Annotated in this window: 48 protein-coding genes and 9 pseudogenes (1 of these 57 running past the window's edge); 23 read left to right on the forward strand and 34 right to left on the reverse strand. The window is 68.6% G+C overall.

Going from position 1 to position 56,606, the window contains the following annotated elements; genetic code table 11:
• On the reverse strand, window positions 1-14 hold the 5' end (the start) of the coding sequence (locus AVL59_RS24945) for an AraC-like ligand-binding domain-containing protein (protein WP_099053126.1). It extends 961 nt beyond the left edge of the window; only the first 14 of its 975 coding nucleotides appear in the window; it begins with the start codon at window positions 12-14; its stop codon lies off the left edge, out of view.
• 114 nt (window positions 15-128) lie between these two features.
• Window positions 129-601 (reverse strand): annotated as a pseudogene (locus AVL59_RS54930) (transposase); the annotation flags it as partial.
• A gap of 39 nt (window positions 602-640) precedes the next feature.
• Here AVL59_RS54930 and AVL59_RS24960 point away from each other — a divergent pair.
• Window positions 641-1,021, forward strand: a pseudogene (locus AVL59_RS24960) (transposase); the annotation flags it as partial.
• A 95-nt stretch (window positions 1,022-1,116) separates the two neighbouring features.
• Here the strand turns inward: AVL59_RS24960 and AVL59_RS49320 are convergent.
• The 3 genes from AVL59_RS49320 to AVL59_RS24975 form a co-directional block, all read right to left on the reverse strand.
• The gene (locus tag AVL59_RS49320) at window positions 1,117-1,608 is read right to left on the reverse strand and encodes a hypothetical protein (protein ID WP_159400069.1); all 492 of its coding nucleotides are present in this window, start codon (window positions 1,606-1,608) and stop codon (window positions 1,117-1,119) included.
• 297 nt (window positions 1,609-1,905) lie between these two features.
• A complete protein-coding gene (locus AVL59_RS24970) occupies window positions 1,906-2,790 on the reverse strand; it encodes an amidohydrolase family protein (RefSeq protein WP_079146966.1) in 885 nt (294 codons plus the stop codon).
• 243 nt (window positions 2,791-3,033) lie between these two features.
• Window positions 3,034-5,421: a DEAD/DEAH box helicase gene (locus AVL59_RS24975; protein ID WP_067308325.1), complete on the reverse strand. Its 2,388-nt coding sequence runs from the start codon at window positions 5,419-5,421 to the stop codon at window positions 3,034-3,036.
• A gap of 923 nt (window positions 5,422-6,344) precedes the next feature.
• Between AVL59_RS24975 and AVL59_RS24980 the strand changes: the two genes are divergently transcribed.
• Window positions 6,345-6,821 carry a hypothetical protein gene (locus AVL59_RS24980; RefSeq protein ID WP_079146967.1) on the forward strand — a complete coding sequence of 159 codons (477 nt, stop codon included), beginning with the start codon at window positions 6,345-6,347 and terminating at the stop codon, window positions 6,819-6,821.
• 24 nt (window positions 6,822-6,845) lie between these two features.
• Here the strand turns inward: AVL59_RS24980 and AVL59_RS53295 are convergent.
• Together AVL59_RS53295 and AVL59_RS24985 are read right to left on the reverse strand one after the other, a co-directional pair.
• Window positions 6,846-7,223 (reverse strand): annotated as a pseudogene (locus tag AVL59_RS53295) (transposase); the annotation flags it as partial.
• 207 nt (window positions 7,224-7,430) lie between these two features.
• Window positions 7,431-8,024, reverse strand: coding sequence for a hypothetical protein (locus AVL59_RS24985; protein ID WP_067308328.1), 594 nt, complete (start codon window positions 8,022-8,024; stop codon window positions 7,431-7,433).
• 851 nt (window positions 8,025-8,875) lie between these two features.
• Between AVL59_RS24985 and AVL59_RS24990 the strand changes: the two genes are divergently transcribed.
• Window positions 8,876-9,442 (forward strand): NUDIX hydrolase, encoded by a 567-nt coding sequence (locus tag AVL59_RS24990; RefSeq protein WP_237281657.1) that lies wholly within the window; start codon window positions 8,876-8,878, stop codon window positions 9,440-9,442.
• Between the two features lie 685 nt (window positions 9,443-10,127).
• The gene (locus tag AVL59_RS24995; protein WP_067308331.1) at window positions 10,128-11,168 is read left to right on the forward strand and encodes a vWA domain-containing protein; all 1,041 of its coding nucleotides are present in this window, start codon (window positions 10,128-10,130) and stop codon (window positions 11,166-11,168) included.
• 486 nt (window positions 11,169-11,654) lie between these two features.
• On the opposite strand, the gene AVL59_RS25000 is transcribed toward AVL59_RS24995, so the two are convergent.
• The 3 genes from AVL59_RS25000 to AVL59_RS25010 form a co-directional block, all read right to left on the reverse strand.
• Complete coding sequence (locus tag AVL59_RS25000) at window positions 11,655-12,143, reverse strand: carboxymuconolactone decarboxylase family protein (protein WP_067308335.1); 489 nt, start codon at window positions 12,141-12,143, stop codon at window positions 11,655-11,657.
• 428 nt (window positions 12,144-12,571) lie between these two features.
• On the reverse strand, window positions 12,572-13,213 hold the full coding sequence (locus AVL59_RS25005; RefSeq protein WP_067308338.1) for a response regulator: 642 nt from the start codon (window positions 13,211-13,213) through the stop codon (window positions 12,572-12,574).
• Between the two features lie 68 nt (window positions 13,214-13,281).
• Complete coding sequence (locus tag AVL59_RS25010; RefSeq protein WP_067308341.1) at window positions 13,282-14,454, reverse strand: sensor histidine kinase; 1,173 nt, start codon at window positions 14,452-14,454, stop codon at window positions 13,282-13,284.
• A gap of 475 nt (window positions 14,455-14,929) precedes the next feature.
• On the opposite strand from AVL59_RS25010, the gene AVL59_RS52530 reads away from it, so the two are divergent.
• The 3 genes from AVL59_RS52530 to AVL59_RS25025 are packed head-to-tail and all read left to right on the forward strand — an operon-like array spanning window position 14,930 to window position 18,576.
• A complete protein-coding gene (locus AVL59_RS52530) occupies window positions 14,930-15,298 on the forward strand; it encodes an MmpS family transport accessory protein (RefSeq protein WP_067308343.1) in 369 nt (122 codons plus the stop codon).
• 18 nt (window positions 15,299-15,316) lie between these two features.
• Complete coding sequence (locus tag AVL59_RS25020; RefSeq protein WP_067317731.1) at window positions 15,317-16,072, forward strand: ABC transporter ATP-binding protein; 756 nt, start codon at window positions 15,317-15,319, stop codon at window positions 16,070-16,072.
• A gap of 14 nt (window positions 16,073-16,086) precedes the next feature.
• Window positions 16,087-18,576 (forward strand): FtsX-like permease family protein, encoded by a 2,490-nt coding sequence (locus AVL59_RS25025; protein WP_159400070.1) that lies wholly within the window; start codon window positions 16,087-16,089, stop codon window positions 18,574-18,576.
• Window positions 18,577-19,007: 431 nt separating this feature from the next.
• Here the strand turns inward: AVL59_RS25025 and AVL59_RS25030 are convergent, their stop codons facing one another.
• Window positions 19,008-19,910 carry a hypothetical protein gene (locus AVL59_RS25030; protein ID WP_067308349.1) on the reverse strand — a complete coding sequence of 301 codons (903 nt, stop codon included), beginning with the start codon at window positions 19,908-19,910 and terminating at the stop codon, window positions 19,008-19,010.
• Window positions 19,911-20,381: 471 nt separating this feature from the next.
• The gene (locus AVL59_RS49340) at window positions 20,382-20,894 is read right to left on the reverse strand and encodes an RICIN domain-containing protein (RefSeq protein WP_159400071.1); all 513 of its coding nucleotides are present in this window, start codon (window positions 20,892-20,894) and stop codon (window positions 20,382-20,384) included.
• Window positions 20,895-21,090: 196 nt separating this feature from the next.
• Between AVL59_RS49340 and AVL59_RS54935 the strand changes: the two genes are divergently transcribed.
• Together AVL59_RS54935 and AVL59_RS25045 are read left to right on the forward strand one after the other, a co-directional pair.
• Window positions 21,091-22,131 (forward strand): helix-turn-helix transcriptional regulator, encoded by a 1,041-nt coding sequence (locus AVL59_RS54935; protein ID WP_067308355.1) that lies wholly within the window; start codon window positions 21,091-21,093, stop codon window positions 22,129-22,131.
• A 246-nt stretch (window positions 22,132-22,377) separates the two neighbouring features.
• Window positions 22,378-22,758 (forward strand): transposase, encoded by a 381-nt coding sequence (locus tag AVL59_RS25045; RefSeq protein WP_079146970.1) that lies wholly within the window; start codon window positions 22,378-22,380, stop codon window positions 22,756-22,758.
• Between the two features lie 117 nt (window positions 22,759-22,875).
• On the opposite strand, the gene AVL59_RS25050 is transcribed toward AVL59_RS25045, so the two are convergent.
• The 4 genes and pseudogenes from AVL59_RS25050 to AVL59_RS56635 form a co-directional block, all read right to left on the reverse strand.
• Complete coding sequence (locus tag AVL59_RS25050; RefSeq protein ID WP_208870444.1) at window positions 22,876-23,646, reverse strand: class I SAM-dependent methyltransferase; 771 nt, start codon at window positions 23,644-23,646, stop codon at window positions 22,876-22,878.
• Window positions 23,647-23,921: 275 nt separating this feature from the next.
• A complete protein-coding gene (locus AVL59_RS25055) occupies window positions 23,922-24,368 on the reverse strand; it encodes a cupin domain-containing protein (protein WP_067308361.1) in 447 nt (148 codons plus the stop codon).
• Window positions 24,369-24,398: 30 nt separating this feature from the next.
• Window positions 24,399-24,849: pseudogene (locus AVL59_RS25060) on the reverse strand (SDR family oxidoreductase).
• A 56-nt stretch (window positions 24,850-24,905) separates the two neighbouring features.
• Window positions 24,906-25,078: pseudogene (locus AVL59_RS56635) on the reverse strand (IS1380 family transposase); the annotation flags it as partial.
• A gap of 170 nt (window positions 25,079-25,248) precedes the next feature.
• On the opposite strand from AVL59_RS56635, the gene AVL59_RS25065 reads away from it, so the two are divergent.
• Complete coding sequence (locus AVL59_RS25065) at window positions 25,249-25,869, forward strand: hypothetical protein (RefSeq protein ID WP_067308364.1); 621 nt, start codon at window positions 25,249-25,251, stop codon at window positions 25,867-25,869.
• Window positions 25,870-26,266: pseudogene (locus AVL59_RS54940) on the forward strand (nucleotidyltransferase); the annotation flags it as partial.
• Window positions 26,267-26,275: 9 nt separating this feature from the next.
• On the opposite strand, the gene AVL59_RS25075 reads toward AVL59_RS54940, so the two are convergent.
• The gene (locus AVL59_RS25075) at window positions 26,276-26,749 is read right to left on the reverse strand and encodes a hypothetical protein (protein WP_067308370.1); all 474 of its coding nucleotides are present in this window, start codon (window positions 26,747-26,749) and stop codon (window positions 26,276-26,278) included.
• Window positions 26,750-27,133: 384 nt separating this feature from the next.
• Here AVL59_RS25075 and AVL59_RS25080 point away from each other — a divergent pair, with 384 nt between their 5' ends.
• Window positions 27,134-28,360 carry an MFS transporter gene (locus AVL59_RS25080; protein ID WP_099053127.1) on the forward strand — a complete coding sequence of 409 codons (1,227 nt, stop codon included), beginning with the start codon at window positions 27,134-27,136 and terminating at the stop codon, window positions 28,358-28,360.
• 129 nt (window positions 28,361-28,489) lie between these two features.
• Here AVL59_RS25080 and AVL59_RS25085 read toward each other — a convergent pair whose 3' ends face one another.
• Window positions 28,490-29,002, reverse strand: a complete 513-nt coding sequence (locus AVL59_RS25085) for a transposase family protein (RefSeq protein ID WP_308281913.1) — start codon at window positions 29,000-29,002, stop codon at window positions 28,490-28,492.
• Between the two features lie 272 nt (window positions 29,003-29,274).
• Here AVL59_RS25085 and AVL59_RS25090 point away from each other — a divergent pair, with 272 nt between their 5' ends.
• The 3 genes from AVL59_RS25090 (at window position 29,275) to AVL59_RS25100 (ending at window position 32,172) form a co-directional block, all read left to right on the forward strand.
• Complete coding sequence (locus AVL59_RS25090) at window positions 29,275-29,670, forward strand: nuclear transport factor 2 family protein (RefSeq protein WP_067308375.1); 396 nt, start codon at window positions 29,275-29,277, stop codon at window positions 29,668-29,670.
• A 306-nt stretch (window positions 29,671-29,976) separates the two neighbouring features.
• A complete protein-coding gene (gene fabV, locus AVL59_RS25095) occupies window positions 29,977-31,188 on the forward strand; it encodes an enoyl-[acyl-carrier-protein] reductase FabV (protein WP_067308378.1) in 1,212 nt (403 codons plus the stop codon).
• A 246-nt stretch (window positions 31,189-31,434) separates the two neighbouring features.
• Window positions 31,435-32,172 (forward strand): phosphotransferase family protein, encoded by a 738-nt coding sequence (locus AVL59_RS25100; protein ID WP_067308381.1) that lies wholly within the window; start codon window positions 31,435-31,437, stop codon window positions 32,170-32,172.
• A gap of 262 nt (window positions 32,173-32,434) precedes the next feature.
• On the opposite strand, the gene AVL59_RS25105 is transcribed toward AVL59_RS25100, so the two are convergent.
• The 3 genes and pseudogenes from AVL59_RS25105 to AVL59_RS25115 all read right to left on the reverse strand — a co-directional run bounded on the left by AVL59_RS25105 (window position 32,435) and on the right by AVL59_RS25115 (window position 34,027).
• Window positions 32,435-32,932, reverse strand: a complete 498-nt coding sequence (locus AVL59_RS25105) for a DUF1877 family protein (protein ID WP_067308384.1) — start codon at window positions 32,930-32,932, stop codon at window positions 32,435-32,437.
• Between the two features lie 181 nt (window positions 32,933-33,113).
• Window positions 33,114-33,460 (reverse strand): annotated as a pseudogene (locus tag AVL59_RS49350) (transposase); the annotation flags it as partial.
• Window positions 33,461-33,508: 48 nt separating this feature from the next.
• Window positions 33,509-34,027, reverse strand: coding sequence for a winged helix-turn-helix transcriptional regulator (locus AVL59_RS25115; protein WP_208870446.1), 519 nt, complete (start codon window positions 34,025-34,027; stop codon window positions 33,509-33,511).
• A 112-nt stretch (window positions 34,028-34,139) separates the two neighbouring features.
• Between AVL59_RS25115 and AVL59_RS25120 the strand changes: the two genes are divergently transcribed.
• Window positions 34,140-34,934, forward strand: coding sequence for an SDR family oxidoreductase (locus AVL59_RS25120; protein ID WP_067308393.1), 795 nt, complete (start codon window positions 34,140-34,142; stop codon window positions 34,932-34,934).
• A 24-nt stretch (window positions 34,935-34,958) separates the two neighbouring features.
• On the forward strand, window positions 34,959-35,318 hold the full coding sequence (locus AVL59_RS25125; protein WP_067308396.1) for a nuclear transport factor 2-like protein: 360 nt from the start codon (window positions 34,959-34,961) through the stop codon (window positions 35,316-35,318).
• A gap of 395 nt (window positions 35,319-35,713) precedes the next feature.
• Here the strand turns inward: AVL59_RS25125 and AVL59_RS25130 are convergent, their stop codons facing one another.
• Window positions 35,714-36,610: an AraC family transcriptional regulator gene (locus tag AVL59_RS25130; protein WP_067308399.1), complete on the reverse strand. Its 897-nt coding sequence runs from the start codon at window positions 36,608-36,610 to the stop codon at window positions 35,714-35,716.
• A gap of 87 nt (window positions 36,611-36,697) precedes the next feature.
• Here AVL59_RS25130 and AVL59_RS56150 point away from each other — a divergent pair, with 87 nt between their 5' ends.
• The 3 genes and pseudogenes from AVL59_RS56150 (at window position 36,698) to AVL59_RS25145 (ending at window position 39,385) form a co-directional block, all read left to right on the forward strand.
• Window positions 36,698-37,351, forward strand: coding sequence for an aldo/keto reductase (locus AVL59_RS56150; protein WP_079147437.1), 654 nt, complete (start codon window positions 36,698-36,700; stop codon window positions 37,349-37,351).
• Window positions 37,352-37,385: 34 nt separating this feature from the next.
• Window positions 37,386-38,232, forward strand: a pseudogene (locus AVL59_RS49360) (aldehyde dehydrogenase family protein); the annotation flags it as partial.
• A gap of 391 nt (window positions 38,233-38,623) precedes the next feature.
• The gene (locus AVL59_RS25145) at window positions 38,624-39,385 is read left to right on the forward strand and encodes an SDR family NAD(P)-dependent oxidoreductase (RefSeq protein WP_067308408.1); all 762 of its coding nucleotides are present in this window, start codon (window positions 38,624-38,626) and stop codon (window positions 39,383-39,385) included.
• A 478-nt stretch (window positions 39,386-39,863) separates the two neighbouring features.
• Here the strand turns inward: AVL59_RS25145 and AVL59_RS25150 are convergent, their stop codons facing one another.
• Window positions 39,864-40,088 (reverse strand): hypothetical protein, encoded by a 225-nt coding sequence (locus tag AVL59_RS25150; protein WP_067317736.1) that lies wholly within the window; start codon window positions 40,086-40,088, stop codon window positions 39,864-39,866.
• A 198-nt stretch (window positions 40,089-40,286) separates the two neighbouring features.
• Here AVL59_RS25150 and AVL59_RS25155 point away from each other — a divergent pair, with 198 nt between their 5' ends.
• Window positions 40,287-40,631 carry a hypothetical protein gene (locus tag AVL59_RS25155; RefSeq protein ID WP_208870447.1) on the forward strand — a complete coding sequence of 115 codons (345 nt, stop codon included), beginning with the start codon at window positions 40,287-40,289 and terminating at the stop codon, window positions 40,629-40,631.
• Between the two features lie 230 nt (window positions 40,632-40,861).
• Here the strand turns inward: AVL59_RS25155 and AVL59_RS25160 are convergent, their stop codons facing one another.
• The 7 genes from AVL59_RS25160 to AVL59_RS25185 all read right to left on the reverse strand — a co-directional run bounded on the left by AVL59_RS25160 (window position 40,862) and on the right by AVL59_RS25185 (window position 50,067).
• Window positions 40,862-41,800 carry a L,D-transpeptidase gene (locus AVL59_RS25160; RefSeq protein WP_067317737.1) on the reverse strand — a complete coding sequence of 313 codons (939 nt, stop codon included), beginning with the start codon at window positions 41,798-41,800 and terminating at the stop codon, window positions 40,862-40,864.
• An 808-nt stretch (window positions 41,801-42,608) separates the two neighbouring features.
• Window positions 42,609-42,758, reverse strand: coding sequence for a DUF3761 domain-containing protein (locus AVL59_RS56640; RefSeq protein WP_079147439.1), 150 nt, complete (start codon window positions 42,756-42,758; stop codon window positions 42,609-42,611).
• 434 nt (window positions 42,759-43,192) lie between these two features.
• Entirely contained in the window at window positions 43,193-44,686 is a 1,494-nt protein-coding gene (locus tag AVL59_RS25165) for a lanthionine synthetase C family protein (protein WP_099053129.1), read from the reverse strand.
• Complete coding sequence (locus AVL59_RS25170; protein ID WP_237281659.1) at window positions 44,683-48,027, reverse strand: lantibiotic dehydratase; 3,345 nt, start codon at window positions 48,025-48,027, stop codon at window positions 44,683-44,685. The genes AVL59_RS25165 and AVL59_RS25170 overlap by 4 nt, the downstream gene beginning before the upstream one ends.
• Before the next feature lie 99 nt (window positions 48,028-48,126).
• Window positions 48,127-48,321 (reverse strand): hypothetical protein, encoded by a 195-nt coding sequence (locus AVL59_RS25175; RefSeq protein ID WP_067308420.1) that lies wholly within the window; start codon window positions 48,319-48,321, stop codon window positions 48,127-48,129.
• A gap of 570 nt (window positions 48,322-48,891) precedes the next feature.
• Window positions 48,892-49,317, reverse strand: coding sequence for a tautomerase family protein (locus AVL59_RS25180; protein ID WP_067308423.1), 426 nt, complete (start codon window positions 49,315-49,317; stop codon window positions 48,892-48,894).
• Window positions 49,318-49,353: 36 nt separating this feature from the next.
• A complete protein-coding gene (locus tag AVL59_RS25185) occupies window positions 49,354-50,067 on the reverse strand; it encodes an SDR family oxidoreductase (protein WP_067308426.1) in 714 nt (237 codons plus the stop codon).
• A 37-nt stretch (window positions 50,068-50,104) separates the two neighbouring features.
• Between AVL59_RS25185 and AVL59_RS25190 the strand changes: the two genes are divergently transcribed.
• Window positions 50,105-50,713, forward strand: coding sequence for a winged helix-turn-helix transcriptional regulator (locus AVL59_RS25190; RefSeq protein WP_237281660.1), 609 nt, complete (start codon window positions 50,105-50,107; stop codon window positions 50,711-50,713).
• A gap of 753 nt (window positions 50,714-51,466) precedes the next feature.
• On the opposite strand, the gene AVL59_RS25195 is transcribed toward AVL59_RS25190, so the two are convergent.
• The 4 genes and pseudogenes from AVL59_RS25195 to AVL59_RS54950 form a co-directional block, all read right to left on the reverse strand.
• Window positions 51,467-52,033, reverse strand: a complete 567-nt coding sequence (locus AVL59_RS25195) for a hypothetical protein (RefSeq protein WP_079146972.1) — start codon at window positions 52,031-52,033, stop codon at window positions 51,467-51,469.
• A 663-nt stretch (window positions 52,034-52,696) separates the two neighbouring features.
• Window positions 52,697-53,497, reverse strand: coding sequence for an FkbM family methyltransferase (locus AVL59_RS25200; RefSeq protein ID WP_067308428.1), 801 nt, complete (start codon window positions 53,495-53,497; stop codon window positions 52,697-52,699).
• Window positions 53,498-54,274: 777 nt separating this feature from the next.
• Window positions 54,275-55,027 carry a snapalysin gene (gene snpA, locus AVL59_RS25205; protein ID WP_079146973.1) on the reverse strand — a complete coding sequence of 251 codons (753 nt, stop codon included), beginning with the start codon at window positions 55,025-55,027 and terminating at the stop codon, window positions 54,275-54,277.
• A gap of 511 nt (window positions 55,028-55,538) precedes the next feature.
• Window positions 55,539-55,685, reverse strand: a pseudogene (locus AVL59_RS54950) (polyphosphate kinase 2); the annotation flags it as partial.
• Window positions 55,686-55,872: 187 nt separating this feature from the next.
• Here AVL59_RS54950 and AVL59_RS25210 point away from each other — a divergent pair.
• Window positions 55,873-56,283, forward strand: a complete 411-nt coding sequence (locus AVL59_RS25210) for an SCO4402 family protein (RefSeq protein WP_067308431.1) — start codon at window positions 55,873-55,875, stop codon at window positions 56,281-56,283.
• The last annotated feature ends 323 nt before the right edge of the window (window positions 56,284-56,606 follow it).

Genomic DNA, 56,606 nt, shown 5'->3' on the forward strand with positions numbered 1-56,606 from the left:
ATCTCGTCCGACAACAGTCGATTCACCGCTTCCGTAAACGCTGGTCAAAGGCTCTCCCCCGGGGATGACGGGGCTCCGGAACGCTCCGGTTCCACTTCGCGCCGGCCGGGTGCCGAAGGAGCGCTCACTTACGCCACATATCGGACACGGTCTAAGAACCCCTGGCAAAGGCGCTTCACGTGGCGGTGGGTGATCAGGCAGACGGTGAGGCCGAGGAAGGCCTCGTGGATGTCGTCGCGCCGTTCCCAGCGGATGCACAGGCGTCGCAAGCTGTGGAGCCTGGAGATGGTGCGTTCGACGACTCAGCGGAAGATGCCCAGGCCGGAGCCGTGCGGCTGGCCTCGCTCGGCGATCACCGGACGGATGCCCCGTTGCCATAGCAGGCGCCGGTACTTGTCGTGGTCGTAGCCGCGACGGCCGGCAGGGCATCAGGCCTGAGTCTGGGGCGGCCGACGCGGCCGGCCACCGGCGGGATCTTGTCGAGCAGGGGCAGGGGCATGAGCTGGGTGATGTCGTCGCGGTTGCCACCGGTCAGCGACACCGCGAGCGGGATGCCCTGGCCGTCGGTGATGACGTGGTGTTTGCTGCCCGGCCGTGCGCGGTAGGTTACCCAGCTCTGCGGGCAGCCGCCGCGAACGCCCTCGCAGCGCTGAGGTCGATCCACGCGGCCCGCCCGGACGGCGCCCCCATCTACGTCATCCTGGACAACCTCTCGGCCCACAGGGGCGAGACGATCCGACGCTGGGCGAGGAAGAACCGGGTCGAGCTGTGCTTCACCTCGACCTACGCGTCCTGGGCCAACCCGATCGAGGCCCATTTCGGACCACTGCGGCAGTTCACCGTCGCCAATTCCAACCACCACAACCACACCGCCCAGACCCGGGCCCTGCAGGCCTACCTGCGCTGGTGCGACACGAACGCCCGCCACCCCGACGTCCTCGCCGCCCAATGGAAGGAGCGCACTCGGATCCGCTGCGAGAAAGGCATCCGTTGGGGCGGACGGCCGGCGAAAGCCGCGTGACGGCCCGATCGCAGGCCAGCAACACCGGTGGCGTCCCTTGGGACCCAAAGGGTTCCGGGGCAGCTACAGCCGGTCCCTGGACACCTTCCTACGCATCAACGCACGTTCCACTCGGTGGTTGGGACGCAGTCGTGCACCATGCAGGCCCAGCCGTCGCACTTCACGAAGATTGGACGGGACAGCCGAGCGTCTCCCGCCCACTGCGCGCGAACCATCAAGCCAAGCTCCTCCGATGACACCTCGCCCTCGACGGACAGCATGCAGGGCATGCCGCGCTCGGTCACGTAGTCCCAGACTCGCTCGGTGAGCTTGGACGGCTCTTGGCCCACCAGGCGGATGGCGTCAAGCCAAACTTGCGGTCCGCGCAACGCATCGACCGCAACAACGGCCAAGCTCTTGTGGTCCAGAAAATAGGTGGTGACAGGGGCCGCCCCTTCTGGTGCATCCGGCACTCGGAACTCGGCCCGTCGGTTGAGGCGGCCGTATTGTGTCTCGATCCGAAGCGCGTCGCAGAGGAAGCCTTCGGCTTCCATTGCCTCGATCGCCTGCTGGTGGCTCATCCCGAAGCGCAGCGGCCCCACGCTCACGAGCGGGGCGTACTCCCACCTTGCCGGCCCGGCCTCACCGACAACCTGCCGCACCCGTCCCCCGCCCCTTCGCCCCAAGCCCCGCGATGCCCCGAGGGTTCAGCACCATACAGCGCGCAACGTGATGCTCCGGAGCGATCGACGAACTCGGCGAACCTTCCCGGTCAGAGCACGAGCCCTCCTCGAAGGCGTGCACCTCCCCCAGACAGGCGCATTTCTTGATCACCAACTCTTGGGCGTTGTCGCAGTGGCTGGGTGCCGTTCCAGCCGTCAACGGGTGCTGGTCGGCTTTCGGTGTCACAGGCCGAACAGGCTCGCCGCGTTGTCGTGACATACGGCCCGCAGCCAGTCCCGTCCGAGTCCCAGCCGTTCCAGGGCGTGGAGCTGGTGCAGGTAGGGGTAGGGGATGTTGGGGAAGTCGGAGCCGAGCAGGATGCGGTCGCCAAGTGCGGCGAGACGTGGCACGGCCCGGTGAGGGAACGGCATGAATCCCTCGGTGAAATCGGTGAACGTCATCGTCGTGTCCAGCCGTACCTGGTCGTACCGCTCCGCGAGCTCAAGGAACTCCTCGTACTCGGGCATGCCCATGTGCGCGACGATCAGCCGCAGTTTCGGGTGGCATGCCAGCACTCGCGCGATGGGTTCGGGGCCGGTGTGTTTGCCGGGCGCGGGCCCGGAGCCGCAGTGCATCACCACGGGAATCCCAGCCTCGGCCAGCAGCCCCCATGTCTGCTGGAGACGTTCGTCGGCCGGGTCGTACGCTCCCACCTGTACATGGGCCTTGAAGACGCGTGCCCCTGCTTCGACAGCCTCGCGGACGTATGTCTCGACGTCCGGCTCGGGGTAGAGGGTTGCGGTGTGCAGGCAGTCGGAGGTGCGGCGGGCGAAGTCGGCCGCCCATCCGTTCAACCACCGGGCCATGCCGGGCTTATGGGGGTAGAGCATCGCGGTGAAGGCCCGAACCCCGAACTCCCGCAACAGAGCCGTCCGTTCCGCCTCCTGTCTCCGGTAGGTGATCGGCCATTTCAGTCCGCCGAGCAGCGGCCCGTTGGTGTCGAAGTAGTCCCAGACCTTGTGCAGGACGCGCTCGGGCATGAAATGGGTGTGGACGTCGATCAGCCCGGGAAGACCGAGCCCGCCCCAGAAACGACGGACCTCGTCGGCCTCCTCGCCCAAAACCATGCGGCTGGAACTCACCTGGTACCGCCTCTCTTGAACGACCTGCAGCTGCCACAACGCCGGGAAGTGCCGGACGAGCCTGGCCGTGCCTTGGTGCCAGCATGCCTGAAGGAGGCGTTCTGCTTTCGATGGACCGGGTTTCCGCGCGAGCGGAGGCGTTCCGTACGGCAAGGCGCACGCCTCGGTCCTCTGCACCCGGTCCCCGCGCGAGCGGGAGTGATCCGCCAGTCAGCTGCGAACGGGACGCTACGCCGCCCAGTCGAGTCCGAGGGCCGCCAGCTGCTGGAGTCTGTCGGCGGTGAGCTTGGCGCGCCTGCTCTTGGTGTTCGACAGGAACACCCCCAGCTTCACCTCGGTGCCGTCCTCCAGTCGCTCGACATGGGCCCTGGGCACTGTCACGGAGCCCGTGCGTGCCTTGTACTGTCTCAGGGCCGCAACGCCCCGCTCGAAGGATCCAGAGGCGCTCTTGGGGGCCTTCGCCGGTGCTTGCCGCTTCGGGGGCAGGGGCGCGACGCCGAGCTGTTCCAAGCGCTCACGCTGTCCGTCCATCAGGCCTTCCCAGGTCGTGTGCTGGCGCTGCTTCGTCAGCCACCTGCCGACGTCCATGCCGTGGACCGTGACCCCGGGCAGGACCTCTGCCTGGATTTCGTCGCGCAGCAGTTCACGTACGGCCGCGTAGTGCCGCTGCCAGTCGGCCGGCCACGCCGGATTCCAGTCCGGATCGACCGCGCGCAGCGCCTGCTCCCAGTCAGGATGCCCGTCCAGTGCGCCGGGTCGGCGGAGGTTGGACAGCCACTGCCCGATCGGTCGGTCGAGGGCGGTGGCAGTGCGGGGTGCGCACAGGGTCCAGTGTTGGTCGTAGTGGACGCGGGCGGCCGCCAGGTTCTCCTGGAACCGTTCGTCCGCGAGGCTCCAGATCATGCCGAGTTTCTCCAGTCGCTGGGCCCTCCGGCCGGTAATCTGGCCGGCTCCGTACGCGCGCCGCTGCTCAGCGACCCACTGGCCCAGCGGATAGACGTCCTCCTTGTGGTCGTAGGGCACCCGTGCGTGGCCCTCGCGGTCGGCGAAGCGGCGCAGCGCTGTCCAACCGCGGGCCCAGTCCTGCCGCTCGGTGTCGATCACGTTGAAGGACACCCACTCGGCGACCATCACGGGGTCGCGGGGGGCCGCGAACCTGAGCAGCAGACGGGATTCCTCCTCGCCTTCTCCGGGCTCCGGGCCGATGTGCATGGAGGGCTGTGCGACGTCTTTCTGCGGCTCCTGCGGGATGGCAAGGAGTTCTACTGCCTCTTCGTCGTGGGCGCGCAGGCCGGCCAGGACCTTCACCAGGGGCCGGTAGGAGGCGGAGGTGGCCATGTCCTCTGGCTTCTCCTGTGGCTGCAAGAAGACCGGCACGATCAAAGAGGCCAGTTTCCCCTGTCCCGGCTTCTGGCGCAGGGCGCGTCCGATGGCCTGGACGATGTCGTGCGGCGCCCCCTTCGGGTCCAGGAGCGCGACGGAGTCCACGGCGCGGATGTCGACGCCCTCCCCCAGGACGCGGCAGTTGGACAGGACGGCGCGCCGTGCGGTGGTGCCGAAGCCGCCCAGGACCTCCCGCCGCCGCTCGGGGGCGTGTTCGCCGCACAGCCAGTGGGCCCAGATGGCCTTGGGGTACTTCCCCGGCTGATCCGCGTGCAGCTTGGCGGCGACACGCTCGAGGCCCTCCGCGTAGGCCGCTGCTTCCATCGTGCGGTGGTGGAACGTGATGCAGGTACTCAGGTTGTGGTCGGCCATGGTCCGCAGCAACGCGGCCTGCAGGGCGCCGAGGCGCTGCCCGCGCACCTCCTCGCCGCGCCGCTCTTCGCCCATCAGCCTTTGCGGGGTGACGACGGGGTCGGTCAGTTCCATCACGATGATCTGGTAGCGGGCGAGCAGGCCACGGGAGACCGCCGATGCCAGCGAGAGTCTGTACAGGACCGGCCCGAAGATCTCCTCGTCGTCCATGGAAGCGGCCATCTCCTCGGGCAAGGCGTCGCGGACGCCTTCGGCGACCTCCCAGTGCGGGGGCCGCTCCTGCCAGATCCGCGGGGTGGCGGTCAGGTACAGCCGGCGGGCGGCCGGGATGATCCGCTGGTCGTGGACGTCCGCCCACGCCTTTCCCATCGAGCCCGACGTGCGGTGCGCCTCATCCACCACGGCGATGTCGACCGGCGCCAACTGCTGGCCGTAGGCGCCTTCGAATGCTTCTGCCAGCACCGGCAGCGAAGCATAGGTGGCATAGATGGTGACCGGCCCCTGCCCGTGCCACAGCGCCAGCTGGATGGGGTTGGTGGTGCAACGAACCTTGAGGTTCCACAGCTCCGGGTCGTCCTGGAGCGAACACACCGCGACCGCCGGCCCCTTGTGCCCGGCCGCATGCCAAGCCTGCACCGTCTGGGTCAGCAGGTCCAGCGTCGGGACCAGAACCAGCGTCCTGCCCCTGGGCGCGATCCGCCGTACCGCTGCCGCCGCCATGACGGTCTTCCCAGTGCCGCAAGCGGCATGGACCTGGCCACGCAGCCCATCCGCGGGAATACCACCCGGCGGAACGTCCAGGCCACGCACGATCGCGTCGACGGCCTCGACCTGGTGGTCACGGAGGCGAATGTCAGGCATCCTCGCGGTCCTCTCCCGTTCCCCATCGCGCACGTGGGCAGACAATCCCGGCCGGAACGCTCAAGAGCCGGGGCGCCACAACTCAGCCTCACACACTGCCGCGTTGTAGCACATGTGTGGCGGAACCGATAAACGCCGCGCGCACCGCATGGTGGTAGACCGGCTCGGTGACATCCGCCCTGTCCGCCGAGACGTACTCGTGGCATTGGGCGAGTCGGCAGCGCCGGGATCAGAACGATACGTCGATGCCCGTGACCTTTGCGAAGCCCTCGATCTCGGCCTGCTGCCGGAGAACATCGAAGGACTCGCTTTCAAACTCATGCGCCTCGTCGTTCGCGGCATCCTCACCGAGCCCGGAACCCGGATTGTTCAGCCAGACCCGGCCGTAGGATCCAACGATCGCGGTGCGGACATTGCAGCCTCCTTGACGTCGAAGAAACCGATGGCGCCCCTGGGACCGTTACCAATGTAAGCACTACGACAAAGGCGCTACGGCCAGAGTCCAGGATCCTGCAGGACTACGGGGCAAAGGCTCTGCGCAAAGCACTGGATCTCGATCAGCGCTCAGACTTCGCTGGTTCTGAGGCAGGCAACCTCGGCTCCGCTGCCGGGCAGGCCGACCCGCCTGCATGGCTCCGCAGGACCACCCGCTGGAAGAGTCGGTGGGACGGGCGCGTCAACAGGAGCAACCGTGTGAACCCTGCGCAGATTCCCGGTTTCACTGTGACATTCCTCCGCCATCAGGTGCCTTCTCGCCACGGCTCTCACCTGGACATACTCCACGCCTGCCCCGCCTCAAATCATCGAAGAGCGTGGGCTGTTACGAAGGAGCTGATGGAAGAGATGACGTCGGCGACAGTTTCTGCGGGGACGGCAGGCGCATGGCTGCTCCCTGAATCCCCATAGATCGACAGCATGGGACGATGACCGTCATGGCAGGTCAGATCTGGGTGTCACTCATATCCTTGGGCGGCGTCGTCCTCGGCGGCATGTTGTCCTACCTCGTCCAGTACAGGACTCAGCTGTCGGCGGAACGTGCCGAACAGCAACGGCAGCGGATCGCGTTGTCGGAGACGCGACGGGCGGAACGGCTGGCGCTGTTGGAGCGGTTCATCGAGGTATCGGCAGAGGCGGAACGATGCGCCTATACCCGGCCGTCCGAGTGGGAAGACACCGATGACTGGTACCTCACGACCCGGGAGGTCATGTACAGGTTGTGGGTCGCGGATCGGCTCCTGCGCATCCAATTCCCCCTGCCCGTGCACGACGCCGCACACGCGCATTCCCTTGACCTCAACAGGAGCGTGTGGCGCGGCTTGCCCGCCGGTGAGAGCGTGCGGGACTACCCGGAGGGCAACCGGTCGGCGTTTCTCGACGCGGCCCGCGAGGTCATGGGGTAGCGCACCGCTGGCTCCCAAAGATCTCCTCTTCGCGACCCAGCGGTAGGTGCCCAGTCCGGTGCCGTGCCGGGTTCCGCGGCATGCGATGGCCGGCGCGATGCCGCGGGCGCGGACCTGGTCGCGGTAGATGTCGTGATCGCAGCCACGGTCCGCGAAGAGTGAGTAGGGTCTGCGGTGCTGGTGGCCGACCCGGCCGCGGACCGGTGGGATCGCCTCGAGCAGGGGCAACAGCTGGGACACGTCTTTGCGGTTGCCGCCTGCCAGCAGGACTGTTAGGCAGGGTGCCGTACCCATCGGTGATCAGGTGGTGTTTCTAGCCGGGGCGGCCTCGGTCGACCGGCGAAGGGCCCGTGTGCTGCCCCCTTTTAGGGCCATGACATGGGAGGAGCCGACCACGCAGCGAGACCAGTGGTGACATCCCCACACCGGACCGAACGCTCAACTACCGTCCTGGACACGGCAACCAGGGCCGATCAACCTGGCTGTGTTAGCCGTTGTCAAGTGACCACCCTTCTGATCAGCAAAGGGAGCCCTTAACCCGCGAAAAACCTGCCGTCTGGGCCCATCTCCGCTGTCCCATCGTTCCGATTGATCCGCCGGATCAGCGGCTCAACGCTTGGCCGGCTCGCGCGGCGGCATCCAGTGGTGAACCCTGTAGTCGCCCTTCTCAAGCGTCTCGAACGGGGCGCTGCTCTCGCATTTGCCGACGCTCTTCTTCGGTAGGCCGTCTATGGCCCAACTGTAGCCCAGCCGGTCCTTCTTGCCGTCGTCCAGCACGGTGAAGCCGAACCGCTTGCCCTTGAGGTCACCGACGTGCGGCATGCCCGGTGCATCCTTGAAGTGCGACTCCGACACGACGCCGGTGACGACGGCGACCGGGCCGCCGGTCAGCAGGCAATCGATATGGCCCTTGAAGTAGCCGCCCCACTCCGGGCCAATGTGGTGGCTGACGTAGAAGGTGCCATGCGCCTTGTCGGCGAACCCATGGGCGTCGACGGAGAAGTAGGCATTGTCGCCCGAACCACGCTTGAGCTTGGCGGATCCCTTGAGCATTGGCTCGTCGACGATGTGCGGGACGCCATGAGCACCGGTTTCGGCCGCGGTGGCCGCGCCCGTATCCCCCAGGGTCAGCACGGTCGCCGTACCCACGGCGAGGACCGTGGCAGCGGCGACCAAAGGGCGGCGCAGGCGAATGCGAGGCATGATTTCCTCCACTGGATGCGGTGTTGCGGGCAGGGGATTCCCGGCCGATCACCACGATGCCGACCGCGGCCGTACCGGCACATCACACCTCAGGCCGATGGTGCTCCGCCGCGCGGCGGAGCGGGTTGGTGCGCACATCCGGTTCTCGAAGACGCCGTGGTCGACCGGAATCAGCAGACGTCAGGGGGAAGACGTGCGGCCCCGCCGCTTCTTCTGTTGCTCTGTGCGGACAATTGGGAACGACGAGCCGACATCCACGGCGCCTTCCTTCGACTGGCCTGCTGCCTCATCGCCCCAGACAGATCAACTCATTGCGTTAGACGCTGTATCAGAAGTTCGTTGCAGAAGGATTGCAGAGGTTAGCAATCATGACTCTATATGAGGTCGCGCCCGGTTCTGGCGAGCCGGGCACGACGCAGGGCTGCTTCTGCACCGGATTCGCTAGGTGTAGATGACCGCACGCCCATTGTATTCCCCACCGAAACAGAGGGATCCGGTCGGGCTTACCGAAGAGTGCACCACCTGCCCACCCCCGGCCACACACTGCCTAGCACTGACGTACGGTGCCGCGTATTCAGTTCCAGCGATCCCGAGCAACACTACTGCCATTAGCGCCACGAACCCCAGAAAGCCCACCACATATCGCACTTCAATCCCCTTTCATAGGCGACGGGTTGTTCCCGGACTGAGATGGTCGACTGTTTAGGAGAGACGTAAACGCCCATCATCCTTCTTCGTGACACAAATCCACCGAGTGAGTTACTGCCCGACGGTAGAAGGGGGCTGGTTGTGCACTTACTTGACGAACTGAATACAAAGTCGCCGTCGTGGCCGGCGGGGCGCCTGCGACGGTGAACACACTGTCGGACGTCCCGTCGCGGGTCACGCTAACCGCCCCGAGCGGCGAGGAGTTCCTGCTGACGGCAGACCTGTCCCTGCAGGGCGCATACCAGATCACCAAGACCGCCGACCCGACGGCCACCGACTCCGCACAGCACCTGTCGGTCCGGCGGACCGAGCCGCTGCTGCCGTGCAAGGAGGGCAGGTTCAGGCATCCGGGCCGCCGGGTGCTGCTGGTTCAGCATCGGTGGCGGGGGGGTCCGCCGGGCGGGCGGGTTGAGCCAGGTGAAACACCCCGGGAGGGCGCACGCCGCGAGCTCTTCGAAGAGAACGGCGTAGAGGCGGATCTGCTGCCGGAACCTGCTGCGGCGACCGTTCGCTCCTACCACCCGCAACGGCCAGCGACTCTTGGGCTGTCCTATGCCTCGATCGTGGATACTGGAACGCCTTTGGCCGCAGAGAGCGGACAGCCAGCCGCCTGGATGTCGCTGGACGAGGACTGGGACGGCTACTTCCCCGAGGATCCGTCACGCATCCGCCAGCATGCACAATGGCTGCGCGAAGCCTTCCCCCGGTGACGTGGAGCGTCCTTCACTCGGTGAGCCCGTGGGTGTGAGCGGGGGCGAGATACACGGGCCGTCGAATCGAACCCGATGCACTCTGAACTGCATGGATGCGCCGCGTAGGTGCCTGGGCCGTGCGGGATTGCCGTATCGGGTTGCCCATGAGGGCGATTCAGGGGACCGAACTCACTGTCGAGAGGCCGGCAACCCATCAGCAGTAGCCTCGCCGAGAGCACCCGGGTCGCGAACACACCCAGGGCGCGGGCCAGATCTGCGGGATGCATCCGGGGCGGCTCATCGACCCCGGGCACCATCAGACTCGGTTCGGCGGACCCGACGCGCCCCTCACCCCCCAGGAGAGCATCCCGGCCGTCGTCGACGTCCCCGAAGCACAGACCGGCGCCCCCGACAGCAGTTCGTGGATCGCCACGGCGAGACCGCCCCGTGGTGGAACTCCCTGCCGAAGCGCCAGGGGGGTGCGCCGCAACCTCCCCCCTGCTGGGCATAGGCCTCGACCGGCTGGCCGATGAGCCTGCCAGGCACACCAGTACACAGAGAGGTCCCGGGCGCGGGGCCTGATGCTGCGTCCCAACTTCCCCCTGGGGCAGGGGGGGCTCATCACCCACTCTGGGAGCCAAGATCGATTGTCAGTGGTGGGTGAGACAGTAGGAGCATCGAGTCGGAAAGAGGGGGAGCTGCCATGTCCGGGAACCAGAACTACATCAACCACGTTGCTCTCGTGCTGGATGCCAGTTCGTCCATGTCGCACCTGAGCCGCAAGGTCGTCGAGGTAGCCGACCAGCAGATCGCGTACCTTGCCCGCCGATCGAGGGAACTGGACCAGGAAACCCGCGTCACGGTGTACGTATTCGCAGACAAGGTGGAGTGCGTCATCTACGACAAGGACGTGCTGCGGATGCCGTCGCTGAAGCAGCTATATCGGGTCGGTGGAATGACGGCTCTGCTGGCGGCCGCTCTGAAGTCACAGCGGGAGCTGGCGCAGACGGCTCAACTGTACGGAGACCACAGCTTCCTGACGTTCGTACTCACCGACGGGCAGGAGAACGCAAGTCATCGCTGCCCGGACGCCTCTACCAGGGATCCGCGTGAACTGGTCGAGGCCGTGTCCAAGATGATCGAGACACAGGAGGACAACTGGACACTGGCCGTCCTCGTGCCGGACCAGATGGGCAAGCGCGAGGCCATGCAGTGCGGTTTCCCGAAGGACAACATCGCTATCTGGGATGCTACGAGCACACAGGGTCTGGAAGAGGCCGGGCAGGTCATCCAGCAAGCCACCGAGAAATTCATGGTGGGCCGCACCCAGGGTATCCGGGGATCGCGGGCGGTGTTCTCCATGGGTGCGGATGCGGTCAACAAAGAAACGATCAAGGCGGCCGGCCTCACCCCGGTGAATGCGTCAAAGTACCAGCTGATCCCGGTATCTCGTGACGCGGCGATCCGGGAGTGGGTCATAGAATGCGGGCACACCTACCGCACCGGCGGTGCGTTCTACCAGTTGAGTAAGTCGGAGAAGATCCAGGCAAAGAAGCAGATCGCGGTGCTGGAGAAGAAGACGGACCGGGTGTATACGGGTCCCGAGGCGCGAGCCCTGCTCGGCCTGCCGGACGTGGAGGTTCGCGTCAAGCCGGACCACAACGCCGACTTCACGATCTTCGTGCAGAGCACCAGCGTGAACCGGAAACTCGTACCGAACACCCGGCTGCTGCTCATGCTCTGACGCCTTGGAACCCCCGTCGGGTCCCGGAAGTCTCGTCGTCCCGGCCCTCCACACCAGGAAGGGGGCCGGCGATGGCGGGCACGGCAAGGCTCCAGAAGAGTCACGGATGAACCGCCAGAAGACTGACTTGGCTTCAAGGCCTGGCTGAGCGTCTCCATGCCAAGTTCGACGAAGAACGGAACAGCTCCCCGGGTCAGGCGCCGGAGCCCGCGACGGCAAGCACCCGGTACGGCCCGACGGATAGCACGAACGCGCCGTCGGTGGTGGACGGATGCATCATCCGGTTCCGTCTCCGCCCGCCTCCTGGGACTACGGCGGTCGGGCCGCCGACCGAGGTTCCCGTATCGGCGCCCCCACCCCGCGGCCCAGGCTCAGGCGGCCCCGTGCGCCTTGGCGCACGGATGGCTGTCCCGCAGGTACTGGTGCCCTACCTGTCGCCCGCGGCCGCGATGGGGGCAGTCCCACCTGCCTGATGGGCGGGTCAGCTCAGTCCCACTGCGCGTCCGCGAGAGAGCTGACCGGCTGCGGCTTGCCGATGACGGCCAGGGCGATGAAGAAGCTGATCTGGCCGATCGCAATGGTGAGGGTGGCCAAGGCCTTTTCGTCGTAGTGCTTCGCCACCTCGGCATACAGTTCGTCGGAAACGCGCTCCTTGCCGTGCGGCGCGGGCTGAAGGGTGGCTTCCACCAAGGCGAGGGCAGCACGTTCGGCGTCGCTGAAGTACGGGGCGTCCTGCCAGGAGGAGACGGCGGTGATGCGTTCCTCGGACTGCCCGGCCTTGCGCAGGAAGCCGGTGTTCAGGATCGTCAGGTACGTGTTGCCGACGATCTGCCCGGCACGCAGGTGGACAAGGCTCATCGTGGCGCGCGGCACCGAGCGGTTGCCCGTAGCCCGGAAGAGAGCTGCGCTGATGTCGTTCAGTTCGGGCACGAACTCGGCCGGGTTCGGCATCCGGGAGATCGAGGTCTTCGTCATGGCTGTGCCCCTTCGCATCCGTCTGGTCGATGGCTTCACTGCACTGACGGACCAGCGCATCAGGATGTGACAGGGATCCTGAAATCTCTTTTCCCCGGCATGCTTTGAACCTGGTGGCGGCGCGAGAAGCCGACCATCATGTCCCCCGCCGGATTCCCCTCTCTGCGCTGCGGCCCAGCCGCACAACCACGTCCCCTGCCTGGACCACGCCCCGATGGCTGACGAAACGGACGATGCCGAACAGCGACGGCCGGTCCTCCGCCAGCGGCTCCACACGGACCGCCTGCCTTCGGTGGCGTCCGGTCATGACGCCGAGAGGACCGGTTCCGCGACGGTCGGCGGCGGGCCCGGCCACCGGCTGGGTGGTGATCAACCGGCTGGGCACAGGAGCTTGGCGTGGCACGGGCGGTTTGCGCGCAGAGCTCTGCTCAGTCCACGATGCCGTTTTCCCAGGCCCACGCCGCGATCTCCACTCGGTTGCGGGCTGTGAGCTTGTCCTGGATGCGGCTGAGGTGGCTCTTGATCGTGCTGAGGGACAGCGTCAGGTCTTCGGCGACCTCGTGGTTGGTGCGGCCGCGGGCGACCAGCGTCACCACTTTGAGCTCCTGCGGGGTGAGCCGTCGCACGGCCGCGTCCCTGGTGCGGGCGCGGGAGGGCCGGCCGAGGTGTTCCAGCAGCCGTACGGTCACGGAAGGGGAGATGAGGGAATCGCCCTTGACTGCGGCGTACACGGCCTCGATCAGCAGCCGGGGTCCTGAGTTCTTGACCACGAAGCCACTGGCACCGGCCCTCAGCGCGCCGTATACGTACTCGTCGAGGTCGAAGGTGGTCACCACGACGATCTTCGTGTCGTCCTCGCGCAGCAGCTTCGTCGCCTCCAGGCCATCGAGCTTGGGCATGCGGATGTCCATCAGGCAGACGTCCGGCCGCAGCCGGCGGACCGCCTCGACAGCCTCCACGCCGTCGGAGGCCTCTGCGATCACGCGGATGTCGTCCTGGCTCTCCAGGATGAGGCGGAAGCCGGTTCGCACCATCTCCTGGTCATCGGCAATCACCACTGACACGCTCAAGGCGTCTCCTCACTCCGTATTTTCACGGCGTACGGGATGTCGCACGCGAGGGGGTCGGGTCGGGTACGTCACTTCATGGGGAGCGAGGCCGCCAGTTCCCAGCCGCCCTCGGGCATCGGACCACTCGTGAGTTCGCCGCCCAGTTCGGCAACCCGTTCGGTCAGGCCGACCAGCCCGAAGCCGCTCGGTCTGAACCGTATCCGGCCGCGCTGCTGCCGGGCCGCGTCATCGCGCACGCGGATCACCAGCCGGTCGCCATCGGCGGCCAGCAGTACGTGCACAGTGGTGGCCGAGCGGGCGTGTTTGCGGATGTTGGTCAGGCCTTCCTGGACGACGCGTTCCACGGACCGGGCGAGCTGCGGGGACCAGGCGGTGCTGTCCAGGCCGTCCTCGATGTTCAGCCAGGCGTGCTGTCCGGGCGTGGAGAAGCGTCGGACGAGGTTCTCAACGGTGGTCATGGCAGGGGTGACCGGGGCCTGCTGCTCGGCGCCGGGTTCGCGCAGCAGCCGGACCATGCGGCTCATGGCCGCCAGTCCCTCCTGCCCTGTCTTTTCGATGTTGGCGAACAGTTGGCGTGCGGTGTCCGCGTCCCGTGCCACGATGTGTTCCCCGGCCTGGGCCTGGACGACGATGGCGGTGACGTAGTGGGCGACGTGGTCGTGCAGATCGCGGGCCAGGTCGAGCCGCTCGGAGTGGCGCACTCGCTCAGCGGCGGCGCGGCGTCGGCCGTCCTCGGTGCGCAGATAGCCGCCGAGCAGTGCGAAGGCGGCCGGCAGGAGCGGGAACAGTCCGTCGAACCGGTCCAGCACAGGCACGTCAGACAGGGAGGGTGCCCGGCCGGCCAGCCGCACGATGGCTGCGAACGACGCGAGGGCCGACAGCGTGAGCGGCAGTGGCCGCCCGTACCGGCACGACAGGCACAACACGCCGAGCAAGCCGACGAGTTCGGCGCAGCCCGGGGTGCGCTGCAGCACGGATCCTTCCACCAGTGATGTGGTCAGCAGAGAGACTCCCGCCGCAGTCAGGGACATCGCGCAGGCCGTCCACTGACGGCCGGCCCTGTAAGCGAGCAGGACGGCGATGACCGTGCCCAGGGCAAGTGCGCCGCTCGCGACCACTGCGAGGCCGACGTAGGTTCGGCTGACCACTCCCGCGTCGATCACCAGCAGCAACGCACACGCACAGGCAGCGGCGAGGGCCTCGCGGGCCGGCCACCGGAGGGACGGGAGCACGGGCGACATAGCGAGAAGGATAGAAGGCCGCATGCGGCGCTCACGTGTTGGGGTGGTTGAGAACCGCATTGCTGGGGGATCCCCGCCCCCGGCTGGACGAGGGGCTTGCCGTCGTGCGGGTTCACTGCCCGGACGACGAGGGAACGGTGGCAGGATCGTCCGCTCGCTGATCAAGCACCGTCTTCGAGATGCGCCGGACTGCAAGGCGTGCATCTGGCCGGCAATGTTCGTACGCCCGCGTATGCACATGAGCCGAACGCGGCCGAGGACCTGGGGCCCCGTCAGGCATGGTCCCGTCCCGACCCTGGCCCCGCCGCTGTCGCTGTCGCTGTCGCTGTCGCTGTCGCTGTCGACCGACGGATACGTACTTTCGGCCGATGCCCGGGGCACACGTACGGTCTTTCGGTGGCACCGCCGGCGGCCCGTCGGCTCGCAGAATCATCGGCATACCGACGAACAATCCATCCGATCTCCAGGAGATGTCATGCAGTCCCGTTCCTTGCGTCCCCGTGTCACGTCCCTGCTGGCGGCCGGCGCCGCCGCCGTGTCGGCAGTGTCCATGACCGGCTGCGGCCTGTTCGGCAAGAGCTGGGACGTGAAGATGGAAGTCACCGGCCCTGCGGCAGCTGACATCTCCTACAGCTTCGCCGGGGACAACGACGACACGGTGAGCGGGCGCAGCCTGCCGTGGACCCACGCGCAGAACGTCGGGTTCGGCTTCAACCAGGTGGGGGTCGCTCACGCGCCCGCCGGGACGGTGTGCCGCATCTATGTCGACGGAAAGCTCAAAGTCGAGCAGAAGAAGCCGGACCCCCACGGCACGGTGTCCTGCTTCGTGAACCTCCAGGGCTGAGGGGACGGGGTGCTGTCGATGATCGCCACCTCGCTCACGCGTGTGACCGTCGAAGCCAGAGGTGTCGCCAAGGTGTATCCAACGAGCGGCGGAGCAGACGGTGCCGGGGTGCAGGCGCTGCGCGGGGTCGACCTGGACATCGACCAGGGCGCCTTCCTCGCCGTCATGGGGCCGTCGGGGTCGGGGAAGTCGACGCTGATGCACTGCCTGGCCGGGCTGGACCGGCCGACGTCCGGGACGATCACCATCGAGGACACCGAGATCACCGCGCTGTCCGAGCGACGGCGCACGGACCTGCGGCGCGACCGCATCGGCTTTGTGTTCCAGCAGTACCACCTGCTGTCCGAGCTGAACGGCTCCGAGAACATCCTGCTGCCGCTGCAGATAGCGGGCCGCCGACCAGACCCGGCCTGGTTGGAGGCGGTAGTGGACGCGCTGCGCATCAGGGATCAGCTGTGCCGGCGCCCTTCGGAGTTGTCCGGCGGCCAGCAGCAGCGCGTCGGGATCGCGCGAGCCCTGGCGGCCCGGCCCGCCGTCGTCTTCGCCGACGAGCCCACGGGCAATCTGGACGCCGCCTCCGGCCGGGACGTGCTGGAGTTCCTGCGCTACTCGACGCGCGAATTCGACCAGACGGTTGTCATGGTCACGCACGACCCGGTGGCCGCAGCCTACGCCGACCGTGTCGTCCTCCTCCTCGACGGCCAGATCAGCGGCGAACTGCGGGCGCCCACACCCGAGTCCGTCCTCGGCGCGCTGCAAGAGCTGCGGAGGTGAGGGCGGTGTTCCAGATGAGCGGACTCACCGCAGTGGCGGTGCGCCAGATCAGGACGCGGCCCTCGCGGCTGCTGCTCACCGGCTGCACGCTCCTGGTGACGGCCTTCTTCCTCGCCGGCTCGGTCGTCTTCACGGCCACACTCAAACGCCAGGTGACCGACGAGTTGTCTCCCGTGGCCGAGGGCACGGACGTCGTGGTCGCCGCGGACGGTACAGGCGACGGTGAGAGTGCCGACGCCGGCCGTCTGCTCGACGACGCCCGGCTGAAGCGGCTGCGCGCCCTCGACGGAGTGAGCGAGGTGCAGCCCGTGGCCACCGGCTCGGTCCTCGTCAAGGGCGCAGGACGCAGCCCGTACCCGCTTGTCGGTACGGCCCTGAGCGGCACCCAGTCCGTGGTGCGCGTACTGCGCGGCACCCTGCCGCACGGGCCCGGCGAGGTGGCGCTCACCAGCGCGCTGGGCGACCGGCCCGGGCTGCACGTCGGCAGCCGCATCACCGTGGTCGCCGAGACGCAGGGGGCGCCCCGGCCGTTGACGGTGACCGTCTCCGCCGTCGTTCAGGCGCCCGCCGCGCTCGGCGCCGCGCTGCTCACCACTCCCGTCGACGCCCGCTCCTGGCTGCACACCAGGGGCTGGCAGCAGGCGCTGGTACGCGGCGACGGTCGCCCGGCGACGCAGGTGCTCTCCGAGGTCCGCGCCGCCCTGGGCGCACGGCTCACGGCACGCACGGGCGCCGAGCTGCGGGCCGGCGAAGGCGGGAACAGCTGGATCGGCACGCTCTCCGCGCTGCTCACGGCTTTCGTGGTGGTCGCGCTGCTCGCCGGCGCCGTGATCGTCTCCACCACCTACCGGGTCCTGCTCGTCCGGGATCAGCGGCGGCTGGCCCTGCTGCGTTGCGTCGGCGCCCGGCCGGGGCAGGTGTTGCGTTCCGTGCTGGCCCAGGCCGCGTTCTCCGGCCTGGTCGCCGGGATACTGGGTGCCCTCGCGGCGGTCGGCTGCGCCGCTGCGGTCACCGCTGCCGCGCGACTGGGCTCCCCTGCGGTGCCGGTGCCGTCGCTCCTCGGGTGCGTCCTGGTGTCCGTGCTGACCTCCGTCGCCGCCGCGGCCCCGGCGGCCCGGGCCGCCGCCCGCACCCCGCCGGTCGCCGCACTGTCCACCGCTGCGGTCCGCGACGTACCCGACCGGATCGGCCGGACGCGTGCCGTGACCGGCTGGCTCTGCCTGACCGGTGCATCGCTCTGTGCCGCAGCCGCCACGGGAGGCGGCGACGTGGCGGTGATCGGCGCGGTGGCCTCCGGGACCGCCGCCTTCGGTGGCCTCCTCACGCTCGGCCCAGCCCTCGTTCGCCGTACTGCGGCTGCCGGACGGCGACCCGTGCGGGCGGCGGCGGGCCTGGCCGGGACCCTGGCCCTGCGCAACCTGTCCCGTGCCGCGCGTCGCACCGCCGCCTGCGCGGTCGTTCTCAGTCTGGGCCTCACCATGGTGAGCACGGTTCTCGTGACCCTGGCCTCGGTGCAGCACGGCATGGACCGCAGGCTCGCACACCGGGACCCGGTCGACGCGGTCGTCGCCGTACCTCCCACCGGGCGCTCGGTGCTCACCCCGGCCGTCGTGGACGCGGTGCGCGATCTCCCCGAGACCGCCGCTGTGGTGACGGTCGCGAAGGCCGACGGCGAGGCGACCGGAGCCCGGGGCCGCCACCAGGAGGGCGACATCCACGGCATCGACCCATCCGCCGTGCCCGCCCTGCTCGGCCGGCACGGCGGACAACTGCGTCCCGGCCGAGCAGCCTTGTCCGCCACCATGGCTACGGCTCTCGGCACGCGCGCCGGCGAGCGGATCTCCCTGCGCACCCCCGACGCCAGCTTCAGCGTCCGGGTTTCAATGATCCACCCGGACACCTCCGAGGCCCTCGGTGACGTCGCCCTCCTCCCCCAGGACTTCGCCCACCTGGCCCCCAACTCCCCCACCCGCGCCCTGTACATCACCGCCGTCGACCGCAGCGACCCTGCGTCCTTGCGCGCCCCGCTCGACACCGCCCTGCCGCTCGACCCCTCGCTCCACCTCTCCTACCCGGGCGAAGAACGCCGCTCGACACAGCAGTCGATCGACCGACTGCGGCTGCTCGCCCTGGGGCTGGTCTCACTGACCATCCTGGTCGCGCTCGTCGGCGTCGCGGTCACCCTGACCCTTTCCGTCACCGAGCGCACCGGCGAGAACGGCGTCCTACGCGCGATCGGCATGACGGGCTCCGGCCTGCGCTCCGTGCTGGCCTGGGAGGCGGCACTGGTCGGGCTGTACGCGGCCGTCCCCGGCCTCGCCCTGGGCATTGCCTACGGCCTGCTGCTCTTCGGCGCGCTACCCGACCTGGGCAGCGCGACGATCCCGTACGGGCAGCTGATCCTCACTCTCCTGGCCGCGCCGGCTCTTGCCCTGGCCGCGTCCGTGCTCCCCGCATCCCGCTCCGCATCGGTCTCGCCGATATTGGCCCTGCGGACGGAGTGAGCGCTTGCCCCCACTGTTGCGCGCGCTGCGACCACACGATGACTCCTCCCGCGCCTCCCGCCACAGAGCCGGACCCGTCGCCACCGGCCTGCCCCATGAGATCAGGTCGGGCCGTGTGCCTTGCGCCGGCGCAGGACGCACAAGGACGGCTCGCCGCGGTACCCCGCTGTCCCGGGTGGTGCTCGCACCCGATGCTGGAGAAATGGGGCCAGGCCGTACGGTTCACCAGCACCTGCGGTCAGGAGAACGTCTCAGTGGTGACGGTGTGAGCTGCGGCAGCGTTGCCGCTCACCGCCTTCGGCAACCCGTGCGCTGCATGGCCCCCGAGCTGTGGGCCGTGCGCCGCAGCCCGGCCTCCGAACGTGAGGGGGGCGGCGCTGTATGGATGATAGATACTCCCCGCCATGGAGTGACCCGTGCCCTCGGCGGGCTCATGCATCTCGCAGCAGCTCGTTCAGGGGACGAGCAGCTGCGTCCGCGCAGGGCCGTGTGAGGTGCAGGGCCGTATGAAAGTGACCGTCGGTCTCCTTGCCGCGTGGGTCGTCGCCGGCCGCGGACACTGCGGCGATGGCGTACCGCTGTTCGTCGACGTCGGTGAAGCGCCTTTGCGGGTAGGTGCGGGCTGTGTCCTTCTCCGTGGTCAGGCCCAACAAGGCCAGGGCGTCGGCGATGTTCTGGTAGGAGCCGGTACGCAGCACGAAAGCCGCCACCCATGGTGGCTCCCGCCTGCCTTCCAGCAGCGGACGGAAGGTGCGGGCGGACAGGAAGCTCGCCCCGCCGGTCACGGTGATCAGGCGGGTGCCGCGGGTGGCCCGGCACAACGCGGGGCTGGGCTGGACGGCTTCCAGGTTCTCGGCGAACCCCGCATCGAGCAGACCGACCGCACGGCCGTAGGCCATGGCAGGCGCGGCGATGTCAAGGCCGATGACGGGTACGGCGTCCGGACGACGGCACGCCGCGAAGTACCTGCGGTCCGACTCGATCAGTTCGGCGGTTGTCAGGCGGGTCACCTGCGGTGAGGTGTAGCGGTCGTACAGCTCCTCCAGCGTCACATGGTGGTTGAGCAAGGCCGCGTTGATGCCGTACGAGCAGCAGATGTCCAAAACCGTGGCCCGTGGCCCGCCGTCCTGGTCGGCCGGGCACTCGGGCACTTCGGGCAAGCCGACAAGAGGCAGAAGACGGCGGAAGACACCCTGGGCGTGATGGGGTGTCTGATAGCCCAGCGCCCCCAGAGTACTGAAGTACGGCCGCGGATCGGGCCGGCTGTAAATGTCGTCGAAGCGGGTCATCCGCGTCGGCGTACCCGCTGCGTGCTGGTTCCGGGCCGTCGCCATCAGAGTGCCTCCTCATGCGAATGAGGCAGGCATAGCCCATCACGCCGCCGACGGGGAAGACCGCCCCGGCCTCCTCCACAGAGGTTCAGCCAAGGAGAGGATCCAACCGCGTCCAAGTCGGAACGGGCTTCCCGCAACAACCGACGCCACTGGAGACCCCGTCATGAGTGATGACGGAATGGGGTGTCGGCCGACGAGTCTGCGCTCCGGGGGGCGTTGCGCGCCGGTCGCGTGCCCGCGACGGCGCTCGACGGGTGGCCGTCAATGAAACGGGCCCAACCGACAGGTTGTGTGATCAGGGGTGTCAGTGGGTCAGGAAATGGCGTACGGGCTCGCGTGCTTGCCGCGATAGGGGTGGCTGCGGTCGGCCGGCGGATCGAGCCCGCGATGCCGGCCGGCCGCAGCAGTGCTGACAGGGTGTTACCTGGTGCGTCAGCGTATGGGGTCCGGTCCGTGAGCCGCTTGACCCTTCTAGACGGGCGCCAGTTTGAACTGCTGGTTGTTCCCGTGCCAGCAGCCCGACTGGACCACCGGTGCGCCGTCCCCCTGGTCGGCCCAGGCGACGTCCATGCACTTGCCGCTGTGCTTGGCGATGAGCAGGACGTAGCCGTCGCTGGTGGGCTGCTGGTACCAGCGCTGATTGTCGCCGTAGTGGCAGTTGGCCTGGACGATGTGGGCCCTGTCCTCATGGCTGGCCCATTCGACGTCCAGGCATTTGCCGCTGTGCCGGGCCTTGATCGCGTACTCGCCGTGGTCGAGGTGGTCGACCTCGAACTGCTGGTCGGCCTCGCCGCGGCAGGTCCACTGCTCCACCGGAACGTCGTGCCCCATGCTGGCATTGGGGACCGTGACGCACTTGTCGCTGTGGCGCGCCACGAGCTGGTAGTAGGTCGCCGCATGGGCGGTTCCCGCCGACGACAGTCCCAGCGCCAACAGACTCACCGCTGCCGCTGCGGCCACAGAAATCCGCTGTGCAGATCCCATCTGTCCTCCCGATTTCACTGACCGGCTTTGATCTGAGCCGTGCTGGGCAAGGCCTGAGCCGTGTTGGCTGTCAGGTGGCTGCCCGAGCACACGTCTGAGGATCGCCTGGCGCTGGATCCTCGGAAATTCCAAACTTTTGGGGGTTGACACAGCCGCATGCCGCCTGGGGGATCCGCTTGTACCCACACTTGGATGCATGAGGGCTGACGGGGATCGGTTGTACCGGGATCTGCGCGCGGCACTGGTGCCGGGAGCCGACCTCAAGGAGACGGGAGCGGCGCTGTCCCGGGTGCTCGCGCCGATGGTGGCGCATGACGCATTGCGGTGTGGCGTGATGAACCCGGCGTCGGGTTTGGGCGTCACATCACTGGCGTTCTGGCACGGGTACGCGCCCGATGTCGGTCGCGCGCTCCTGAGCCCGGACGGCACGGGAGGGGATGCGCGGGAGCTGGACCGCCTGGCGCGGCAGACACTCCCGGTGACGGTGGCCGATCGGGGACATCACCCAGGTGCGTGTGACCGGCTGCTCGCCGAGTACGGGGTCGGTGAGGAGCTGTGCCTCGCGTTGCGGGACACGCGCGGAGTGTGGGGGGGGGTGCTCTGCCTGCTGCGGGAGGCGGGCGGACGGCCGTTCGACGACGGTGACGCGCGGCGGATCGCCGAGGTCGTGCCTTCGTTGATCGCCGCGCTGCGCAGCTATGTGACGGCTGGGCCCGTCGCCCCGTCAGCGCATGTGCCGCCGCCGAGCGTGCTCATCGTCGCTGCGGACGGACGGATCGGGGCGATGACACCTCAGGCGCGTACGTGGCTGGAGGCGATGACGGCTCGGCAGAATGTTCCGGACTGGCTGACCGAGTCGTCGTTCGCCGCGCTGGCAGCCGCGGCACGGGAGCACGCGCAAAGCCCGCGTCGGCAATACCCGCGGCTGTGCGTACCCTCCGTGGGATCCGGCTGGTGGACCGCGATCGAGGCACAGCCGCTCGGCGACGAGGGCGACGTCGCGGTCATGATCCAGCGGGCCACCGGCGCCCTGCTGCTCCCCTCGTTCTGCGACTGGTACGGAATCACCGCTCGCGAACGCCAGATCATGCACCACCTGCAGGACGGGTCCGCGCCCAAGCAGATCGCCCGGGTCCTCGACTTGTCCGTGCACACGGTCAACGAGCATCTCAGAGCGATCTTCCGCAAGACCGGCACCTGCGGGCGGAACGAACTGGTAGCGGCCATCACCGCGTGACACCCTTCAGGCCGCAAGTACGAGCACCGTCAACAAGCGCCGAACGAAGGGGTTTTGTCGGTCAGTTGTGGGTTCTGGCACGAAGCTTGGGGAGCGTTCGCGGGGGGTTACCGCGGTGTTCGATTGCGCGCTTCGGTTTCGCGTGTGACCGCGCACATCCCGCCGCCGTACGGGCGGGAGTGATGCTCCAGGGCCACCCGCCTGCACAAAGAACTGCTCGCCGATCACACCCCCGTCACCTACCAGATGGTCCGCGCCCACACCGCCAAAAGCACCGCCCCCGCCGCCGACAGGACGACAGGTGACTGGCTGGCTCGCCCGCCATCCCACGAACCTGAGCGAGGCAGAGCGCGCCGCCTTGAAAGGGGCTTCGGCGAGATCCTCACCAACCGCCTCGGCGCCACGCTCCCCAACTGGATCAACCCCGTCGACGCCGGCCAACTATCCGGCCGCACCGGTTTCGCCCTCCACATGCTCCGCGACCTCGACGCCATGACCGCCGGACTCACCCTGCACTGGCGCTCCGGCGTCATCGAAGGCGCGGTGAATCGCATCAAGAAGATCAAAAGGCGCCTCTACGGACATGCCGGATTCGAACTACTCCGCAAGATGATCCTGCTCCAGTAGCCCTCCGTGACCGCTCCCCAAGATCTGTGCCATAACCCAGTTTTGGCAGCACCTCTTGGTGCCCGAGGACCGATCATGTGGCTGAAGCCTGTCACCTCAGCCACATGGTCCCCAGCCTCAGGCGGCCTCCAGAACGAAGAACAGGAAGCAGAGGAATGCGGTCGCCGAGGGCAGGTTCCCGAAGACCTCTTCGAAGACTTCGGGGAAACGCTCGCGGGCGCCTGGCGCGGGGGGCGGTTCGCTGACGACGGCTATCCGGAAGCCGGCTTCGATGAAGGCGCTGGTCATCGCGTGCAGCGGCCGGTGCCAGTACGTAAGCGTCGCGTTCTGGCCGCTGAAGGTGTACTCCTCGGACCACTTGCTGGTCGCGAAGTAGTCGGCATCGGGATGCTGCAACCTGTAGACGAAGGGGTGGTTGACGGCCACGATGAGTCGGCCTCCGGGCGCCAGGACACGCCGCAGTTCGGCCAGCGGCGCCGTCCAGTCTTCCAGGTAGTGCAAGACCAGGCACGCGATGGCATCGTCGAACGCGCCGTCAGGGAACGGCAGAGGAGCGCCGCCCAGACCAGCCTGATGCAGGGCCGCGTCCTCACCGAGCCGCTGCCTGGCCAGCTCCAGCATCTTGATACTGGGTTCGACACCGGTCACGATGGCGCCGCGATCGCGCAGCGCCTCGAGCACGGGGCCGGCGCCGCACCCGACGTCAAGGATCCTGCGCCCGGCCACGTCCCCGGCCAGGTCAAGGATCGCGGGCCGCGCGTAGTAGCCGTTGTGAAGGTTGGACTCACTCTCGGCCGCGTACGCTTCGGCGAAGCTGTCGTAGTCGTGGGCTAAAGCCTGACCACCGGGCTCGGCAAAAGTCTGAGGGTCGGAAGACATGTGGGTCATCCTGGCATGGCCCACATGTTCCGAGGCGGCGCTCAGGCCGCCCTGAACTTCCGCCAGTCGTCAGGAGCGCTCTTCGCGTTTCTGATCACCCAAGGGACGCCCTGCCGCGTGAAGCCGCCACAAGCCGCCCGACGGCAACCGACTGCGGCAGTCGAGCCGCAGCTGCCAGCGACGAAACCGCAGGTCAGGGCCTCCTGACCAGATGAGTTTCCGCCCAGGGGTGGCAAGACAGCAAGATGGGGCATTTGACATTCAGATCCGGCATCAGCGGCGGATCAGGTGCCAGGACGGGGAGCTCGCAGGTGTTGACGCTGGGCCAGCTCTTCGTCGTCGACCAGGGTGAGCATGGGCTGACCGGGCGCACACATCATGGTGACGAGAAAGCGGCTCCAGGAGTCCGACCGGTTGTTCCCGTCCTGGTAGTGGATGACATCGCCGCCCGGCTCCCAGAACGTCTCCCCGGCCTTGATCACTCGTTCGGTCTCGCCTTCCAGCTCGAAGAGCATCTCGCCCTCGAGCATGTAGCCGAAAGCGGGTCCCGAGTGCCGGTGCGGAGGGGTTCCGGGGTCGCCGGGAGGGAACTCGATGAGGACGGTCATCGCCTCTGCCCCCTCCGGCACGGACGGCGGTTTCACCGACTGCAGCACAGTGAGCGCCGTCTTCCATGCTTCCGAACGCGGTTGGCTCTCAGTGCTGTCTGTTGCTGGCTCGTCGTTCGACATGGTGAAGCCTCCAGTGGTGGGCCGACTGGTTCAGCAGAGCCAGTCGCTGTAGTGGGTGGGGGCGATACCGGACGTCGCCCTTGGCGATCAGACCATCGCCCTGAACGGCGGCGAACATGCCGGCGGTGTCGTCGGTGACGACCGTGCGGCCGTCGGGATGGGCATTGAGGGTGGTCCGGCCGAGTTCGTCGATGGGGAGGACGTCGGGCCCGGCGGCCCGGCCTTGAGGATGTCTTCCTGCAGGACCTTGGCCCGGTAGCAGTCGAGGCCGGGCACCTGGTCCGCGCCGACGATCGAGAGGATGACGACGTGGCCCACCCCGCCCTTCTGGGCCGCGGCCAGAAGGTTGTCCATCGAGGCCTGGAAGAACGCCGACACCTGTGGACTGCGAGTGCGGCACGGCCTCATGCCCGGCCGCGTTCAGCTCTTTCACGACCCGCGCCCCGATCAGGCCGGTACCCCCGATGACTGCCGACTTCATGGGCCGCCTTTCACCGCGCACCGATAGGTCATGCGTCCAGATTGCGACGGTGCGGTGCGCGGCGCACGCGGACCGTGCGCTTCTGGGTATCCCGATGGCGCTACGTGCGGCAGGCCGATGTCGGCCAGGCAGTCCCCGCCGAGTGCTACCGCCAGTGCCACATCCCGCTCCGTTGGCGCGGCAGGGCCTTGCCCGGACCGTGGACCGCACGGGTCTTGCGCCACGGTGCGGGGCCGCGCAGGAGCACTTCTCAGGTTTCTGATCAACCCCCGGACAGGCCGACCCGTGAAAGCGCGAGGCCAGAGCCCTTCCTTCGGATCAGCGCTCGCAGGTCGGCCGAGGCGGCGAGCTGCGATCGTCGTCGTCCGGTCGGCACATGATGCGGTCTAGGGTGATCCGATGGACGTGGGGGCGGTACTGATCGCGATCACTGGCGTTGCGGGGACTCTCGGGGGTGCGCTGCTCACGCAGCGGGGCGCCGACCGGGCTAAGAAGCGCGAAATGGAGATGACCCGAGCCATCCAGGAGGCTCGTGAGAATCGTGAACTCCGGCGGAGCTGCTACACGCAACTGCACAGGGATGCACGGCAGTTCGCCACGGCGCTCAGTCGTCACTTGTACGTCATGCGGGATCGCACGCCCGGAGATGAGGACGTGTCGGCGCTGGAAGGAACCAAGGACGCCTACCGTGACCGTTGGTCCGAGACTCTGATGATCGCCCCCGACGCCGTGATTGTTCCGGCTCACGAACTCAACGAAGCACTGACTCGCGTCTATGGGCAGGTCAAACGCCTGGAGCAGGGAAACCCCCGGCCGGGCGAGTCACTGCAGTCAGCCGCCGAAGCGCAGCATGCGCTCTGGTCTCAGATACGCGTCACGAGAGAGACGATGCGTCGTGATCTGGGCATCACCGCAGACGTCGGCCATGAAGCCGCCCGTCAAACCCCGTTGATCTCATCCAGCAACCCCACGGCCTTGGCCAGGGACTTCCAGGAGTCGCTCGATGGCCCCGACTCCTGACAGCTGCCCCGTTATCGCCCCACGGCCCTCCTCGCGCGAGAGACCAACGGCGACCTCGCCCGCGTGCGTGCTTCCACACTGGCGTGCCGCAGCAGCCGAAGCCACCACGGACGCCGATCGCCGGCCCCTCAGCCGTCTCGTCGGCCGTCGCCTCGTCCGCACAGGATTCACCCTGATCATGTCCCGATGGAACGGCTGGACCAGCGACCTCGGCCAGTCCGCCGAGCTCTTCGGCCGCTACTACCCCGAGCGCGTCGAGCAGATGCGTGTCGCCGCGTCCATCGGCCGTGCACCCTCACCCGACCCGGCAATGCCCGGGATGCTCATCAACGACCTCGGACCCTGGCTCGCAGTGACTCATGGTGACGCAATGTCAGATGCCGTGCCCGAAGCATGAGTCGGCGCGTCACTGCTCATCGAGGGATGCCTGTCGGGCGAGGAACTCTTCGAACGCCGCCTTCTGCTTCGGATCCATGAAGCCTTGGCGGATACTACGGGCCTGCTCTTGAAGCCAGTGCGCCTCGTCGGGGTCCAGGAGCTCGGCAACGACCACGCCTCCGCGAGCGACCGCCGTGCGCGCTCCCGCACGACGACGAAAGAGCGTGAACGCCCCGAATTCCGCTGGGTGGGCGAGTTCCTGCTCTTCCGTTTCAGCCCGGTTCTCGTCCCCAGCGTCACTCGTCGGGTAGGCGGTGGGTGCCCAATGCTCCCAGAGCGCCAGCGTGGCCGCGGGCACCAGCACGGCGCGCTCCGCCTCTTCACGACCCTCCCACAAGAACGTGAGAGTGACGGGCTCGCGGACCGCCTCGGCCAGCCCGAGCACCCTCTCCATCTCATCGTTGATTGGGTAAGCCACCACTACATCGATCTGAATTCCCATGGTGCCTGAGGCTACTGGCCGCTTCCGACATGCCAATCCCACTGCTCCTGCACCTCGTCGACCACGGCGCGAAACCGGTGATGACACCGACTGACGGCCTGTCCGAGGCACTACTGCGACCAGGGCTTCGGCGTAGTCGCAGAGTGTCTGGTTCGTGATGATCTGCCAGCTCAGTGGCCGTCGACTGCCGGTGCACGTAGTTGGCCGTCGGTGCTCATGCGCCGGTCGGCCCCTGGCCAGCGCCGATGGTGTAGCGCTGAGTCAGCAGATCTGCGACATCACCATTGCCTTGTGAGGGTGATGTCGCTGAACTGCCAGCCTTCCTCGTGCGGAGCCTGCTGCACTGATCACGAAATGACAGACCCTTCACAGGACGGGGAACCCATGGCCTCAACGAACACCGCGACCACGCACCACACTGGCGGAGCCGGGCTACCGACCCGATCTCCATTGATCGGGTGGTTGGCCGTGGTTTCGGTGATGCTGGGAATCTTCTCGATCGTCACAACCGAGATCCTGCCGATCGGCCTGCTAACCAAGATCGGCCCCAGCTTCGCCATCTCTGACGGCATGGCTGGGCTCATGATGACCATGCCCGGGTTCCTCGCGGCCATCTCCGCACCGGTGGTCACCGTGGCGACAGCACGTATCGACCGCCGGCTGATGCTGTGCGTGTTCATGCTCCTGCTGGCCGTGGCAAACTTCCTGGCCGCCGCGGCACCCGGTTACTGGCTTGTCCTGGTCTCCCGCGTCGTCATCGGTATTGTCATCGGTGGCTTCTGGTCGATCGGCGCCGGATTGGCCGAGCGCCTGGTGCCGACCGAGGCGGTCGGCCGTGCCACGGCAGTGATCTTCTCTGCGGCACCGCTCGGTTCCGTCCTCGGTGTACCAGCTGGCACGTTCATCGGAGACCTGGCCGGCTGGCGCACCGCTTTTGTCGTGCTGGGTGCCCTCACGGTCGGTGTACTGATCATGCTCGTGCTGGTTGTACCGTCGCTGCCGCCCAATCGGACGACCCGCCTGAATGTGCTGCGTGGCATGCTCAAGACCGTCAACACGCGTTTCGCGTTGCTGCTGACCTTCCTCATCGTGTTGGCACACTTCGGGACCTACACCTACGTCACGCCGTTCCTGGAGCAGGTCACCGATGCCAACTCGCAACTGATCACAGTCTTCCTGCTGGTCTACGGTGCTGCGGGAATCGTCGGCAACTTCCTGGGCGGGGCGGTGGTCGCACGCTATCCCCGAGTCACCTTCGGTCTCGCGGCCGCCATGATCGCGGCCGCCACCCTGCTGCTGCCGATCCTGGGACGCTGGCAGGTCGGCGTCGTGGCCCTGCTCATTATCTGGGGTACTGCCTATGGTGCCGTTCCCGTCTCCTCCCAGACGTGGTTCGCCAAGGCGACGCCAAATACACCCGAGGCAGCATCAGTGCTCTTCACCGCCTCCTTCCAGGCGACCATCTCACTTGGCGCGCTGATCGGCGGCGTCATAGTGGACCGGACCTCCCCATCTACGGTCATGACGCTCGGCGGGCTCACCGCCACGCTCATGGTGCTGGCCGCCTGGGCCCACTTCGCTCGCCGCCTCACCTGGCTGAGCAACACGTGAACTCCGCAGGACCCAGATCCGACGGCTTGTGAGCCCCTCGAACTCGCGAGTTCCAAAGCCCCAAGTCGCGTTCCTGTCCGGCCATCCGGCCCAGGGCATCGGCAGAGTTGCTCGATGTCCGGTTCGCGATTATGTCAGTCCGAGGAGAGTGAGCGGTCGGCGGACGTTGCGGGCGTTGTGCCGAAGGGCGGAAGCGATGCTGGTTTTGCCGGCCAGACGGAGGGCGCCGATGGCTGGGTTGCGCCCGGTCGCCTTGGCGGCGCCGCGCAGGCTCTTGCCGTCGACGGCCAGCGCACGTAGTTGGCCGTCGGTGCTTGTGCGCCGGTCGGCCAGCCAGCGGCCCACCGCCTGGTCCAGTGCGTCGCCATCGATGCGGCCCAGCAGACGCCGCACCGTTGTTTCCGCAGGCAGAGACCGTTTCGGGAACAGCGGAACGGGTCGTACGCCGAGGCGTTCCAGGACCGAGGAGGAGGTGTCGGCGATCCACTCGCCGACCGCGAGCACAGAGCTCACTCCGGCCAGTACCGTGCACGCGGTCAGCGCGAGCACAACCACCAGAGCGTGCCGCACGCCTCGCGGGTCTCGTGGATCGGGCACACTACGCCGAAGCCCTGATACTGCGACGGCGAGCAACCGCTCCACACCATGTGGGCCAAAGCCCGTTCTCTCCTACGCAGCCAAGCCCGGACGGCTCGAGCAGTGCTGGTCCCACCTCGCCGGCGCAGGTGGACGGTTGTGACTGAGCGCCGTGGTTGGTTCTGGCCGCGGCTCCGTGAATCCACAAGTCAGAGTGCTTCTTGGCCGCGTCCAGCGGTGCGGGGTAGCGAGAGCACCAGGCTGTCGGCGCGTGCTGCCCTGGCGAACCTCGTAGGGTCGATGGGGAATTGACGACAGATGGTGAAGAACGGGAGACCATGTCCACGAACAACGCCGACGCCACGGACGCAGAACGCTTCCTCGCCGCGTTCCAAGCACGAGACTGGGAGGGGCTGCGCGGCTTGCTGGCCGACGACATCACCTGGACCATGCCGGGGAGCGGCACCATCTCGGGCACCATCCATGGCACGGACGCGGTCGTACGCCGAGCCCAGCACATCGCGGGCCAGGGACTGCACACCGAGTTGCTGCACGTGCTCGTCGGGGCACACGGCGCCGCCCTCTCGCTCCGCAACACGGCGATCGCCCCCGACGGACGCCGACTCGACGAACACCTGGCAACCGTACTGACCACCCGACACGGCCGTATCACCGCGATCGACAGCTACCTGTCGGACGTGGACGGCATGAGCGCCTTCTTCACCGCGCCCTGAGCTCGTCAGCGCCGTCGACAGCGGCTGCTGGATCACCAGAAGGACACCACGCGGTTCACGGAACCGCGGCCAGAATTCCGTGAGTTGGACCGTGAGCGTGGTAGTCGGCCGCCCCGCTGAGCCTTCTTGTCGACCCAAGGCGCCGAGCCGAACGTGCCGGAGGTGGTGGAACGTTCCAAGATCGCGACGACATTGTTGTGCCGGACCAGACCTGTGCCTGCGCCTGCGGCCTTGAAGACTTGCAGGACACGACAGACCTCTGCGGTCGTCGTGTCCTACTCCGGCCAGCCAAAGGATCGTTCTCTCGTGAACCAGCGCGTGATCTCGCCCCGAAACCGTGGCTTCCTCTTCCTCGACTCTCACCCGGCGGGTTGCCGCGAGCTGGTGAACGGCATGTGGCGGGACATACCGGCTGCCGAAGCAGAGCCCACGGGCGACGGGCCGGTTGCCGTGGTCATCGGATCGTCGGCCGGGTACGGCCTGGCCGCCACGCTGGCCGGGCTCAAGCGCGCCGGCATTCGCGGTATCGGTGTCTGCTTCGAAAAGGCGCACAGCGCGCGACGCACCGCCACTGCCGGCTGGTACCGCACCGCAGCCACCCGGGACCTTGCCCACGCCGCAAGCCGGGACATGGTCTTCCTCAACGGGGACGCCTTCTCCGATGCGATCAAAGACCAGGTCGCCGACCTGCTCCAGGAGCGATTCCAAGGACGCCTGGACTACCTCATCTACTCGGTCGCAGCCCCCCGGCGCACCGATCCCGACACCGGCGCCACCTACGCCTCGGCCATCAAGCCCATCGGCACGGCGCACCGCACCAAGACGCTCGTCTTCGACGCGGACGGCAATCCCGACGTCCGCGAAGTCGAGACGGAACCTGCCCTGGGGGACGACATCGAACAGACCGTGGCAGTGATGGGCGGCATCGACTGGGAACGCTGGATCGATCACCTCGCAGAACGGGGCCTGCTCGCCGAGGGGTTCACCACCGCAGCCCTCTCCTACATCGGCTCACCACTGACCGCCCCGATCTACCGCGAGGGCACCATCGGAGCGGCCAAGGCCCACCTGGAAGCCACGGCTCGCGCTCTCGACGCACGGCTGGCGCAGCTCGTCAGTGGACGTGCCGTGACCTCGGTCAACGGCGCCGCCGTCACCCAGTCCTCCACCGCTGTCCCCGGCATCGCCCTCTACACCGGACTGCTGCGCGGCGTGCTCGGCGACAGCCTCATTCCGCCGACGGTCCAGCTGGCCGATCTGTGGGACCAGCTCACCGGCACCACTGCGCTGATACTCGACAGCGAGGGCCGTGTGCGCCTTGACCGCTGGGAGCTCGCCGAGGAAGTGCAGCAGGCTGTCGCCGAACGCTGGGACAGAGCGACCACCGACACCATCGGCGACCTTGCCGATCTCGACTGGTTCCGAGGTGAGGTACAGCGCTTGTACGGCTTTGCCGTGCCCGGTATCGACTACACCGCCCCGATCGAGATCGACACTCCGTGGCCCCACACAGCCTGACCACGCACTTGGCCGGTCGGGCCAACTGGAGGGATCTGACCGCGCTTCCGTGACGGCTACGACGAGAGCATCGTGGCCAGTACCTCATCGAGCCGGCCCTGAGGACTCCTGACAAAAGTGATGGGCTTGACCTGGCCAGCGGTCGGTGTCGTGCACGAGGCCGCTGGGTAGCGGGACGCGGTCAGCCGCGCGATCGCACGCGATAAACCCGGCGACGTCGACGGTCGTCCCGGGATACTGGTCGCCATGGATGAGGTCAAAGTCGTCGTCGCCCATTCCGAGCGCGCGACCTTGCGCGTCGGCGACGTGTTCCTGAAGGTGGACGCCGATCAGGCGCGCATCGACGTCGAGGTCGAGGCGATGGCCCTGGCGCCGGTCCCGACCCCGGAGGTCCTGTGGCGCAAGCCGCCGGTGCTCGCGATCGCCGCGGTCCCGGGGACGGCGCTCGGCCGCCTCGGCGAGCCGTCGACCGCGTCGCCGGCGGCGTGGGCCTCGGCAGGTGCCGCCATCCGGAAGTTGCACGACGCGCCGTTGCCGCCCTGGACCGGCCGGGGCCTCGACGAGTTGGCGGCGGATCTCGACGGCGAGTGCGAGCGGCTCGTGACGAACGGCGTCCTGCCGGCCGATCTGGTCACCCGCAACCGCCAGGTCGCCGAGGCCGCGCTCCGGCCGTGGACTCCGGTGTTCACACACGGCGACCTGCAGATCGCTCACGTGTTCGTCGACGGCGACGAGATCACTGGCATCATCGACTGGTCCGAGGCGGGCCAGGGTGATGCCCTGTTCGACCTCGCCATCTTGACGCTCGGACACGAGGAGCACCTCGGCGACGTCGTCGCCGGCTACGGCACCGACGTCGACCTCGACGTAATCCGCGCGTGGTGGTCATTGCGAAGCCTGCTGGCGGTTCGCTGGCTGGTCGAGCACGGCTTCGACCCGTCCGCGCCAGGCTGTGAGGTCGACGTGCTGAGATCCCGGCTGTGAGGCCGCGCGGACCCGACCGCGACGAGTGCGTTCTGACCCATCGAGCAGGCCTTTCCTCAACTGTCCCGTACTCCAGCCGCCCGCTCCGGCCGCGCCCGGTCGGGCGACAGGGCGATGCATCGGCTCCCACGAGGTGCGCTGCGAACTGCAGCGCCAGCGTTTCCTGCCGACGCGAAGGACCTGATCGTCTGGGACGTGAACGTCGACTCCACGGTCTGCCGGGCCCATCAACGAACGGCTGCAGCCGGCAGGTGACGACGTCTCAAGCCCACACCGCTTTGACCACGCCGTGGCCTGCTGCAGCGGCCCGCCCGTAGAACCCTTGAAGGTCCCTGTGATGGTCGAGGAACTCCTGCCTGGCCTGCGCCTCCTCCTGGTCCCAGCCGACGAGCTTGGCACTGGCGACGTTCCACAGCTCGTCGAAAGAGACACTCGCGAGGAAATCTGCGGCCTGTGACACCCCAAGCGGCTCCAGGATCATCAGGGGCGGGCGGGAGAGGTCGGCGTCTGTGCTGTGTGCCACGGGGCGGCCACCGTAAATCGGCAGCGTCCAGGGCTTGTCAGCATGTGCAACGAGGACTTCGGCTGCGGCGTAGAGGTCATTGACGGAGCTCCAGACCTTGTCGATCGAGTCGGCGATGCCCGCTGCGTACTCGTCGGGGTGGTTCTCCCAAGCCTTCCACATGAACGCCGCAAGCCAGGTGTGGTCGTCCCGGATCTCGGATTCCGCGACGGCACGCAGGTGCAGGTGGATGCTCACGGCGACGAGTCCTCCAGTTCGGCGGCCCGCCTGTCAGGCCGAACGGACAGAACCTACTCGACGGCACTGACGGCGAGGCGTCCCGTCTCCTAGCGCGGGATCCCAGGCGCTGCCCAGACGCACTCCGGCACCCGAGCGCCGTGTGTCGTCGTGGGCCGCGCTCGAGCGCCCTGACATGGGTGCTGTCGATCACTGCTCGCGACATGTCCAGCCGACCGGCGGCCCGCAGCTCGGCAAGCAGCACCTCGTGCAGCCGCTGCCAGACCCGGCGTTGTTCCAGTCCCGCGGCCTGCGCCAGCAGGTCATTCCCGAGCCTGATCCCAGCTCGGCAGGCAGCCACTCCCAGCGGATCCCGGTGTGGAGGACGAACAGGATCCCGCACAGGACCCTGCGCTTGTCCGGGTGCTTGCGGCCCGGGTGCCGAGGGTGACGGCGTCGAACCGGCAGCAGCGGCTCGGTCTTGGCCCAGAACTCCTCGCCGACGAGCCACGGTTGAGCATTCGGCTTCCTCACACCCCAGCAACGGATCCGTCCGCTCCGAGGGCACGGCTCGCCATCTGTTGGCGAGAGGGGACGTCAGGCGGTGATTGCACCATCAGGCGTGGCCGGCGTGGTTTGGGTGTAGCGGGTGCGCATGGCGTGGCTGGCGGCGGGGCCGGCGGTGAACACGTAGGCGTGGCTGTCATCGAGACGTCGGCCGGTCTTGGCGTCGACGACCACGGGTTCGACTTCTTCGCCGCTGCCGGCGTCGATGAGGATCATGCTGCGCTGCTCTGGGTCGAGGCGGGAGTTGCCCCATGCAGCGAGCGTGATGACCACCGGGCGTAGGGAGCGGCCCAGGTCGGTCAGGACGTACTCGTGGCGGACCGGATTGGTCTGGTATGGGCGGCGCTCCAGCAGGCCGTCGGCGACGAGGGTCTTGAGGCGTGCGGTGAGCATGCTGGTGGAGATGCCGAGGTTCTCCTGGAACTGGTCGAAGCGGGTGTAGCCGTCGAAGGCGTCGTGGAGGATCAGCAGCGTCCACCATTCGCCGACGTGCTGCACCGTCGTGGACAGCGGGCATTCGAGGTCTTCTGCCCTGATGCGGCTTGCCAAGGTTGACCACCCCTAGAGAGTTACTGCTAAAGTCGAAGTCACTAGCTTCTATTTTAGCAGTAATGATGAGTGGGGTACTCCGGCCCTGCCCGCTCCGCGAACGGAACTCGCCATGACCACCCCCGCCGACGAAATCAACGAATCCCTGAAGGGCCGGCGCGCCCTGGTCACCGGCGGCACGAAAGGGGTCGGCGCCGCCGTCGCCCGACGTCTGGCCCAGGCCGGCGCCACCGTGCTGGTGACCGCGCGCAGCCGACCGGACGACGTCGCACCTTCGGACATGATCACCGCCGACCTGGCCACCCCCGAGGGGGCCGCCACCGTGGTCGAGGAAGCCCTGCGCCGCCTCGGCGGCGTCGACATCCTGATCAACAACCTGGGCGGCTCGGAAGCGCCCTCGGGCGGATACGAGGCCCTCGACGAGGACGACTGGGTCAGGGAGCTGAACGTCAACCTCCTTGCCGCCGTCCGTCTGGACCGCGGCCTACTGCCCGGCATGATCGAAGCCGGCCGCGGCGTCATCATCCACGTCTCCTCGATCCAGCGCCGCATGCCCCTGTGGAACGGCACCCTCGCCTACGCCGCCGCCAAAGCCGCGCTGACCACCTACAGCAAGGGCCTGGCCAACGAAGTCGCACCGCACGGCGTCCGCGTCAACACTGTCGCCCCCGGCTTCGTCCAGACCACCGCCGCCGACCACCTCGTCGCCCGCATCGCCGAGAGCGCCGGCACCACCCACGAAGCGGCGCTGCAACAGCTCATGGATTCCCTCGGCGGCATCCCCCTGGGCCGCCCCAACCGCCCTGAAGAAGTCGCCGAACTCGTCGCCTTCCTCGTCTCCGACCGCGCCTCCGCCATCGTCGGCGCCGAGCACGTCATCGACGGCGGCACCATCCCCACCGTGTGAACTCCACCACCGTCAGGAACCGCCATGCACACCGACCAGCCCCAGGACATCACCCTCGCCGACCTGCCGGAGGTGATCACCCGCTATCTGGACGCCCACCGCGCCCATGACACCGCCACCGCACTCAGCGCCTTCCGTCCTGACGCCGGCGTGACCGACGAGGGCAAGACCCACCGGGGAGCCCCAGCGATCGAGACCTGGCTGACCCGTTCCGCCGGCGAGTACACATACACGATCGAACTTACCGGCGTACAGAAGGTCGACGTGGACCACTACGTCGCCACACATCACCTCGAGGGCAACTTCCCGGGCGGGGTAGTGGATCTGCGCTACCGCTTCACCCTCAGCGGCGGCCTGATCGAGAACCTCGTCATCGAACCCTGACCTGCACCCGCGCATGCCCCAGTCGGCAGCACAGCACTCGCCACTCAGTTCCGTAGGAACGGCACGTGCCACAACGCCTCACCATTCTGTCGGCAGCTCTTGGTCGATCACCACCCGCACGGTGCATGGGAGCGGCGACACATGCCTGGTTCTGGGACACGGTGGGCGGGACGGTAAGCCTTTGACTCAAGTACAAGTGGCCAAGGACAGGCGGTTTCTGACTCGTCGTGGCCATCAGGGAAACGCGGTCACCCCCCGGGTTGTGACCGTACTCCCGTGATGGCTGCGGCCAATGCCTTGTCGGGCCGCAATACGTCCAACCGTCGTCTGGCGGACGCATGTTGCGGCCTTGGCTGTCTCCGCCCTGTGCCCACGCGGCGTCTGACCACAAGGTTCTATGCCCGCTGGGTTGGGGCAGTGGGGGTGTGGGTGAGTCGAGCGCGTAGGCGTGCCGCGTCCTGGCCGGGCGGGAGGCCGTAGGTGCTGCGGTACTCACGGTTGAACTGGGTCGCGCTTGCGTATCCGACCGCCTGCGCGATCTGGGCCGCGCTGGCGTCGCCGGCGACCAGGAGCCGCCGTGCCTCCTGCAGCCGTAGGTGTTTCTGGTACTTGAGCGGGCTCATTCCGGTGGTCGCTTTGAAGTGCCGGTGAAGGCTGGCGGGACTCATACGTGCCACGGCGGCGATCTCGTCGATGCTGAGCGGCTCGGTGTAGCGGGCGCATATCCATCGGGTCACCTCGCGCATCCGGGTCGTGGTCGAGTCGGCCAGCGACCACTCGCGCAGGATGGGGGCGAGTGAGCTACGGAGCAGCCGGTAGAGGATCTCGCTCTCGATCCGGGCGGCGAGGGGGCGGATGTCGTCGGGGGTGTCGAGGAGCTGGACATAGCGGGTGACCGCGTCGACCAGTTCCGGTGTCATGGGCGCGGTGACCTGTCCTGCGACTGCCGGCGGGGTGGCCGGGCCCGTCTCGTGCAGCTCGACGAGCAGCTCGGTGAGCGCCTGGCTGTCGAGTCGTACGACGGCGGAGCGGTAGGGCACCTTCTCCAGTTCGACGGTGACGGGCAGGTCGATGGTGGTGAACAGCATCTCGCCGGCGTGTGCGACGTGGCGGAGCTCGCCCGCGGTGGTGCGTTTGGTGCCGTCGGCGACGAAGCAGATCATCGGGTCATACAGCTGGTCGGTGGGCTCGATGGGCTGGTCGACCGCAACCAGGGTGAGGCGGGGGACCGCGGTGGCCGAGCCCACTCCCCCGAAGTGCCGGTCGATGGCCGCGGCCAGTCGGTCCAACACGAGGCCCTCCTTGCTTGAGAGGATCAGGCAATTCTATGCGATCCGTGCCCCATGACCTCCGGGTGTCGTGTCCCTAGCGTCGAGGACATGGCACAGAGCACCACGCACCTCGCCCAGCACACCCTCGGCGGCCAGGGCTTCAAGGCCGAGGAAATCGGTCTGGGCACGATGGGCATGACGATCGCCCACGGGGCTCCGGGCGAGCAGAGCGGCATCGCCACCATCCGCCGAGCCTACGAACTCGGCGTCACGCTCTTGGACACGGCCGAGCTGTACGGCTTGGGCACCGGTAGCAATGAGCAGCTCCTCGGCCGTGCTGGGAAGGGCTTGCGTGACGACATCCTGCTCGCGACCAAGTTCGGCTACGAGCTGTCCGCTCCCGCCAGGATCGGGGGAGCCGTCGTGGGCAGCCGTCCCGAACGCATCCGTGAAGTCACCGAGAGTAATTTGCGCTGCCTGGGCGCCGACCACATCGACAATTGGGCATCGGCTTCATGCCTTCTCCCCGCTGGGCCCCGGCCTGACCGAGTACCTTGCCGCCGCGCAGGTCACCCTCACGCCCGAGGGCTTCGCCCGCATTCAGCAGATCCTGCCGCACGGGGCGAACGCCTCCCGCCAACCCGCGCCGGTCATGCCGACGTGGCGGTAATCAACAACGCGTGGCTGCCGGGTACCGCTCTCCCTTCCCCGGGATGCCGGCCGGCTTTCCCTCTCGTCCGAACGGGACGCACCTGTGGCTGACACCAAGGCAGCATTCACCCTCTACGACACCTTCACCGCCGCCGAAGCCGACGCCATGGAGATCGACACCACGATCGTCGAGATCGACGACTACCTGGAGCACCTGGAGGAGTGGACCGCCCCGCAGCCCGCCCCGGTGACGGCGCCCGGCTTTCCCGGCGGCAGCGCCCACACCGAGCCCGCCAACTACGCCGCCCACACCTCGGCACTGCTGGCCGAACTGCTGCCCGCCTATCTCGACACCGACGCCACCGCGGTCGTAGAGGGAGGCTCGCCGGAGATCACCGTGCTGCTGCAGCAGCACTTCGACCACATCTTCTACACCGGCAACAGCACGGTCGGCCGCATCGTGATGACCGCCGCCGCCAAGAACCTCACCCCCGTCGTCCTTGAGCTCGGCGGCAAGTCACCGGTGTTCGTGGACCGGGACGCCGACCTCGCCATGGTCGCGCGGCGCCTGGCGCGGACCAAGTTCGCCAACGCCGGACAGAGGCGGGCAGACCGACCGCGAAGACAAGTACATCGCCCCGACCGTGCCGGCCGATGTCCGGCCCGACGAACCCGTGATGCGAGAGGAGATCTTCGGGCCCACCCTTTCGATCCTGACCGTGGCGGACCTGGACGAGGCGATCGCGTTCGTCAACGAGCGCGACAAGCCGCTCGCCCTGTACGCCTTCACCGACACCGACAGCACCAAGCGCCGGCTCACCGCGGAGACCTCCTCGGGCGGCCTCGACTTCGGCCTGCCGATGCACCACCTCGCCGTGCCGCCCCTCCCCTTCGACGACGTCGGCGAAAGCGGCATGGGCAACTACCACGGCCGCTACTCCATCGGGACGTTCAGCCACCGCAAGGCCGTCCTCGACGTCCCGCTGAGCTGAACGGGTGTCGGTCCATTGCGAGACCACGGCGTTTCCCCTGGTCATGCGATTGAGAGTGCCTGTAGACAATCCACATGAACCCGGACGGACCGGGCTCTGTCACTGCGAAAGCACGCCAGACAGAAGCGCTACGTGTCGGCACCGTGGGCTTGGCCAACACTGCCACCGACTTGGGCTTTCCCCGGAAACTCACACGCTCACGCCCGTCGCTGTCGTGGACGGCCTCGCCTCCCGCAAACAGTCACACGGACTGGGAGGGAACGGATGCCTTAACCCACACGGCCCCCACCAATAGGGCCGTCGCCCTACCCCCTACGGCCCCGATCAGGAGCGCCGTCGCCCTACCCCGTACGGCCCGCAGCAGCGAGGCCGTTCATCGAAAGGCTTGCACATGACTCGTCGTCTTGAAGGAACCGTCGCCCTGGTCACCGGAGCATCCAGCGGCATCGGCCACGCCACCGCTCTGGAGCTTGCCCGCCAGGGCGCGTCCGTGGCCCTGGCCGGCCGACGCGAGGACCGGCTCACCGACCTCGCCGGGGAAATCACCACCGCCGGTGGTCAGGCCCTGGTCGTGCCCGCCGACATCACCGATGCCCAGGCCGCCGCGGAGGCGGTCGAGCGGACCGTCGAGGGTCTGGGGCGCCTGGACACGCTGGTCAACAACGCCGGCCTCATGCTGCTCGGGCCCGCCCCCGGCGCGGACCTCAACGACTGGCGCCGCATGATCGACATCAACCTCATGGGCCTGATGTACACCACCCACGCGGCCGTCCCCCACCTGGTCAAGGCAGCCGCCGAAGCACCGCGTCAGGTCGCCGACATCGTCAACATCGGCTCCCTCGCGGGCCGGGGCGCCTTCGCCATGTCCGCCGTGTACTGCGCCACCAAGTTCGGCGTCGGCGCTTTCAGCGAGTCGCTACGCCAGGAACTGGCGCGCCAGCACGTCCGCGTGTCCGTCGTCGAGCCGGGCAGCGTCGACACCGAACTGCGCACTCACAACCCCGCTGCTGTCCAGCAGTACATCGCCTCCGCTCTGGGCGACATCGAGCGGCTGCAGGGCGAGGACATCGCCGACACCGTCGGCTACATCGTCACCCGCCCCCGGCACGTGGCCGTCGCCGAGCTGCTCGTACGCCCCACCGAGCAGGTCTGAACACCGAGTCTGCGGTCATCTGCGAGACAAGCGAGGAATCTACATCGGCTGGGCTCCCCTTGGCCTGCCCAGCCGACCGGCGGAATTCCACTCCTTCGGCGCCCTGGAACTCATCCTCGCGTTCGTCATCGTCTGGGCGCACTCCACCGCCCTCGGATCCAGACGCGTACCAGCGGCTGTTTCCTGAGAATTGGAGCCCGGTCGGCCTCGGCCGACCGGGCTCCGGCCAGTTTTGGGCCGCCCCTTGAGCGCACGGAAGTGGAGCGTGTCGATCACCGCCCGGGACATGTCCAGCCGGTCCGCGGCTCGGAGCTCGGTCGGCAGCAGCTCATGCTCAAGCGCTCTGTCACAGCAGCGGCCGCTTTGACCTGGGGTGACCAGGTCGCGTGAGATGTGGGGGCGCCGAAGCCCGGATGCCCGGGCATCCGACGCGCGCCGCGCGACCGACTGTATGGAAGCCCAGGACATTGAGGGCCGGCTACACCTCACCGGTGGCGAACAGTTCGAGGTGCCCGCACTTGGGACAGCGGAACGCCTCTATCTGCCGCCGGGGTCGGCCCATCCGCTTGGCGCCCCCGAAAATGCCGCGCTCCAACGCGCCCTCGATCCAGCGCGCGTACCCGCGTGAGTGCTCGCCGGCGTCCTCGATGAAACCCTCCATCAGGCCGACGGTGCCGCAATGGGTGCACGTGTAGTTGTTCATCCTGTGAGTGTAGGAAACCGACCCGGACGGCCGCGTCGTCATTCACGGGACAGCATCGGTCGGCCGGTGACCGCCGGACGGCTGGACTGGTCCTCGGGGGCAGCGCAGCCACCCACGACGGCGATCCGTTCGAAGACCGCGTGGGCGGGGTCAGTCCCTTTGGCGTACCACGGATGGCAGCATCAGAGGATGTCCGTCATGAGCAAGCTGCAGATCAAGCCCGGTCAGAGTGTCGCAGTACTGGGCAAGCCGAACGACGTCCAGCTGGAGATCGAGGCAGTGGGTGACGCGGCCTCGGCCGATGCCGTGCTCGCTTTCGTGACCGCCTCCGGTGACCTTCTCGGGACGGATGCGCTGGCGGCGCTCGCCGCCGCGCGGCGCGATGCCCTCGCCTGGGTCGCCTACCCGAAGGGCGGGAAACTGGGAACGGATCTGAATCGCGACACCCTGGCCGCCGCACTGTCCGAGCAGGGAGTGCGGCCCGTGCGGCAGATCGCCATCGACGACACCTGGTCGGCGCTCCGATTCCGGCCCGGCAACTGACCTCCGGCGGCACGGCACAAGACGGCGATTGCGATGCCGTCACTGCCACGGCCGGGCGCCTGGGACTGCCGCCATGGAGCACCGAGCAGTCAGCGTGGACGCGGAAGGGGGCCGTCACCACTCGTCCAGGGCAGTGACGGCCCCGTCGCGGGCCATACCGTTACCGCGCGGCAACGGCCGTCCCTTCCCGTTGGGGAAGCGTGGAACCGGCTCGTGCTCGCGGCAGCCTGTCACAGCGTCGCGGTCGTTCCCTCCCCCGACGCGCTGCCTGCGAGCCACTGGTCCCATCCCAGGTTGAAGTCGGCGTAACCGTTGTCGGCCGGTGCCTTGGCACGGGACGAGCCGGTGATGGTGACGGGGTCGCCCTGCTTGACCTGGTTGTAGAACCACTCGGCGTCCGACTTGGACAGGTGGACGCAGCCGTGCGAGCCGCGGGCGCTGCCGCTGCCCGGATTGGGGTCGCCGGTCGAGTAGTGCACGTAGGTACCGGTCTGGGTCAGGTGGACGTCCCAGGGCAGCGTCAGATCGTAGTAGTTGGGGCTGCCCTTGTCGCAGCTGATACCGACGCTGCAGGAGGTCATGTGGACCTTCTCCTCCTTGTCGATGACAGCCATCGTGCCGTTCCACGTCGGAAACTGGGGACTGCCCGCATTGATCGACAGGGTGCGCAGCGTCTTGCCGTTCCGGGTCACCTTCATGGTGTGGCCGGTCACCGAGACATCCGCGCGCACGTCGTCGCCGATCGTGAAGGAGTGCGTGTAGCTGCGCACGCCGTAGCGTCCGTTGCCGTTGCTGAGGCCCTTCAAGTCAGCGTCGATCTTCACCTTCGTACCGGAGGGCCAGTACGTCTTGGGCCGCCAGTCGGCGCGCTTGTCGCCCATCCAGTGCCAGGCGCCGGCCACCGACTGCGAGGCGCTCACCTTCAGGTGCTTCTCGACCGTGGCCCGTGCCTTTGCCGCCACGGGGTTCGTGAAGACCACCGAGATCGGCATGGCCACGCCGACCGTGGTTCCCGTCTGCGGGGTGATCGTCTCCAGCAGCATCGGCGGGCCCGCGGGCTTCGTCGGCGTGGGCGAGGCACTCGCACCCGGCTTTCCCGACGCCTTCGCGTCGTTCCCGCTCGCCTTGTCACTGCCGCCTCCGCCACAGGCACTCACGCCCATCAGCATCGCGGCCGTGCCGAGTGCGATCCCTATGCCGCCCTTGCGCCGTCTCACGCTCTGCCTCGCTCTCTCGCTCTTCGGCCCCGACGGGCCCGATGCTCTGTCAGACAGTGACCGCATGGTCCGCAGTTGCATGCGATGGGTAAAGCGTGCCTCAAGACTTGGTGCGCAACGCCGGTTCAGGGGTGATGAGGGGCGCGGCATCACACCCTCCCGCCATCAGGACGCGTCAGAGCGCAAGAGATCGGGCCGCGCCGCTCGGGAGCCAGTTCACCTCAGACGCGCGCGGGCACGCCGGAGAGCGAGGTCGGCCTTCTCGCCGCAGGCGATGCGGGCGCCGGCCTCGATGAGCCTCTCGGCGGCGAAGTGTCCATGGGCAGTCGGGCTCGGGGATCGCCGATCGGGCGATGTGGGTCGCGTTGACACAGTCCGCCGGGGAGTTCGTACGGGAACCGGGCGCCGAGGGCGGGGTCCGGGCCCACTCGCGGCCGCCGACCTGCTCGATCGTGCAGACGGCCGCGCGGGCCGGGCCACTGCGAACTTCTCCGCTTGCTTGGTCCGGGCTCAAGGGGGCGTCATCACCTGTTGTGCTCCTTCGGCGGGGCGGCCGGGGGTGACGGTTGCATCACCCGCAGGCGCGGCGAAGTCTGCTGGAATGCAGTCGAGTCGACTGTGGCGCGCCTGTGACGGACGGGGCCGCAAGCGATCGGGGACGGCAAGGCCGGTCATCACGTCCCTTTCGAAGCCCGGTGATTCCCGAGCCCCGCCCGACCCGTCAATGCCGCCGACCGGGCAGTTCGTTGCGCTTACAGGCCTACCTGTAGAAGACGGCCACGCCCCCGTGGTACGAGCAGGCGCCCTGATGGTGCGCGGCGTACGAGTAGGTGCCGTCGTTGCAGAGGGCGGTGGCAACGTTCCCGCGCTTGAACCACCCGAGGAGCTTGAGCCGCCGCCCCCGGACGATCCGCCCGACGAACCCCCACTGCTTCCCGGATCCGCGGCGGCCGCGTGCGCGGTGACGGTCACCCTCACCTTGACCGTCCTCGTCACCGTCGGCGCGGGATCTGGTGTCGCGGTCTTCGTGGCCGTGACCGTCGTGGTGACCGTGGCCGTCGGCCGCACCTTGTCAGCCGTCGGCTTCACGTCGGTCCCCTTGCCCTGGCCGCCGGCGCCTACGCCGAGGAAGAAGGCGAAACCGATCGCGGGCAGTACCTACCTCTTCCGCGCCCGCCTCGGGGCCCTGGGCGCTGACGGCTGCGGCGGCCGCGAACAGGACTTGCTCGCGCGAGCCCGTTCCCCAGCCGTCAAGCCGCCGACCGTTGTCGGCCCCGCCGTCCCGGTCCGCACGGTGTGTGGTGCCCTGCGGGTGAGCCGCCCCTCGCGGGGGCGGGAGGCCTGTCAGGACACCAGCAGCACGGCGTCCCACAGGGCCGGTGCGCCGGGCCGGTGGAGGGTGAGTGCCACTCCGGCGGCGCCTTCCAGGAAGGTCGGGGTGTCCTGGGGGTCGGGGGGCGCGGTGGTGGGGTAGCCGAAGGCGGTGGCTGGGTCGAAGCGGGCGCGCAGGCGGTCGGTGAGCGCGTCGGCGTGCCGGGCCAGCTCCGCGTCCGCGAGGTCGAAGGCGACGACACGGGTGAGATGGGCCAGACCGGCCACACCGTGGCACAGCCCCGGATCGGTCATCTCCGCGAGCGCGCCGGGACGGCGGTGCACCGCACGCAGGGCATCCGCCGCGGTACTCACCCACTCCCCCTCGCCCAGCGCCGCACCGGCCAGTTGTACGGCCCGTGCGACGCCCGGGGTGCCGTAGCACCAGCTCGGGCGGTGCGGGGGCGGCGCGGACGGGCCTCCGGTGAGTTCGGCCGCAGCCGGGTACACGCTCGGCCAGTAGGGGCCGGTGCCGTCGGTCCGCACCCGGTCGGTCAGCCAGTCGACGATACGCCGGATGGCGGTGTCCTGGTCCGGCACCCGGATGCCCTTGGCCCAGCACAGGGAGAGCAGGGCGAGCGGGCCCGCGACGCCGTGCGCCAGGCCGAGGTCGATCAGGTCGCCGTCCGCCTCCCGACCGGGCCAGGCAGTCACCGTCCAGCCGGGCAGTGTGCGGCCGTTGCGGCGGATCGGCTCGGTGAGGGCGATGAGGTAGCGCAGCACCGCGCGAACCGGTTCCGGATCCACGGGGTCGGTCAGGAAGTAGCGGGCCAGGCCGGTCGCGCCGTTCACCACGTCGAACCGATCGCGTGGCACCGGCTCGGTGCGGTGGGCCAGCCGTACACGCTCCAGGTCGAGCAGGCGTGCGAGCCGGTCACGCAGGAAGGCGTCGAGCTGCGTGCGTACGGTGGCGTAGTCGCCGGGGGCTCGGACGGCCGCCTTGAGGGCGAACGCCAGTCCGGCCAGGCCGTCGTGGAGTCCGTGCCGTTCGGAGCCGGGCGCGCTGCCGATGGTCCGCGCGGCGGCGGCCAGCCGGGCGTGGGCGGCCGGCCGGAGCGCGGGATCCGCCCGGCTCAGCTCGACGAGGAGCAGGGCGGTGCCCGCCGTTCCCCCGGCCAGCCCGATGGGCGTACCGGCGGGTGCACTCCACGCGCCCGCCCGCGCGGCGATCTCCGCGACGACGGCTTCGGCGGTGGGAGCGGGGGGCGGGTTGCCGGTGCCGGCCCGGGTCGGCAGTGCCCGGCCGCCATGGCCCGGGGGTAGCTCGCCTCCCTGCGCCGGCCCCACCCCGTCGCCCGACCCTGAGGGCACCCTGCCGTCCTGACCCGATGGCACCCCGCCGCCCCGGCCGGATCGCGGTCCACCGTCCTGGCCCAGCAGCAACCCGCCCTCCTGACCGCCCTGGCGGGTCCGCGGTCCGCTCCCCTGCCCCGCCCGTGCCCCGCCCGCGCTCCTGGGTGTGTTCATCGCTGCCTCCTCACGTCGCCCCGCTCCGCCTCCGCCACCGCCCGGGCCAGGGCGAGGGAGCGGCGTTCGGCGGTGCGCTGAATTCCGGCGAGCCGGTTGTGGTGCATGTGCAGCAGGGACGCCAGCACGGTGCGTTGGGACGCCGCGGGGAAGGCGCCGAGGGCCCGGGCCCGGTCCGCGCGGGCGGCCGGGGCGAGCGCGGTGTCGTCGGCGAGCAGGCCGAGCACCTCCGACCTGTGCGTGTGCGCGTACGGCTGGTGCTGCTCGTCGCGGGGTATGCGCAGGAACCACTCGGGCCACTGCTCGCCGTGGACCTGCCGGACGAGGTCCACGTAGTGGGCGGCGGCGAGAACGGGCGGCGGGGCGGTGACGGCACCGGACGCGAGCGGGCCCAGCTGTTCGAGCACGGTCAGGCTGTCGTGGTGGAAGAAGCGCTCGGCCGCGTCCAGGGAGCCGGGGCCGCCGTAGCGCACGGTCTCGGGTTCGTACCGGTCCACGACCAGGCGTCCTGCCAGCCGCTGCTCATAGAGATCGTCGGCCCAGTCCAGGATCACGGGCGCGAGCCGCGACCACAGCAGGCCGGGGTCGCCGTGGAAACGGAGTCGCAGGTGAGGCTCGGGGGCGGCGTAGCGGATGAAGAACCAGCGTCCACCGCCGTCGGGCAGGGCCGCGAGCAGCCGCGGCAGATGCTCGACCAGCACCTCGTCCTGCCGCGCCGGGACGGTGTGCAGTTTGCCGTAGAACCAGGCGCGGTGCCGACGGCCGTCCTCCTGCCCGGACCGGAGCAGCACCGGGGCGCCTGTGGCCGGGAGCGGCGTGGGGCCGGCGACCGGAGAGGGCGAGGTTGCACCGGGCAAGGGCGGCGTCGGGGCATCGGCGGACCCGGTCGCCGGCAGAGTGCCGGTGGTGGACGCGAGGACGGATCGGGCGTCGCCGAACTCGGCCGGTCTTACCGTGTCGGCGGACTCGGCCGGCCGTACGGCGTCGGCGGACGCGGTCGGCCGTACGGCGTCGAGGGACGCGGCCGGCCGCACCGTGTCGAGGGACGCGGCCGGCCGCACCGTGTCGGAGGACGCGGGCTCGGGCGCGAGCGGCCGGGCGGGGAAGACGGGCAGCACGAGTTCGCCGCGGTATGCGTCGCCGCGGGTATCGCGCAGCCAGTTCTCCCCGGGGCCGCACTCCTCAGGGGTCTCGTACGCCACCGGGTCGGCACCACCGGCCAGTTCGCGCCGCAACAGCGCCCGGTGCAGCGGAGCCTCCAGATCGAGCACCACCCGCCGGTCCAAGACCCCGACGCTGACCTGACGCGGCACCTTCCAGCGGGCGCGCCACGCGTCCAGCGCCCGACCCCACTCCTCGTCGCCGGTCCGGGCGTCGGTGAGCGCGGGGTCGGACAGCTTCCAGTGCGCGGCGGCCAGGACCGTGCGGCCGTAGCGGACCCGGGGCAGGTGGGGGGCGGTGCTGCCGAGGGCGCCCCAGGACCACGCGGCCCACAGGGGACGGCCCATCGCCGGGAGTTCCCGCAGCAGCCGTACGGCGGCCGGGGCGAGGACGAAGTTCAGTACGGTCGCGGACTGCGGTACCAGTTCCCGGCCGGTGGCCACGTCGACGGCATAGAGCCGTTCGTCGTCGGCGGCCAGGGCGATGTCCCTCGCGTTGCGTACGGGAGCGCCCGCTGAGATCCCCGGGGATGTACCCCCAACGGCTTCCAGGCACGCACCGGGTGCGGTGTCCGGAAAGCAGCCGATCGCCAGGCGTCCGGCCCAATACGACGGCACTCTGGCGACGTTGGCGGCTCCGCCGGTCAGCGGCTGGAAGTCGAGGTGCACCGGTTCGGCTCCTGGACGGGCCGCCGACGCCGCCCCTTCGCGGGCGAGCCGGGCGATGAGTTCGCCGTCGTCGAGGAGGTAGGCGAACCGGCCGAGCAGCGCGCCCGGCGCGGTCGATCCGGTGGTCTGCGAGACCACGAGTCCGAACTCGTCTTGGGCGACGGCCTCCCGGGACTCGGCGGTCAGCTGGACGCACAGCTCCGCCGCGTTCGGGGCGGGCTGCGGCACCGTGCGGGACAGCCGGTCCAGCGTCGCCTCGTCCAGGACGATCTCCCGCTGCCCGTCGGCGAGCGCGGTCAGCGCCAGCTCGGCCAGCACCCGGTCGCGGGCCGGGTCGGCACCGGTGGCGCCGCCCTGGGTGCCGCGTTCGCCGGGACGGTCGTAGCCCGCCGGGGTGCCCAGGCCGGTGTGCGGGTCGAGCACGTCCAGCAGCGCGACCGCTCGGCCGATGCCGTACCGCTCCACGAACGCCGTGTGATACTCGGTCAGATGCGGCACGGGGTCGTCCTTGGGCGCCGTACGCCAGAGCGCGGCCGCGGCGCGCTCCGCCTCCCGCAGCACCGCCGCCGGCAGCGTGACCTCGGTATCCATCCGCAGGTCGACCTGCAGCGGACGGTCGTGTCGGTGCAGCGCCCGCAACCAGTCCGCAGCCGTGTGCCAGCGGGCGGCACCCGCGCCGACGGGTTCGGCGGCCAACCCGTCGAGGAGCTTGGCCACCCGGGCAAGCGTGTCGGCCTTCTCCCACTCGGCAACGGACACCAGGACGTCGTGGACGTGGCGCAACGGGTCGGTGCGTGTGAGCGGCGGGCGCAGCTCGGTCAGCAGGAAACCCTGCCGTACGAGGTCCGCGATGAGCCGCTCCACGACCGCCGAGCCTGCCGTCGGGTACGCCTCGGCCAGCAGCGCGGCCAGTTCACCGGCCGGAAGGGGACGGCGGGCCCGCTCCAGCACGAGCCGTACCGGCCCGGTGAGCCGTACGGAGACCTCCTCGGTGCGGGATGCGGACGCGTCACTCTCGTCGGGGGCCGGGGACACCGGAAGCACCCAGCGCGAGCCGCGCCTGAACCCCAGGTCGTGGGCGACCACGCGCAGCTTGCGCAACAGCGCCGGCTCGCTCTCCCAGGGCCGGACCAGCCCGAGCAGCCAGCCACTGTCCGGGCGTACCGCGGCGCGGTGGGCATCCCCCACGCGGATGCGGCAGCCGTCCGCGAAGGAGACCGGGGCGATGCCCGCCAGCAGCCCGAAGGGGGTGGGGCGGGCAGCGGCGCGCAGGACGTAACGCGTCACGCCCAGCACCAGTTTGCGCACGGCCGCGGGCTTCATCGGTGCGCCGTCCAGCAGGCCACGCAGGGCGCGGTCGAGCGAGGGGCTGGAGATCGCCAGGGCCTCGCGGATCCGCTCGTCGGCGGTCAGCGCGGCGAGGTAGCGCTCGGCGTCGGCTCGGTCGCGCGGGTCGATACCGGTGCCGGAGCGGGCGACGGCGCCGACCGCGGTGTGCGGCAGCAGCGGCATGCGGAGCATGCCGCTGCCGGCCGCACGAAACGCGCGGTCAGCCCCGGACGAGAGCACGGCTGCCCGTTCGGTGCGTCATACGGACCGTCGTCCCGGTCATCAACAGAACGACGAGGGACAGGCCCACGTCGCGCAGAAGCACGAGCTGGTGGCGGGGCCATGGGGCATCGAGACCGTCTTCGCCTGAAGGGCCCCGTCACCGTCCGCCAGGTCGCGCAGCTCGGTGCGGACGTCAAGATCGAAGTCGGAGGCAAGGGCCTCCGCGTCCGGACGCGTCGTCACGTCTACCGGCATGTTCACTCCTTCGTGGGGGGTGATTACGGGCAGGCAACGTAACGCAGTTCGACGGTGTTCAACTGTGACGGCCGGGCGGACGGTGCGCGGCGCCAACGGGATCCCGCCGGCGCAACAGCGGCCGGTCCAGCGTCAAGGTCCCGCGGGCGGCGCCGAGTCCGGCGGGTAACCTCGAATGACACCGCCGACTCCCCATGACCGTGACCGAATCCGAACTCGTCCACTCCAGATCGACTAACGGTGGAGTCTGCGCGAACTGAGAGCCGCACGCGGCATGTTCACCGTCGTCAAGTTCATGCCACACCTGGCCGAACGCTGCATCACACTGCCCTCCTCGTCCTCCTCCCGGAGGCACCGGTCCGGTCTCCGGCACCCCCGCTACGGCGGTCCCTGCCGGTGCTGACCACCACCTGCGACATCCTCGATCGCATACCTACCGACCTGATCGCCGCCCCAGCCCAGTGCGACTGCTTCGCCTGCCCGTACGGGAGCGCGGCGGTCCGTCCGGAGCGTGTGCGCGTGATCTCAGGCCAGTGCGGCTCGCTTTGCGGGTCAGTACCGGCGGCGCGATCAATAGGGTGAGGGCGCGTTGTTCTCAGCCCAGAGTTTCTCGGCGTCGGAGCCTCCGGGGGGCGGTACGAGCCCGTTGATCATCCAGAGGTCCTCGCTGGTTTCGTCGACGCTGAACTCCCAGTGCAGCCCTGCGTTCCGTTCGAGGTGGGGCTGCAGTACGCCGTTGACCCACTGGGCGGTCCGGCGCCGGCTCTCCTGGTCGGGGTTGCGGCGGGCAATGTGGTCGATGGTGATGCGGACCCCTAGCGGGGTGGGCTCCCCACCGACGTACATGTCCTCGGGCCGGGTCTCGTGGAACAGCGTGACCACGTAGAACCGGGGCAGCCCGATCTTTTCGTAGTGGTCAGTGATCCGGGAGGCGAGTCGCTGCTTTTCCTCGTCGGTGAAGACTCCGGGCGTGTGGTGAATGGTCCACAGTGGCATTACGGTCCAGTCCTTGATCGAGTGTCGGGTGGGACGTCAACGGGCGGCCGACAAAGTCAGGCGCTCCACGGGGCCGGACAGCGCCGCCTTGGCGGCGACGGTGGCGTCGTCGGCGAGCACCTCGGTGGCATCGGCTTCCAGGCCGTCCAGGATCCGCGCGGCCACCTCGGCCGGCGTCGCCTTCGGCAGTTCCATGGCGGAGACCATCTCGGTGTCGATGAACCCTGCGTGTACGCCGACGACCTGGGTTTTCTGGCTCGCGAGCTCGAGTCGAAGCGAGTTCGTGAGGGACCACGCCGCCGCCTTGGACGCCCCGTAGGCGCCGCTGCCGGCCAGCCAGGACAACACTGAGTGCATGTTCACCAGTGCGCCTCCGCCGTTCGCGGCCAGGATCGGCGCGAAGGCCCGTGCCACCCGCAGCAGCCCGAAGACGTTCACGTCGAACGTCATGGTGGCGTCCTCGAAGTCGCCCGTCAGGAGCGGAGCCGGCAGCAGGATCCCTGCGTTGTTGAACACGATGTCGACGTCGGTGGCGACCTCCGCGAGGGCGGCGACCGACGCCGCCGAACGGACCTCGAGCTCGGCGGTAACCACCTCTGTCCGGTCGTCGGTGTACGCCGAGCGCGCGGTCGAGTACACCTTTCGCGCCCCGCGTGCCAGCAGCTCGTCCACCAGCGCCGCGCCGAGTCCCCGCCGGCCCCCGGTCACCATGACCACTTTGTCTGCTACAGCAACCACGACATCTCCCATCTGGGTAACGACCTCATTAGTTAGATGGAATCACGCAGTGCTGGATAACGCAAACGTTAGTTACACTCGTGGGATGGCGATGAATTTCGAGGAACGGCTGCGCGACCGGGATCCGTGGCCGATCGGCGACGAATGCTCGGCGGGGCGGGTGCTGGACCTGCTCAGCACGAAGACGGCGTTCCTGGTGATCCGCGAGTGCTTCTACGGCACCACTAGGTTCGACGACTTCGTGGCGCGGATCGGGGCCTCGGCACCCGCGGTGTCACGGGCGCTCGCGCAGCTGAAGGCCGCGCAGATCGTCGCGCCCGTTCCCTACCGGAGGCCCGGCAGCCGGGCCCGCGCGGAGTACCGGCTGACCAAGGCCGGCGAGGATCTGCTGCCGGTGCTCCTGTCGCTGATGCAATGGGGCGACACGCACCTACAGGAAGGCCGCCCACCCCTGTCGTTCGTCGAAGCCGACACCGGCCGTCCGGTACGGGTCCGGGTCACCGCCGACCCGGCGCCGGAGACGATGTCCGACGACATCGAGATCCGACTGAACCCCGCCTGCCGGGCACCGCTGGCGGCCGCGGTCGGCAGCGTCTGGGACCGCCACGATTCCGAGAGCAGCCGCTCTACCGATCATGGCGAGCATGGCTTCGAGTAAGGCCTCTCGCTCGGGTGATCTTTCAGCCGGGCACGCATGACAGCGTTGCCTCCCGCGCGGCTCGGGGTTGTCGAGTCCAGGAGCGCCCAGGAGGCCCGGTTGCCGCAGCCTTCCGCGGTGCTGCCGTTCGAGTCCGGCTCGGGTCCCTGCAGTGCGATTTCTTCGCCCGCCCGTACGGGGACGCGGTGGACCGTCCGGAGTATGTGCCGCGCCGCTATCCGCTGGATATGCCGGATGCCGAGTCGGCCGAGGTCCGTGCGTCGCTGCCGGTGCCGAGGTGGCTGGAGGACGGGGGCGGGCTGCCGGAGGGCTACTGCCGGCGACAGATGGTCGATGCGGCCCTGCCCAGGCCCTGGGGCGTTCAGGGAAGACGGCCGGACCGACCCCGGGCGAAGCGGTGCCGGGGCTTGGACGCCCCTGGCCCCCTGAAGACGCGCCCCCGCTCACCCTGAGCCCTCGCTGCACCCGGAGTCGGCCTCATCGGTCAACAGGACTCAAGCACTCGGGCATGCTCAAGGCTTCGCGAGTACGTGGACGGTGAGCGATTGTCGGGGCGAGGACACAGCAATGCGTCCCCACCCCCACCCGTCTCCCAAAACCCCAGAAGCCCCCTGACCTGGTCACCCATCACGCCGATGACCGCCAGCTCACAATCAACGGCTCCAGGCGAAATGGTTGAAGAAGGCCTGACCGCCAGCCCTGACCACGGTCTCAGCCGCCTCTTGCGGCTCCACCGCGCAGCCGGACGGACACCTACAGGTGGGCGCTGATCACGCCGCCGAGGCTGAGCACGATGAACACACCGTTCGCGTTCACACCGGTGTCGTGCCCGTTCGTCTCCAGCGTGCCGTACACCACGCCGCGGTCACCGAGGATCTGCGCGCGGTAGCGTTCGGCGCCGACCTTCGTGACCCTGGCAGTCCAGCCGCCGGGCAGGGCGAAGGTGCCCGGCCCGCGGTGTCCGCCGCCCAGCCAGGAGTGGACCTGGCCGTCCAGCGTGAGCACCACGAACATGTCGTTGGCGTCGACGCCGGTGTCGTGCTGGTTCGCCTCCAGCGTGCCGTAGACCTGGCCACGGTAGACGATCTTCGCGAGGTAGTGTTCGGCGCCGAGCTTGTAGATCTCGGCCGTGCTGCCGTCCGCCAGGGTCTGGGTGCGGACCGGGGACGCCGCCGCGGCCGCAGCGACCGGCGCGGCCGCCCCGTGCACGGCCGGTGTCGCGGCGGCGGCGGTAGCAGCGGGCGCCAGCAGGGCGGCCGCCAGGACGGTGCCGGTCAGCACACGGACAGCGGCCGGGCGGCGGGATTTCCAGAGGGACATGCGTGTTCTCCTGAACAACATGACGATGAGGACTCACGCGTCGCCTGCTCCCCCACGGGCGGGGACCGAAAGAGAAAGGACGGCGTGCCTGATCGAAATTAGTCAGGTTTGTCGACGGACTTGATCATTCCCTGTCACAGGACCGTTACGCCCCAGTACACCCGTCTCCTCCCATTCGCTCAGAGACAGCAGTACCCCACACCCCAAGACCCGGCCACACCACCAACACCTGAGGAACAGCGAGGGCAACGCGCATCCAGGGGGAAGTGCCTATTCCCCATATAGCGTTTCGCTTGAAGTCCGCGCTGGGCCAGGTCACTGTCACCGGTGCTCTGCCGACGTTGGACACCTTGATGATGAGACCTCGTGCGGGTACTCCACCCTGTCAGCGTCCGGGGTGTACGACGCGTAGGCGCGATCTACCTGCGCAGGGGAACTCGTAAGGCTGTACCCCGGCCCCGGTTGAGTCGGACGGCCCAGAGGCGGCCCCGCAGAGCACCCCTCCCGGGTCGCTGCGGTGTCATGGGTGACTTGGGGGTTGTGTGCCGTGGGCTGACCTGCTGCCGTTGCTCCCCCGGCGCCGAGGATCCCTCCGTGAGGTCCCCGCCCGGCCGGGGAGATCGGCAAGTCCGTTGACGATCGAGTGCCGGGTGCTGCGCGTGGTCAGGGCCTGACCGCGAACACCATGCCGATGTCGCCGGCCCGCTGCACCGGGTCCTGCTCGGTACTGACCGTGAAGCCGTGCGCGAGGAGGACCTCGCAGACTGTGTCGCGGTTCTGCTGCCAGCGCTCCACCTCGACGACGGCCTGGCGGACCAGGGGCCAATGCCGTTCCTCGATGCCTCTGAGCACATCGAGTTCGGCGCCTTCCACATCGACCTTGAGCAGGTCGACATGGTCGATGCCCTGCTCGTCGAGCGCTGATGACAGGGTCCTGACTCTCACCCGGTGCGTCTCAAGCCGCCGCATCACCCGCAGCTGGCGGCTGACGAGAAGAGTGAGGATGGGAGCGGGTACGCGGCGCAGGGCCGGTCCCAGGCCGCCCTGGCGGATCATTTCGACAACACTGGCGGTGACCCGCCGCCGCTCAGCCTCGATGTTCCCCTGATCCCGCGAGGAGGACGACAAGATCGTGGCGGCCGGAACGTAGCTGAAATCGATCTCGTCGTCACGGGACGCCAGGCCGTAAGGGAGCGCGGTCAGACGTCCGTTGAAGAACTCGCGAGCATTACGTTCGAGTGTCGCGTGGAGTGGCGGCACCGGCTCGAAGGCGTAGATTCGCACTTCCCCGTCCAGCCGCTCATAGACGGCCGCCGAGAACACACCGATGTTGGCGCCCACGTCGAGTACCGTCGCACCCGGCATGCACTCGATGCCGTGGGTGAAGTAGCCGCCCACCTCCTCGCGCAGGAAAGACGCCTCCCAACGATTGATACTGTGCAGTTCAATCGCCTTCATGGTCATGACAGGATCATTTACCAGGGTTGGAGCCAACAATCCAGCCCGCACGCTTCACTTCGACCGCGTCCCTGATCCACAGGGTGTGACGCCGGCCCATTCTCGTAACACACTTGGGTCGCGTCGAGACCTCCACGGACGCTGTTGGGCGGGGTTGGTCGCTGTGGTTGCTGTACCGGAAGCCTTCACCTCACCGCTGCAGCGAGAGCCGCGTCCACCGTGAAGAGCGTCCCTGCACCCACGCCTACGACTGCTCCGCGTGTGCCCAGGAGCTGGGGCCCGATGGTCTTGGCGATGTTCTGACACGCGGCCTGTTGACGCCGCGTTCCGCACGGCGTTCGATCGCCTCTGCCCGTGCGGGTGTCCGGGCAGAGAGCCGGGACGATGACCGAGGACGCCAGACCCGGGCTGATGAGGATGGTGTACTTCCAGCAGACGTCCGCGACGATGATGGGCGCGGGCGCGGTGCTGTCCGAAGGGTAGCTGCTGGTCTCGATCGGCACGGCTCACCAGCTGGAGACCCTCGGTGATCACTGAGCGGATGGACCTGCCACGGTTGCGAAGTCTGATCGACGGAGTTCTCGTCGATCTGTACGAGAGGCACCGTCACCAGAACTTGCCTGCGCTGTGCGAGCGGCTTCACCTCCCGGCTCCACCCTCTCTGGACAGCCATACAAAGCGACAGCGTCTGTCGGCCAGTCCGCAAGAGTGCTCAGGCGGCCGTCTTGAGCATGTGGTTGAAGCCGTCCTCGACAGCGAGCCGCTTCCCGCTCGGGAACGCGATCAACTCCAGGGCATGCCGTGGAGCGGATACCCCGGATCCTGGCCCGGCGCGGGCCGTACCGGCGGTGCAGCGCTCGGGGGGCCAGCGGGCCCGGTCACCGTGCCCGGGGACTGCGCGAGTCCGGTGGCCCACAGCTGGTCGACACGCGAGCGCTCGGTGGCGTTCGGGTAACGGTTGGTACAGGACGGGCCGGCGCCACCGCCCGACATCAGCTCACTGCACGGCCCGCTGTAGTCGTCCGGCAGACCCAGCACGTGCCCGGTCTCGTGGGTGACGACGCGAACCGAGTCGTACTGCTGGCTCTGGGTGTAGTCGATGAAGACGTAGCCACTTCCGTGGCCGTTGGTGGAGGCGTAGGACCCGCGCGAGTCGTTGCCCTCGATGTAGGAGAAGTCGGCACCGCTCGACGCCTCCTGGAGCTTGACGTTGGACTCGGAGCTGTTCCAGATCGAGGCCGCGCTCGATATCTGCGAACGGAAGCTCGGCGCCTGGGAGGCGTTGTAGTAGACGGTCACCGCCTGCGCGTTCGGCTGGGCGGCGCGCTTCTCGGCGACGGACTTGAGCACGGCCTCGAAGAACGCCTTGTTGTTCGCGGCCTCCTCAGCCGACCCGGCGTACCGCGCCACGGAGGTACCGGCGGCAGCGGACGGAGCGGCCGTCTGGGCGCTCGCCGGCACCACCGCACCCAGCGCGCTGGAGGCCAGACCGAGAGCGAGGGCGAGGAGTCTCGTGGACGTTCGGGACGACTTCATGTGGGGGGGCTCCTACTCACTCGGTGACGCCGAGCGCACGGTGCGCGGTCGACTCTGCGCGAACACCGGTTCTGAACTGCGGCGACGTCCTGTGGGTCGCCATTCTTAGAACGGCTCGACAGGGAGCGCAAAGGGTCCCGCCACTACCTCGCCTCGTAGGCCCCGGGACCTCGCCAGGGCAGTGCGCGGGGCTCCGGTCCGCACATGGCGGCAGCAGGGGAAGCTGTCGCGGCGTCAGAAACCTTGCATCACGGGGCAATGGGCGTGCGAGTCGGCCGGGCGGAATCCCGGGACGCACGGCGGGATCGACATCCGGGCTAAGACGGACAAATCCTTAGATGTCTGCCATGCCGCGTCTACTAAGTGTGCCGGTTGATTGGCGGAGCACTGTGACCGACGTCATAGAACATGAGCTTCCGCTTCTTTCGCGCCCCACCGGGCCCGTGGCGCCCCCCCCCAGAGAGTCACCCTCGACGCTGGGCGGCATCCCTCACCGCTGAGCCGCCGCCGCTCAGTCCTGATCAGGATGGAGGCCGGGCCCGCCGTGCAGCCCGGCGAGCGGTGTGGGCGAGAGACTGGTGGGTTCCTCGCCCGCCTCCAGCAGCGTGTCCGCCGCACCCGGTGGCTTCGGGACTCTGCGGGCCTGGCTGTCGTCAGCCGCGCGAACGAGGTGCGCGCCCGGTCGTAGAGCGCCAGCTGCACTCCGGCCCCTTCCGCCGGCACCAGCACCACCGGGCGCAGGTGAAGATCATTCACGGGACCGCGGCCAGAACCCCTTCGAGGCTCTGTCCACAGTTCCGTGATCGGGCAACGCCGCGTCCCTCACCACCTCGTAGGCTGGCTGGGTGTCTGATCACGGCATTGAGTTCCCCGCTTTTCGTCTGCATGTCGTGCCGGCGGTCCTCGCTCTGGCGAGTCCCTCATGGCAACGCGACGTGTGGCTGCAGCCAGAGGAGTTCGAGGACCTGGACTACGTGGTCAACGTACTGTTCGACGATTTCTGCAACGCTGACGACCCCGGTCCGTGGCTGGGCAAGAGCCTGCGGACCGAGGAGGAAGTCACGCTCATGAGGGAGTTGGGCACGGTCTACTCGGCAGTGCAGGAGTCCGTGGGTCGCCGCGCCCCGGATGAGGCTTATCTCGATGCTGCGGAGTGGGACATCGTGATCACCATCGCGGCCCGACTGGCTCAGGTGATGGTGACCAATGACCTTCAAGCCGCGGCTGTCCTGCATGAGCAACGTCAGCGCTCCTGACGACCAGGACACCGGTGCGGCAGGGGAATCGACGGCTGGGTGAGAATGCGCGCCTTCAGGAACGAACGAGCCCCGGCCACACACGCCTCGCTCGAGCGTTTTCACCCGGCTCACGTGTTGCACCGAGCCGGCGGGCGAGTCATGGTTCCGACAGGATACGAGGAAGATGCGCTGCTCCTCCCGCGCCATGAGCCGATTCCTGGACCGGTCAGAGAGGCCGGAAGGCTCTGATGCCGAGTCAGGCGGATGCGTGGGGAAGCAGGAAGGGAAGGTGGGCGGTGAGGGAGCGCTCTGCGAGAACCCACAGTTCACCCCTTCCGCAG

This window comes from Streptomyces griseochromogenes (assembly GCF_001542625.1).
GTDB classification, from domain to species: domain Bacteria; phylum Actinomycetota; class Actinomycetes; order Streptomycetales; family Streptomycetaceae; genus Streptomyces; species Streptomyces griseochromogenes.

Coding starts and splice junctions, on each gene's coding strand:
- AVL59_RS24970 (WP_079146966.1), bottom strand. CDS start 2,790: ATGGTTTTGGGCGAGGAGGCCGACGAGGTCCGTCGTTTCTGGGGCGGG.
- AVL59_RS24975 (WP_067308325.1), bottom strand. CDS start 5,421: ATGCCTGACATTCGCCTCCGTGACCACCAGGTCGAGGCCGTCGACGCG.
- AVL59_RS24980 (WP_079146967.1), top strand. CDS start 6,345: ATGACCGTCATGGCAGGTCAGATCTGGGTGTCACTCATATCCTTGGGC.
- AVL59_RS24985 (WP_067308328.1), bottom strand. CDS start 8,024: ATGCCTCGCATTCGCCTGCGCCGCCCTTTGGTCGCCGCTGCCACGGTC.
- AVL59_RS24995 (WP_067308331.1), top strand. CDS start 10,128: ATGTCCGGGAACCAGAACTACATCAACCACGTTGCTCTCGTGCTGGAT.
- AVL59_RS25000 (WP_067308335.1), bottom strand. CDS start 12,143: ATGACGAAGACCTCGATCTCCCGGATGCCGAACCCGGCCGAGTTCGTG.
- AVL59_RS25010 (WP_067308341.1), bottom strand. CDS start 14,454: ATGTCGCCCGTGCTCCCGTCCCTCCGGTGGCCGGCCCGCGAGGCCCTC.
- AVL59_RS52530 (WP_067308343.1), top strand. CDS start 14,930: ATGCAGTCCCGTTCCTTGCGTCCCCGTGTCACGTCCCTGCTGGCGGCC.
- AVL59_RS25020 (WP_067317731.1), top strand. CDS start 15,317: ATGATCGCCACCTCGCTCACGCGTGTGACCGTCGAAGCCAGAGGTGTC.
- AVL59_RS25025 (WP_159400070.1), top strand. CDS start 16,087: ATGAGCGGACTCACCGCAGTGGCGGTGCGCCAGATCAGGACGCGGCCC.
- AVL59_RS25030 (WP_067308349.1), bottom strand. CDS start 19,910: ATGGCGACGGCCCGGAACCAGCACGCAGCGGGTACGCCGACGCGGATG.
- AVL59_RS49340 (WP_159400071.1), bottom strand. CDS start 20,894: ATGGGATCTGCACAGCGGATTTCTGTGGCCGCAGCGGCAGCGGTGAGT.
- AVL59_RS54935 (WP_067308355.1), top strand. CDS start 21,091: ATGAGGGCTGACGGGGATCGGTTGTACCGGGATCTGCGCGCGGCACTG.
- AVL59_RS25045 (WP_079146970.1), top strand. CDS start 22,378: ATGGTCCGCGCCCACACCGCCAAAAGCACCGCCCCCGCCGCCGACAGG.
- AVL59_RS25050 (WP_208870444.1), bottom strand. CDS start 23,646: ATGACCCACATGTCTTCCGACCCTCAGACTTTTGCCGAGCCCGGTGGT.
- AVL59_RS25055 (WP_067308361.1), bottom strand. CDS start 24,368: ATGTCGAACGACGAGCCAGCAACAGACAGCACTGAGAGCCAACCGCGT.
- AVL59_RS25065 (WP_067308364.1), top strand. CDS start 25,249: ATGGACGTGGGGGCGGTACTGATCGCGATCACTGGCGTTGCGGGGACT.
- AVL59_RS25075 (WP_067308370.1), bottom strand. CDS start 26,749: ATGGGAATTCAGATCGATGTAGTGGTGGCTTACCCAATCAACGATGAG.
- AVL59_RS25080 (WP_099053127.1), top strand. CDS start 27,134: ATGGCCTCAACGAACACCGCGACCACGCACCACACTGGCGGAGCCGGG.
- AVL59_RS25090 (WP_067308375.1), top strand. CDS start 29,275: ATGTCCACGAACAACGCCGACGCCACGGACGCAGAACGCTTCCTCGCC.
- AVL59_RS25100 (WP_067308381.1), top strand. CDS start 31,435: ATGGATGAGGTCAAAGTCGTCGTCGCCCATTCCGAGCGCGCGACCTTG.
- AVL59_RS25120 (WP_067308393.1), top strand. CDS start 34,140: ATGACCACCCCCGCCGACGAAATCAACGAATCCCTGAAGGGCCGGCGC.
- AVL59_RS25125 (WP_067308396.1), top strand. CDS start 34,959: ATGCACACCGACCAGCCCCAGGACATCACCCTCGCCGACCTGCCGGAG.
- AVL59_RS56150 (WP_079147437.1), top strand. CDS start 36,698: ATGGCACAGAGCACCACGCACCTCGCCCAGCACACCCTCGGCGGCCAG.
- AVL59_RS25145 (WP_067308408.1), top strand. CDS start 38,624: ATGACTCGTCGTCTTGAAGGAACCGTCGCCCTGGTCACCGGAGCATCC.
- AVL59_RS25150 (WP_067317736.1), bottom strand. CDS start 40,088: ATGAACAACTACACGTGCACCCATTGCGGCACCGTCGGCCTGATGGAG.
- AVL59_RS25155 (WP_208870447.1), top strand. CDS start 40,287: ATGAGCAAGCTGCAGATCAAGCCCGGTCAGAGTGTCGCAGTACTGGGC.
- AVL59_RS25160 (WP_067317737.1), bottom strand. CDS start 41,800: ATGCTGATGGGCGTGAGTGCCTGTGGCGGAGGCGGCAGTGACAAGGCG.
- AVL59_RS25165 (WP_099053129.1), bottom strand. CDS start 44,686: ATGAACACACCCAGGAGCGCGGGCGGGGCACGGGCGGGGCAGGGGAGC.
- AVL59_RS25170 (WP_237281659.1), bottom strand. CDS start 48,027: ATGCCGCTGCTGCCGCACACCGCGGTCGGCGCCGTCGCCCGCTCCGGC.
- AVL59_RS25175 (WP_067308420.1), bottom strand. CDS start 48,321: ATGCCGGTAGACGTGACGACGCGTCCGGACGCGGAGGCCCTTGCCTCC.
- AVL59_RS25180 (WP_067308423.1), bottom strand. CDS start 49,317: ATGCCACTGTGGACCATTCACCACACGCCCGGAGTCTTCACCGACGAG.
- AVL59_RS25185 (WP_067308426.1), bottom strand. CDS start 50,067: ATGGGAGATGTCGTGGTTGCTGTAGCAGACAAAGTGGTCATGGTGACC.
- AVL59_RS25195 (WP_079146972.1), bottom strand. CDS start 52,033: ATGTCCCTCTGGAAATCCCGCCGCCCGGCCGCTGTCCGTGTGCTGACC.
- AVL59_RS25200 (WP_067308428.1), bottom strand. CDS start 53,497: ATGACCATGAAGGCGATTGAACTGCACAGTATCAATCGTTGGGAGGCG.
- snpA (WP_079146973.1), bottom strand. CDS start 55,027: ATGAAGTCGTCCCGAACGTCCACGAGACTCCTCGCCCTCGCTCTCGGT.